The organism is Streptomyces sp. NPDC048255, from assembly GCF_040652415.1.
GTDB lineage: Bacteria > Actinomycetota > Actinomycetes > Streptomycetales > Streptomycetaceae > Streptomyces.
Genome location: NZ_JBEZMA010000048.1, coordinates 1 through 56,329 on the forward strand (window position 1 = coordinate 1; position 56,329 = coordinate 56,329).

Annotated in this window: 38 protein-coding genes and 8 pseudogenes; 25 read left to right on the top strand and 21 right to left on the bottom strand. The window is 68.6% G+C overall.

The window, feature by feature from the left end:
• The first annotated feature begins 515 nt into the window (after positions 1-515).
• Positions 516-917 (top strand): DUF4357 domain-containing protein, encoded by a 402-nt coding sequence (locus AB0D94_RS28595; protein ID WP_362057242.1) that lies wholly within the window; start codon positions 516-518, stop codon positions 915-917.
• A gap of 95 nt (positions 918-1,012) precedes the next feature.
• On the top strand, positions 1,013-2,836 hold the full coding sequence (locus AB0D94_RS28600) for a zeta toxin family protein (protein WP_362057245.1): 1,824 nt from the start codon (positions 1,013-1,015) through the stop codon (positions 2,834-2,836).
• On the opposite strand, the gene AB0D94_RS28605 is transcribed toward AB0D94_RS28600, so the two are convergent.
• Positions 2,794-3,081, bottom strand: a complete 288-nt coding sequence (locus tag AB0D94_RS28605; RefSeq protein ID WP_362057248.1) for a hypothetical protein — start codon at positions 3,079-3,081, stop codon at positions 2,794-2,796. The two genes, AB0D94_RS28600 and AB0D94_RS28605, sit on opposite strands and share 43 nt — an antisense overlap.
• A 161-nt stretch (positions 3,082-3,242) precedes the next feature.
• Between AB0D94_RS28605 and AB0D94_RS28610 the strand changes: the two genes are divergently transcribed.
• Both AB0D94_RS28610 and AB0D94_RS28615 read left to right on the top strand, forming a co-directional pair.
• Positions 3,243-5,915 carry an ATP/GTP-binding protein gene (locus tag AB0D94_RS28610; protein WP_362057251.1) on the top strand — a complete coding sequence of 891 codons (2,673 nt, stop codon included), beginning with the start codon at positions 3,243-3,245 and terminating at the stop codon, positions 5,913-5,915.
• Entirely contained in the window at positions 5,912-6,709 is a 798-nt protein-coding gene (locus tag AB0D94_RS28615) for an excalibur calcium-binding domain-containing protein (protein WP_362057254.1), read from the top strand. Before AB0D94_RS28610 ends, AB0D94_RS28615 begins: the two co-directional genes overlap by 4 nt.
• A gap of 97 nt (positions 6,710-6,806) precedes the next feature.
• Here the strand turns inward: AB0D94_RS28615 and AB0D94_RS28620 are convergent, their stop codons facing one another.
• Both AB0D94_RS28620 and AB0D94_RS28625 read right to left on the bottom strand, forming a co-directional pair.
• On the bottom strand, positions 6,807-7,037 hold the full coding sequence (locus AB0D94_RS28620; RefSeq protein WP_362057257.1) for a hypothetical protein: 231 nt from the start codon (positions 7,035-7,037) through the stop codon (positions 6,807-6,809).
• Between the two features lie 166 nt (positions 7,038-7,203).
• Positions 7,204-7,443, bottom strand: coding sequence for a hypothetical protein (locus AB0D94_RS28625; protein ID WP_362057260.1), 240 nt, complete (start codon positions 7,441-7,443; stop codon positions 7,204-7,206).
• A 339-nt stretch (positions 7,444-7,782) separates the two neighbouring features.
• Here AB0D94_RS28625 and AB0D94_RS28630 point away from each other — a divergent pair, with 339 nt between their 5' ends.
• Entirely contained in the window at positions 7,783-7,935 is a 153-nt protein-coding gene (locus tag AB0D94_RS28630; protein WP_362057263.1) for a hypothetical protein, read from the top strand.
• Positions 7,936-8,007: 72 nt separating this feature from the next.
• Here AB0D94_RS28630 and AB0D94_RS28635 read toward each other — a convergent pair whose 3' ends face one another.
• Positions 8,008-8,358, bottom strand: a complete 351-nt coding sequence (locus AB0D94_RS28635) for a DUF6233 domain-containing protein (protein WP_362057266.1) — start codon at positions 8,356-8,358, stop codon at positions 8,008-8,010.
• 460 nt (positions 8,359-8,818) lie between these two features.
• Here AB0D94_RS28635 and AB0D94_RS28640 point away from each other — a divergent pair, with 460 nt between their 5' ends.
• A complete protein-coding gene (locus tag AB0D94_RS28640; RefSeq protein ID WP_362057269.1) occupies positions 8,819-9,202 on the top strand; it encodes a hypothetical protein in 384 nt (127 codons plus the stop codon).
• A 142-nt stretch (positions 9,203-9,344) separates the two neighbouring features.
• Here AB0D94_RS28640 and AB0D94_RS28645 read toward each other — a convergent pair.
• A pseudogene (locus AB0D94_RS28645) lies at positions 9,345-10,037 on the bottom strand (IS5 family transposase); the annotation flags it as partial.
• 261 nt (positions 10,038-10,298) lie between these two features.
• Between AB0D94_RS28645 and AB0D94_RS28650 the strand changes: the two are divergent.
• The 3 genes from AB0D94_RS28650 to AB0D94_RS28660 all read left to right on the top strand — a co-directional run bounded on the left by AB0D94_RS28650 (position 10,299) and on the right by AB0D94_RS28660 (position 13,549).
• Positions 10,299-10,577 (top strand): lactococcin 972 family bacteriocin, encoded by a 279-nt coding sequence (locus tag AB0D94_RS28650; protein ID WP_362057272.1) that lies wholly within the window; start codon positions 10,299-10,301, stop codon positions 10,575-10,577.
• A gap of 142 nt (positions 10,578-10,719) precedes the next feature.
• Entirely contained in the window at positions 10,720-12,831 is a 2,112-nt protein-coding gene (locus AB0D94_RS28655; protein WP_362057276.1) for a hypothetical protein, read from the top strand.
• Positions 12,832-12,877: 46 nt separating this feature from the next.
• Positions 12,878-13,549, top strand: coding sequence for an ATP-binding cassette domain-containing protein (locus AB0D94_RS28660; RefSeq protein ID WP_362057279.1), 672 nt, complete (start codon positions 12,878-12,880; stop codon positions 13,547-13,549).
• A gap of 600 nt (positions 13,550-14,149) precedes the next feature.
• Here the strand turns inward: AB0D94_RS28660 and AB0D94_RS28665 are convergent.
• The 4 genes and pseudogenes from AB0D94_RS28665 to AB0D94_RS28680 all read right to left on the bottom strand — a co-directional run.
• A pseudogene (locus tag AB0D94_RS28665) lies at positions 14,150-14,287 on the bottom strand (XRE family transcriptional regulator); the annotation flags it as partial.
• A gap of 134 nt (positions 14,288-14,421) precedes the next feature.
• Positions 14,422-15,105, bottom strand: a complete 684-nt coding sequence (locus AB0D94_RS28670; protein WP_362057348.1) for a spermidine synthase — start codon at positions 15,103-15,105, stop codon at positions 14,422-14,424.
• Positions 15,106-15,723: 618 nt separating this feature from the next.
• A complete protein-coding gene (locus tag AB0D94_RS28675) occupies positions 15,724-15,897 on the bottom strand; it encodes a hypothetical protein (protein ID WP_362057282.1) in 174 nt (57 codons plus the stop codon).
• 83 nt (positions 15,898-15,980) lie between these two features.
• On the bottom strand, positions 15,981-28,334 hold the full coding sequence (locus AB0D94_RS28680; RefSeq protein WP_362057285.1) for an amino acid adenylation domain-containing protein: 12,354 nt from the start codon (positions 28,332-28,334) through the stop codon (positions 15,981-15,983).
• A gap of 328 nt (positions 28,335-28,662) precedes the next feature.
• On the opposite strand from AB0D94_RS28680, the gene AB0D94_RS28685 reads away from it, so the two are divergent.
• The 6 genes from AB0D94_RS28685 to alr all read left to right on the top strand — a co-directional run bounded on the left by AB0D94_RS28685 (position 28,663) and on the right by alr (position 35,265).
• Positions 28,663-28,899 (top strand): MbtH family protein, encoded by a 237-nt coding sequence (locus AB0D94_RS28685; protein ID WP_362057288.1) that lies wholly within the window; start codon positions 28,663-28,665, stop codon positions 28,897-28,899.
• 100 nt (positions 28,900-28,999) lie between these two features.
• Complete coding sequence (locus tag AB0D94_RS28690; RefSeq protein ID WP_362057291.1) at positions 29,000-30,037, top strand: TauD/TfdA family dioxygenase; 1,038 nt, start codon at positions 29,000-29,002, stop codon at positions 30,035-30,037.
• A 1-nt stretch (position 30,038) separates the two neighbouring features.
• Positions 30,039-31,775 carry a non-ribosomal peptide synthetase gene (locus AB0D94_RS28695; RefSeq protein WP_362057294.1) on the top strand — a complete coding sequence of 579 codons (1,737 nt, stop codon included), beginning with the start codon at positions 30,039-30,041 and terminating at the stop codon, positions 31,773-31,775.
• Between the two features lie 12 nt (positions 31,776-31,787).
• Positions 31,788-32,558, top strand: a complete 771-nt coding sequence (locus tag AB0D94_RS28700; protein WP_362057297.1) for an alpha/beta fold hydrolase — start codon at positions 31,788-31,790, stop codon at positions 32,556-32,558.
• 40 nt (positions 32,559-32,598) lie between these two features.
• Entirely contained in the window at positions 32,599-33,822 is a 1,224-nt protein-coding gene (locus tag AB0D94_RS28705; protein ID WP_362057300.1) for an MFS transporter, read from the top strand.
• 258 nt (positions 33,823-34,080) lie between these two features.
• The gene (alr, locus tag AB0D94_RS28710) at positions 34,081-35,265 is read left to right on the top strand and encodes an alanine racemase (protein ID WP_362057352.1); all 1,185 of its coding nucleotides are present in this window, start codon (positions 34,081-34,083) and stop codon (positions 35,263-35,265) included.
• A 129-nt stretch (positions 35,266-35,394) separates the two neighbouring features.
• On the opposite strand, the pseudogene AB0D94_RS28715 reads toward alr, so the two are convergent.
• The 4 genes and pseudogenes from AB0D94_RS28715 to AB0D94_RS28730 form a co-directional block, all read right to left on the bottom strand.
• A pseudogene (locus AB0D94_RS28715) lies at positions 35,395-35,520 on the bottom strand (IS5/IS1182 family transposase); the annotation flags it as partial.
• A 476-nt stretch (positions 35,521-35,996) separates the two neighbouring features.
• Positions 35,997-36,578, bottom strand: coding sequence for a Uma2 family endonuclease (locus AB0D94_RS28720; protein ID WP_362057303.1), 582 nt, complete (start codon positions 36,576-36,578; stop codon positions 35,997-35,999).
• A 183-nt stretch (positions 36,579-36,761) separates the two neighbouring features.
• Positions 36,762-37,109, bottom strand: a complete 348-nt coding sequence (locus tag AB0D94_RS28725; protein ID WP_362057306.1) for a hypothetical protein — start codon at positions 37,107-37,109, stop codon at positions 36,762-36,764.
• Between the two features lie 313 nt (positions 37,110-37,422).
• Entirely contained in the window at positions 37,423-38,910 is a 1,488-nt protein-coding gene (locus tag AB0D94_RS28730) for a hypothetical protein (RefSeq protein ID WP_362057309.1), read from the bottom strand.
• A 66-nt stretch (positions 38,911-38,976) separates the two neighbouring features.
• On the opposite strand from AB0D94_RS28730, the gene AB0D94_RS28735 reads away from it, so the two are divergent.
• The 4 genes from AB0D94_RS28735 (at position 38,977) to AB0D94_RS28750 (ending at position 45,169) form a co-directional block, all read left to right on the top strand.
• Positions 38,977-41,031 carry an ATP-binding protein gene (locus AB0D94_RS28735; protein WP_362057312.1) on the top strand — a complete coding sequence of 685 codons (2,055 nt, stop codon included), beginning with the start codon at positions 38,977-38,979 and terminating at the stop codon, positions 41,029-41,031.
• Positions 41,028-43,337, top strand: coding sequence for a hypothetical protein (locus tag AB0D94_RS28740; RefSeq protein WP_362057315.1), 2,310 nt, complete (start codon positions 41,028-41,030; stop codon positions 43,335-43,337). Before AB0D94_RS28735 ends, AB0D94_RS28740 begins: the two co-directional genes overlap by 4 nt.
• 273 nt (positions 43,338-43,610) lie before the next feature.
• The gene (locus AB0D94_RS28745) at positions 43,611-44,294 is read left to right on the top strand and encodes an RES family NAD+ phosphorylase (protein WP_362057318.1); all 684 of its coding nucleotides are present in this window, start codon (positions 43,611-43,613) and stop codon (positions 44,292-44,294) included.
• Between the two features lie 479 nt (positions 44,295-44,773).
• Positions 44,774-45,169 (top strand): XRE family transcriptional regulator, encoded by a 396-nt coding sequence (locus AB0D94_RS28750; RefSeq protein ID WP_362057354.1) that lies wholly within the window; start codon positions 44,774-44,776, stop codon positions 45,167-45,169.
• 178 nt (positions 45,170-45,347) lie between these two features.
• On the opposite strand, the pseudogene AB0D94_RS28755 reads toward AB0D94_RS28750, so the two are convergent.
• The 8 genes and pseudogenes from AB0D94_RS28755 to AB0D94_RS28790 all read right to left on the bottom strand — a co-directional run.
• A pseudogene (locus AB0D94_RS28755) lies at positions 45,348-45,464 on the bottom strand (DUF6207 family protein); the annotation flags it as partial.
• A gap of 172 nt (positions 45,465-45,636) precedes the next feature.
• Positions 45,637-45,753, bottom strand: a pseudogene (locus AB0D94_RS28760) (molecular chaperone DnaK); the annotation flags it as partial.
• Positions 45,754-46,005: 252 nt separating this feature from the next.
• Positions 46,006-46,161 (bottom strand): annotated as a pseudogene (locus tag AB0D94_RS28765) (site-specific integrase); the annotation flags it as partial.
• Positions 46,162-46,252: 91 nt separating this feature from the next.
• Positions 46,253-46,900 (bottom strand): hypothetical protein, encoded by a 648-nt coding sequence (locus tag AB0D94_RS28770; protein WP_362057321.1) that lies wholly within the window; start codon positions 46,898-46,900, stop codon positions 46,253-46,255.
• A gap of 256 nt (positions 46,901-47,156) precedes the next feature.
• Entirely contained in the window at positions 47,157-47,612 is a 456-nt protein-coding gene (locus AB0D94_RS28775) for a DUF2867 domain-containing protein (RefSeq protein ID WP_362057324.1), read from the bottom strand.
• Between the two features lie 151 nt (positions 47,613-47,763).
• Positions 47,764-48,501, bottom strand: a complete 738-nt coding sequence (locus AB0D94_RS28780; RefSeq protein ID WP_362057327.1) for a hypothetical protein — start codon at positions 48,499-48,501, stop codon at positions 47,764-47,766.
• A gap of 184 nt (positions 48,502-48,685) precedes the next feature.
• Positions 48,686-50,017: a helix-turn-helix transcriptional regulator gene (locus AB0D94_RS28785; protein WP_362057330.1), complete on the bottom strand. Its 1,332-nt coding sequence runs from the start codon at positions 50,015-50,017 to the stop codon at positions 48,686-48,688.
• Positions 50,018-50,200: 183 nt separating this feature from the next.
• Positions 50,201-50,380 (bottom strand): hypothetical protein, encoded by a 180-nt coding sequence (locus tag AB0D94_RS28790; protein ID WP_362057333.1) that lies wholly within the window; start codon positions 50,378-50,380, stop codon positions 50,201-50,203.
• Between the two features lie 1,026 nt (positions 50,381-51,406).
• Here AB0D94_RS28790 and AB0D94_RS28795 point away from each other — a divergent pair.
• The 6 genes and pseudogenes from AB0D94_RS28795 to AB0D94_RS28820 all read left to right on the top strand — a co-directional run.
• The gene (locus AB0D94_RS28795) at positions 51,407-52,015 is read left to right on the top strand and encodes a sigma-70 family RNA polymerase sigma factor (protein WP_362057336.1); all 609 of its coding nucleotides are present in this window, start codon (positions 51,407-51,409) and stop codon (positions 52,013-52,015) included.
• Positions 52,016-52,092: 77 nt separating this feature from the next.
• Positions 52,093-53,964: an IclR family transcriptional regulator C-terminal domain-containing protein gene (locus tag AB0D94_RS28800; RefSeq protein ID WP_362057339.1), complete on the top strand. Its 1,872-nt coding sequence runs from the start codon at positions 52,093-52,095 to the stop codon at positions 53,962-53,964.
• A gap of 178 nt (positions 53,965-54,142) precedes the next feature.
• Entirely contained in the window at positions 54,143-54,430 is a 288-nt protein-coding gene (locus AB0D94_RS28805) for a hypothetical protein (RefSeq protein WP_362057342.1), read from the top strand.
• Between the two features lie 205 nt (positions 54,431-54,635).
• Positions 54,636-55,171 (top strand): annotated as a pseudogene (locus AB0D94_RS28810) (hypothetical protein).
• 201 nt (positions 55,172-55,372) lie between these two features.
• The gene (locus AB0D94_RS28815) at positions 55,373-55,666 is read left to right on the top strand and encodes a DUF6461 domain-containing protein (protein ID WP_362057345.1); all 294 of its coding nucleotides are present in this window, start codon (positions 55,373-55,375) and stop codon (positions 55,664-55,666) included.
• Positions 55,667-55,897: 231 nt separating this feature from the next.
• Positions 55,898-56,248 (top strand): annotated as a pseudogene (locus AB0D94_RS28820) (HNH endonuclease); the annotation flags it as partial.
• Positions 56,249-56,329: the final 81 nt, after the last annotated feature.

Genomic DNA, 56,329 nt, shown 5'->3' on the forward strand with positions numbered 1-56,329 from the left:
AAGTGGTGGGCCGCCACGGCCAGCGCGGCGATCCCACGCAGCGCGTCCAGCCAGCCGAGCCGGCTCCCCGGCACGGCGGCGCGTTCCCCCCGCCCAGCCCTCCGTCGAGCCAGCAATCCCTTGGTCATCATCCGCCGGAGACTAGCCCATGCGGAGTACCCAGCCGCGGCAGGGGTACGTGTGCGGTTTCCGGTCATGCCCAGCGTGTGACGGAGCGCTGACCTGGGATTCGTGGCGCCGCAGACATGACGGCCTTCACGCTCTCCATGGCCCGGAACCGGGTCTGCAGCGCTGATTCGGCCGTGACAGGCAGGGGCTGATCGCGGCTTCCTGCCGGTAGCCCCCGACTTCTTCTACCTGAGGTGCCGCAGTGCCTGATTGTCCAAGGGTGCACCCGAGTTTCCAAGTTCTGCTGAACTGCTGGAGGTCGGAGTTGACTTAAGTTGCTTGTACTGCTTAAAATCGAAGCGAAAGTCAGCGATAGGGCCTTCGGGCCACTGATGACAGGAGACCGCATGGCCACGCTCAGCATCCACTTCGACCCCGCCGTCATCGCCCGACTCACGAGCGCGAGTGGCGACGACACCGTCCACGTCACCCTGTCCCTCGGTGGCGGATCCGCCACCACTACGGCCGCGCCTGTCATCCCCCACGGGCCGCTCGCCGCACTGATGCAGGCGGGAAGGCTCAAGGCCGGCAGCGTTCTCACCTTCACCCAGCGCCGCGCCAACCGGTCGGGCCGCGCTGTCGTGACTGCCGAGGGCCAGCTCATCGTCGACGGGCACTCCTCCCCGTTCCCCTCCCCTTCGAAGGCGGCGGAAGCCGTCACAGGGAATGTCATCAACGGCTGGACCCTGTGGCACACGGAGGACGGAGACACCCTGGACCAGCTGCGCCAGAAGCTGGACGCTGAGTAGGCGCTCCTGGTCGTTCCGGCCCGCGGCGGATTCGGACGCGGGCCGGAACGCCACCGGATCGGACAGAAGAGCTCGAACGCGACCGGGAGACGTTGGTGGAGAAGTACGGCAAGCTGCTCGCCGAGGTGATCGTGCCGAAGCTGACGGCGGGCGCGGTCGCACAGGAACACCCGGTAGTGGTGTTCGTGGCGGGGCAGGCCGGCAGCGGCAAGGCGCTCGTGATGGACCTGGTGCAGGCCGCCCTTGATCAGCGCGGTGGTGCGGTGCGGGTGGATCGGGACGCGTACAAGGCCGTTCACCCCGACTACGCCGACTTCCTGGTAGAGGACGTGCGGACGGCCGGGGTGCGGGTGCGGCCGGAGACCTACCGGTGGCAGGCCGAGGTAGAAGCCCGTGCCCGCGCTGGCCGGTACGACGTGGTGGCGGAGGAGGCCTTGGCCGACCCGGCCGGGTGGCTGGCCTCGGTGGCCGCCTACCGTGCGGCCGGCAACCGGATCGAAGTCGTCGCGCTGGCCGTGCCGGAAGCCGTCTCCCAGTTGGGTGTCCTGGACCGGTACCTGCGGCTCGCCGAGGAGAGCAGGGCCCGGTACGTGGGGTGGGGCAACCACGACGCCTGCGCGGCCGCGCTGCCCGCCGCGCTCGCGGACATCGAGGCCGGGCGCCTGGCCGACCGGGTCCTCGTCGTCCGCCGCGCCGGCGAAGTCCTGTACGCCAACGAGCTCACGCCCGAAGGCCACTGGCGCCGGCCGGTCGGTGCGCGCGAGGCGCTGCTGACGGAGCGGTTACGGCCGTGGGACGCGGCGGAGACCGGCGTTTTCCGCCGCCAGCTCGCCGACGCCGACCGGCGGGCGCACGATCCCCGGCTGCCGGAGGACTGGGCCTTGGCGGTGCGGCGGGACGGCGAGCGCGTCGCCGCCCTGGCCGAGCCGTTGCGGCGTACCGCGCAGGCCCGGCGGGAGGCGCCCGGCGTCGATTACCACCGACTCTCCGCCGAGGAGCACCGCTGGATCTTCGACGAGTTGAGCGCCCCGAATCTTCTGGAGAACATCACGCCGCAGGAGCGCCCGGTCGCGGTGTACGTGATGGGCCAGCCCGGCTCCGGCAAGACCAGCCAGGCCCGGGTTCTGCGCCGGGCGCTGCGCGGGCGGCCCACCCGGATCAGCGGCGACGACTTCAAGTCGTACCACCCCGACTACTACACCCTGCTGCGCGAGGAGCCGCGTACGGCCGGCGAACGGATCCGGGCGGATTACCGGGCCTGGCAGGCCATGGCCGAGGCGCGCGTACGGGAGCGGCGCGGGGACGTGACCATCGAGATCGCCCCCGGCAGCGCGGCCGCGTTCGTGGAGGGCGCGATGGCCTACCGGCGGGCGGGCTACCGGGTGGAGCTGGTGGTGCTGGCCGTCCGGGCGGCGGACTCCCGGCAGGGCACCGCGGTGCGCTGCGCCGACGTGAACCGGCTGGGCGGTCGGGGCCGGTTCACCACCGTCTCCGGGCACGACCACCACTTCGCGGTGCTCGCCGGCGCGGTCGCCGCGGCCGAGCAGGTGCCGGTGGCCGACTCCGTCATGGTGTGGGGGCGCTACGGCGCCCTCCTCTACCATAACAACCGGGCCCCTCAAGGCCCTTGGGCACGGCCTACGGGCGCGGCGGCCGCCCTGCTCGCCGAGCAGAACCGCCCCTACACGTCCCGGGAAGCGGACCGGTTCTGGGCCCTTCAGCGGCGCCTGCGGGCCGAGCTTCCGCACTATCGCCACGACGTGGAGCAGATTGCCCGCCTGGCCCGGCCGCTAATGCCCGCGCACCTCCAGCCGCACAGGCTTCTCGGGTCCGCCGCCGTGGCCGCGCTCCCCCTGGCCCGCGAAACCGCCGACCGCTACGGGCCGGTGGCCTCCAGCTCCTTCAGCCGTGCCGCGTAGAGCGCAGCGACACGGGCGACCTCAGCGGGGTCGGCATCCTCAATCCGCGCCCGGTCCCGCACGCACTCCCTCTGATCAGCGATCAGCCGGCTGAGGCGCTCGGGGTCGGGGGTGGGTGAACGCCGCTCGGCCAGCAGCTGGTGGCTGTACCAGGCGATCACCTGCGCCACGGCGTCGGAAGCGTCCTGGTAGGAGGCCGCGTCGTCCGGATCGGGGGAGCTGGACGGGGGTACCGGATCGTGCACGGGAACCAACCTCTTCACAGGAAGACGACAAAAGGATCATTGTCGGCCGTGGCCGATATTCCGTCCACCACCAGCATCCACCGGCCGCGCCCAGCAGAGCGCCCGCCGCCGGGCATCGTGCGGCATAGATTGGGGCTCAGACGATCACCTGTGGGGGGACCATGGCAGACCTGCGTGCGCTGTTCAGCTCCAACAACCCGGCGTTCGACGCCGCGGAGGCGTTCACCGACCGGCAGCACCAGTGGGCTCTGGTCGCCTCCGCGCTGGAAGAGCACCTGCGGCACACCGCTGGCCGCGGGTTCAACGTGGAGGACCTCGAAGCGCCCCGCAGCAATGTGATCGTCTTTCACGGCGTGGGCGGCGTCGGCAAGTCCACGCTGCTCCGCAAGATCGAAGCGGCGCTGACCGCCGCCGAGCACCGCCCCGACCAGTGGGGCGCACCCACCTGGACGCAGCAGCTGCTGCCCATCCGGATCGACCTGGCCCGCTCCGCCTCGACCGGCTCCGACTTCGAGCGGGTCATTCTGACGATCCGCCTCGCGCTCGCCGGAGCCCTCGGCCGCACGCTGCCCTCCTTCGACGTGGCGCTGCGCCACTACTGGGAGCACGTGCATCCCGGGGAGCCGCTGGACGAGTACATCCGGCGGACCGGGCTGACGGGCCGCTTCGCCGAAATGCTTCCACAGCAACTGCAGGCCGGCGTCGGCGAGGTCGCCGCGGCCCTGCAACTGCCGGGCCTGGTCGGCTCCGCGGCGCAGCAGCTCACCTCCGCGCTGGTGTCGGCCCTTCGCGAGCGGCAGGCCCGCGCTCAGGCCCTGGCCGGCGCCGTACGGACCGCGGCCCTGCTGGAAGCCACCCCCGATCTCGAGGCGCTGTCCTACTACAGCCACCTGCTGGCCTGGGACCTGAGCCAGCTGCCCGCGAAGAAGAGCGTCGTGCCGGTGGTGCTGCTGGACACCTTTGAGGACACCGGCGACCGCCACCGCGACTTCGAGCGGCTGCTGCAGCGCCTGGTCTGGCTCATGCCGAACGTCTTCTTCGTCATCGGCGGCCGCAGCCGATTGCCGTGGGCCGACCCCGCGCTGCACGGCCAACTCGACTGGACCGGCCCCGCCGCCTGGCCCGGCCTGGCCACCGACTCTGCGTCCCTGACGATCCCGCAACCCCGGGCCGCCGGCTCCGGCGCCCGCCAGCATCTGATCGGTGACCTCTCCCCTGAGGACTGTGAGGCTCACCTCGCCCGCCGCCTGGTCCAGGACGGCCAGCCCCTCATCGGCGCCGACATCCGTACGGCGATCACCGCCCGCTCCCACGGCCTGCCGCTGCACCTGGACCTCGCGGTCAGCCGCTTCCTGGAGATCCGCCGCACCGGCCGCACCCCCATCCCCACCGACTTCGACTGCACCTTCCCGGCCCTGCTCGCGCGCACCCTCTCCGACCTCACCTCCGAGGAACGGCACCTGCTGCGCTCCGTCGCGTTGCTGGACGCCTTCGACCTCGACCTCGCCACCCAGACAGCCGGCCTCATCCACCAGGCCGCCGCCCGGCGCCTGACCGAACGGCCCCTGATCAGCGAGAACCCCTACGCGCTGTGGCCCTACCACCTGCACCGCGCGATCCGCAGCGCCGTACGCGACGACGACCACAGCGATGACCGCTGGACGAGCGCCGACTGGCACCAGGCCGCCACCCGCGCCCTGGCCGCCCTCGGCGATCAATGGACGAAGGCCGCTGCTCACGGCTCCAGCCGAATGCTCCTGGTGGCGTGCCTGCGCCAGGGCCTGCGCTTGGCCCGCGACCATGGCCTGACCGGCCTTGGCTGGCTCATCGAGGCCGCTTTCGTCTACACCGACGACTCGGTGTGGGAACCTCTCGCCCTGCCCGCCCCGGCGGACCCGGCACCCGACACCCCCGCCGACGCCGTCGCCGAGCTCCTCACCGCGATCACCCGACGCCAGCGCGAGCACCGCCAGCGCACAGCCGACCGCCTCACCGCCGTCCTCGAGACCGGCCTGCTGCCCGCCGAGCTGACCGAGATGGCGCTGTACTACCGGGCCAAGGCCCACAAGGATCTCAGCCAGAATGACGCCGCCCGTACCGGGATGCAGCAGGTCGTCGAAGCTGACGGCCGTCTCGCGCCCAAGGCCCGCCGGGGACTGGCCAACCTGGCCCGCCTCGCCGGCGACTTCCCCACCGCCCTGGCTGCTGTTCCCACCCTGGGGTGGAAGGGTCGCCAGCATCGTGTCCTCGGCGACATCCGCTGGTCCCAAGCCGACACCGGCCTGGCCGTCGCCGCCTTCGAAGCCGGCCGCGTCGAAGCCGAGCAGCACGGTGCCGCCGGCGAGCGGGCCATGATGCAGGTCCGCCTCGCCCTCGCCGTCTCCTTCGCCGACCCCGACCGCGCCGCAGACGAGCTCGCACTCGCCCACCAGCTCCTCGACGGCCTCAACCAGCGCTCTAACACCCTCCTAGCCCGGATCGTCGCCCTGATCAAGGACGCGGGGACCGACGGCATCACCAATCGTGCCCAGCACCTGCACGCCGACATCGAGGCCGCAGGGCTGCCCTTCCTCCACCGGTTCACGGAGCTCGCCCTCGCCTTCCACCACGCCGTCCGCGGCGAAGACCAAGACCTGGCCGCCACCATCGACCGGCTGCGCACACTCACCGCCAGTGGCGACTTCGCCTACTTCGCCGACATCGCCTGCTTCATGGCCGGCCTCCCGCGGCCAGCAGCCTCGACGACCCGATGGCTCGACGGCGAGCCGCCGACCCGGGCCCGGTGGGCCGGCCTCGTCACCGCCCGCCGCATACACGGGGGCCGCACGCGATGACGGATCCCGATCACACCCAGCTCCTCAAGGACCTCGAAGAACGGCTGGAGGAACGACGCCAGGCGCACCGGAAGGAGCAGGCCCAGTGGAAGACCAGGCAGAGAGAGCTCCGACGAGAACGGCGAAAGGCCGACCTGCGCGACGGATCGATTGCGTGTCTCGGCATAGCCCTACTGCTCGGACTTGCGGCCTGGGGCGCATGGTGGGTCGTATCAGGCATCGGCGACTGGCTCGCAGCCCCCGGGCGAAGCCACACCGCGACCGCCCCGAGCCCCTCCCCCTCGGCCAGACCCACACCCACCTGGAAGCTGGAGAACCTGACAGAGGGCTACACGAGCAAGGACACGGCGCTCTGGACCGATATGCATGACGAGATGCAGCTGCGACTGCTCAGCCATGAATCTGCCGATGACGCCCACAGCATCCGCACGGACGACCTCGACGACGACAAAGGCCTGACCTCCGCAGACGTCGAGATCACCATCACACGGGAGCCTGAGCACGGAACGCTGGAACTCCAGGCAGACAGGAGCCTGGCCCTCTACACACCCGGCTCGGGCTTCAGCGGTGAGGACACCTTCGACTACACAATCAAGCTGCGCGGCAAGCCCGAGACACGCAAGATCAGGTACACCGTCGAAGTCGGCCTCAGCCCCGGCGCCCGCTACCGCCTGGAGCACAAGTACGAGAACTGCGATGCCGCCCGGGCGGCGGGCGCAGCTCCTCTACGTCGTGGTGAGGACGGGTACGGACGCCATCTGGATGCGGACATGGACGGCGTTGCCTGCGAGTAAGGCTTGGCCCTGCAGATCGTTGAACCGTCCCCGTCCTCCTCAGGCACGGCAGACGGCTCGCCGTCTCTGCTCACTGCGGTAGCTCAGCTGGTAGGGGCTACTGCGTGGCTCGGTAAATGAGCGAGTGACGCAAGGGACTGTCCGCGGCGCGGGCCATTCGGAACAGCTTGCGCATGACCTCAGCCTTGTCCCACCGCTTGCCCGTCTCGGCCCTCATACCGATCAGCCACGCATCGATCTCCAGTAGCTCGTCCGGGTAGAAGCGCACCGTCGTGGATACCGAACCTGTCGTCTTGGGGGCGGGGCGCCTTGCTGTGCTGATCGTCATGAGCAGTACAACGAGCAGGCCCGCACCCTGTACTGGGTCGAGGCACATCTGCCTTGGTTCCCGCGGTCTGGCCGGTCCAGCACGGACTACGCACGAGCGAGGGCCCGAACCAGAAGCCTGGTTCGGGCCCTCGCAGGCACCGGCGGGCCGGAGAATGCTGCAGACGTCAGCCAGCGTCTGGGCCGCGGCCGACGAGCTGGCTGAGCAGCTCGATGATCTGGGCCTGGTTCCGGTCGATCTTCTTGTCGAGGGCTTCGACCTTCTGGTCGAGGTTGCCGATCTGGAGGCGTACCGCGGTGAGGTCGGACTTGATGATCCCGAACTCGCGGTCGTGCTTCTCCGCGACCTCTTCGAATCGCCGGGTCAGGGCAGCGAGCTCGCTGTGGGCGATGGGGTCCTCGGGCACGCGGGTACTCCTGCCAGATCATAAAACCGCAGATAAGAAGACTCCACGATATCGCGCCCGCACCCCCTTACGACCGCCGGTTCCGCAGACCTCATGTCTGACTGAGGCGACCGCATACGCGTGATCACCCGACCTGACGCCCTGCTCGTTGCCACAGTGATGCACCACGGCAGAAGCCCCCGTCGACGTCGAGGAGCACTGTGACTTTGACCGGTACAAACCCAGGTACTGCACCTGCTTGCCGGGTCCACCGAACCTATCGGCACATTCGACGTCCCGGATCGGCTGCAGAGGCATCCGGCCCCCGACATCCACACCTCCGACGAGGACCCCGTGCGTGTGGCCTGGACCGAGGAGCGACTCGGCCTCGTACAGTCCCTCATCGCCTTGTCCGACAAGGGGTTCGCCGACGTCGCTGTGCGCGCCGAAGGGGAGAACGGCAACCGATTCGTAGTCACGGACGCGGGCCGGGCCTTTCTCGCCCAGCAGTAAGCCGCCGTGCCCTGCTGCCCAGCATTCCGCCCGGCAACAGGGCGGACACCCGGCCGTGCACGCTGGCGCGGATTAGCTGTCGAGGAGGCCAAGCTCGTTGTCGGGCCGGCACAGGGGGCACGCGATGACCGACGGCATGGTCCGCAGTACCTCCCGGACTGACTCCCGGGTGGCCGCCCGGCCCCGGCTGGTGAGCCTGCAGGCCCCAGTGTGGACACGGTCGGGCCGGCGGGTGTTACCGATGCCGTACTCGATCCACCAGTACGGAGGCTCCGGTAGCGGCCGGCGGCGGGCCTGCTCTTCCTCCGCCGCCCGGACGACGCTGATCTTCTCATCGACGCGGGCGAGGGTGAGCTCCAGCCAGCGGCGTATGACCAGAAGCTGGTCCAGGGCCGGCGGCAGAGGCAGAAGAGGTTCCCGCATGGCGGCTACGCCGCCTGGGCTGCGTCGGGGGCTTCGGTCGAGCGGCCTGCCGCTTCAGCTGCATGCGGCTCGCCACCAGGATGTCGGTGGGGATGCTCTTCCAGTGGGGGTGGTCGACGACGTCGATCGACAGCTGCCGGATCTCAGCCCACATCCGGTCGACCGTCGCCTTCTGCTCCTCGCTCCAGCCGGGGCTGTGGGGCACGTCCCCTCGATGGGAGGTACCGCTCATCACGCGCCCATCCCTCCATGGGCTCCACGCTCCAGGGCAGTCCGGCCAGGTAGGTGCAGTGCTCGGCGTGGGCGCGGTGGAGTCGCTCCTGCAGCTGAAGGAGGTCGTCGGGGAAGGAGGTTTCGCCGGTCACTCCTTAATCGTAATTCTGTTCGATTCAAGAAGGGGAGTCGGCGCTCCAGTTAGGGCCTGTCCGGCGGATCCTTTGGTCAGTATGGTCGTAGGATCATGAAGGATCTGATCTTGCTGTTCGCTGCGTTTGTCGTTTTCGTCATGCCAACCTCCCTAGTTTGGCTGCTGGGGCGGCGAGCGAGGATCCCTAACTGGATGCTGATCGTGTTCTTGCTGGCCGGGTGGCTGACAGTGTTCGTCGGCGGGTTCCTCTCGCAGCGCGCGCAACCGCAACTGTTTCCCGATACGTCGCCCTGCTACGGCACGCGCAGCACTCCTATCTTGCAGTATTTCCCGCCCGACTCGTTCTGCCTCCACGCAGACGGGGAGTTGCGGACGGTCAATGGGCCGAACGCCAAGCTCGTGTTCTGGACTGCCGCCAACACCACCTTGGCGATGGCGATTGCCGCCGCCTTTGCCCGGCGTCGTCAACGAGCTTGATTGCGCTCGTCTCGTCAGGGCGACCCGGGCCTCGACCGCCCCTGTGGTCGGGTAGCGGGGGCGCGCCAACGTGATCCGGCTTCCTGTCGCTTGGAGGCCGAGCTGGGCGGCGAGTCCGCATTATCCGATTGTGCAGATCAGGAAGCCAGAGGCGGATCGAGGCGACAGTGACGGTGCCGTGGAAGATGTAGGCGCGTTTGTCGTACCTCGTGGCCACGGCCCGGGAGTTCTTCAGAGCGTTGATCATGCGCTCCACTTCGTTCCTGCGCTTGTAGATCGTCTTGTCGAAGCCGACGGGTCGGCCACCCTTGTTTCCGTGGGCCTGGCGGTTGGCCCGTTGGTTCTTCGGTTCGGGGATGGTGTGCTTGATCTGGCGTCGTCGCAGGTAGCGGCGGTTGCGACGGGAGGAGTACGCCTTGTCACCGGCGAGATGGTCGGGCCGGGTGCGTGGATGCCCGCCACCGAGGCGGGCGACACGGATGCATTCCATGACTGGGATGAGCTGCGGAGCGTCGCCCCATTGGCCCGGAGTGATCAACAGGGCCAGGGGCCGGCGTCCACCCTCACCGGCGAGGTGGATCTTGCAGGTCAGGCCGCCCCGGGAGCGTCCGAGTCCCTCGTCGGGGCGGTGCTGCCGGGGCGTGCGCCTTTCCCCCGGCACTCGTGGCGGTTTCCTACGAGCCCCGGCGGCGTACTGATGGGCCCGGCTGGAGGTCGAATCGACGCTCACCACCGACCAGTCGATCCGGCCTTCCGCGTCGGCGTCGGCCAGGACGGCCGCGAAGATCCTGCCCCAGGTGCCGTCCGCCGACCAGCGTCTGTGCCGTTCGTACACACGAGGCAGCCAAGTTCGTACGCGTCCGGTTCGAGGGGTGAGGCGGCGGGGCCTTGAACCCGAATTTTGGGCACCCGATCGACTTGGTGCACGGCTGATAGAACGGTTCGAAAGCCGCAGGCAGTCCGCTGCGAAACTGCATTCTGTGACGGATGGTCACCGACTGCTATGTGATCTGACTCACTCTTAACCTAACTTGATCATGGTCGCATCATCTGACACCTTTCGGCCAGTAAAGATCATTTAAATAAAGGGAAGATCATGAGAATCAAGGTTGCCCTCGCTACCGCGGCCCTCGTTGTGGCCGCTGCCACCCCGGCCATGGCCGTAGTGGTCAACACCGGCGGAGGCAAGTGGGACTACGGCGTGAGCGACGGGTTCGTGTGGTCGAACTACTACCACGCTGACACGTGCCACTCCTCGTCCGTTCAGGGTGACTACTACTCTTCGAGCGGTAATGTCGGGGCCGGGAGCTGGTCCTACGCCTCCGCGACGGACGCCTGGTCGGGTAACAAGTCGTGGTGGTCCAAGGGCTGCTGAGCAGGAAGCGCCTCTCGACTCCGGGTTCTTCGGCAGTCGTTGCTAGCGGTGGGGGCGCGAGAATGGCCCCCACGGCTAGGCTTGTTGCTGCTCGCTCGGTTCTACAACGTGCGCTCCCTGAGCGCCCAGCCCTAGGTAATTGATGCTGCACCGAGGTATTAAGTTCACCCACGCCGCTGTGTTGGCCTTCTCGGCAGTGGTGTCGTTTCTGTTTGTGCGAGGGCTGGACGAGGACTGGGTGCTGGGCCACTCTGCCCTGGTCTGGGTTTCAGAGTCCGACGACTCGACAAGTGGTGAGCAGGTTGCGCAGACGGTCGCGTCGTTCGCGGCCCACCGCAGGGTCACGGTGGCACGTGAGGTACCCGACCTGCGTGATCCCGACAGGCGCCGTCACCTGTACCTCGCTCCTGGTGCACCTGGTAGCGATGCGGCGTCGTGGCTGGACGAGGGCTATCCGGCCTTCGGAAGGGACTACCGCACTGACGTCCATCCGATCGCCGAGATCGGACAACGGGACCCTCGGGGCATGTACTACGTTTTCGGAACGCCCGAAGATGCGAACGCGCTGGTGGCCGAGTTCGCCAGTTTTGGCCTGCGTGGAAGCGTGGCTCATCCGCTCTCATTTTCCGCACTATCCGCCTTCTACTCGGGCACGGCCCTGTACTGGTCCGTCCTGGTAGTCGCACTCGCGGCAGCGACCATGACCGGGGCGAGCGTGCTGCTCAACGCCAAGGCTTACGGAGTCTTGCGGCTGCAGGGCAAGTCGTTCGGCGAGATCCTGCTCCGCGATCTAAGGCAGTTGGCAGTCTTTTGGACGGTCGCAGCGGGCGGAGTGGCCGCCGTGGTGCTGGCCTTCCTCGGGTTCTACAACGGGATGGCCTGGCTAGGCTACTTCGCCTCTCTGGCAGCAGGTGTCGCCGCCCTGCTCGTTCTGCTGATGCTGACCGCTCACTCGGCCGCGCTTGCCTTGACCTTCAAGACCGAAGTGCTACGCGCCCTTAAGGGCGAACTGCCGGCCCGGATGGCTTCTCTGTGCGCTTACCTGGTGCGGATCCCCGCGCTTCTGCTCGCCATCGGCATTGCTACCTCCGTTGCTTTGGCGGGCCAGGATGTGGCGGCGCGCCAGGACAGCCGCGAGGCTTACGCCAAGGTGGGAGATGCCACCGGCATCCGCCTTAATGGCAGCCTCGGCAGCAAAACGGCGCAGATGGAGGAATCGGTGGGCCAGTGGCTCCGCCGGTCCGACAGTGAGGGAAAAGTTGTTATTGCTGGCCGGCGAGATCTCCAGAGCATCGCCCGGAGCCAGAACCTGCCCCAGGGCGAGATACTCATTGTGAATGAAACGTTCCTCGCCAAGCAGTTGATCCTCGACTCTGCAAGTCGGCGCTACACCCCGGCGCCGCAAGATGGCAAAGCCCCGGACGCCCGCGCTGTACGACTCATCGTCCCGGAATCCCTCACTGTTCACGCGTCGAACATCGCCGCGCAGATCCCCGGGCTACTGAGTCCGATCGACCCGAAGCTGATCCGGCAGAACCAGGTGGAGACGCTCCGGGCGAAGAGCGGCCAGACCGTCTTCGGCTACAACCCCGGCAACCAGACATTCAGTGCCGCTGGCAGTCCCAAGCAGGATCGTTCCCTTGTGCGCGACCCCGTTCTCGTCGTGGTCCCCAACGGCTCGAGGTTTCTCACTGACAACGCCTACACCGCGTTCGCCACGCAGGGCGGTGTGATCTTCCCGGACCCCCAAGACGTCCTGGATGGCATCACGGCGTTCAAGCTTCAGACCTATGTGACTGCCGTGCGCCCTGTCGGGCAGGACGCCGCCCTGCAGTTGCGGAACACCGTAGGTGATTTCCGGCTGCAGTTGTTCAATCTCATAGTGGCCGTGGCCGTGCTCCTTATCACTGGCGTCGGCGTCTGTATCGTCTATTCGCGCAAGAATGTCCAGGCAATCTTCGTTAAGCACATCAGCGGCTGGAGATTCACCACCACACACCGCTCCGTCCTCGCCGTAGAGGGACTGCTCGCCGCTCTCCTAGCCGCCTGGATCCCGTTCCGTGCATGGCAGCAGAACCAAGACCTGGCGCAATACGCGGCCATGGGCATACCCGCGCCCCGACCGCCCGTCCAGGTCACCGCATTGGACCTGGGAATTACCGCCGGACTGGTAGCCATCGAGGTCACGGCCGTGCTCATCACCCTCGCCGTTTTCCACCGCCGCATCGTCAAGGAAGGGGCAACCGAAGCGTGAGTCTCGCCCACGCCCGTACCCCATCGGCTTCAGCAGGAGCACCGTAATGATCGATATAGACAACCTGTCGAAGTCCTTCGGCCCTCGGACCCTGTGGTCCGACGTCTCCTTGACCATCGGGCGCGGGGAAATGCTCGCCCTCGTAGGCCCCAGCGGATCGGGCAAGTCCACCCTCCTCAACTGCCTCGGTCTCCTCGACAAACCCAGTGCCGGGGCGATCCGACATGAGGGCAAGGACCTCATCACGCTCAACCAGCGAGGGATCCGCAGGTTCCGCCGTGATGTCCTCGGCTACCTCTTTCAGAACTACGCCCTGATAGAGAACGCCACCGTCGCCGCCAACCTGGACATCGCCGTTAGGCCGCGTAGATCGGTCCCGCGTGGGGGACGCGTCACCATCGCCGAAGCTCTCGATCGAGTCGGCCTCGCCGGGCGGGAGAAGGAGAAGATCCACCACCTTAGCGGCGGGGAGCAGCAGCGTGTAGCCCTGGCCCGGTTGATGGTCAAGCAGCCGGCCCTCGTACTTGCTGACGAACCGACCGGCGCCCTCGACCAGGTCAACGCCACCATGGTCGTCGATGTCCTTGGGGAGATGAGCGCCGCCGGGTGCGCGGTCGTCATCGCGACCCATAATGACTACGTCCGCGATCGGTGCGACACCATCTTCGCTGTCAAGGAGCCTTCGCTGGCCGGGAACTCCTCGTGGAGGACGGCTTAGCATCGATTCACCACAGCGGTCCGCTTGACTCGCCGGCGGACCCTGCCTGCCGGGAGTGGGCCGGGAACGGCGCGACTAAGAAACGGCCACTGCCGTCCTCGCGATCACGAATCGTCTGTAAGAGCTCGTAACACGATCTTGTTGAAGGGTCGAATTTGCTTGCAGTAACCGGACGGCCACTCTGAGTTGACGAAGGGCTCGGAAGGTCTTCCGGCGGCCGGTCGGCGGGCCAACGCCCAGACTTCGGTGTGTCTCGTGAGACACACCGAAGTCTGGAGAACGACGGGCACCGGATGCTGGTGTTCACCCCACCTGCACTCAGCAGGGGCAGCTCACCGCCGTGCCGTCCACCGCGCGCTGCCCAGCCCGGGGCTGCTCAACGCGACCCAGCACGACCTGGGATCCGGTTGGGCCCGGGACCATAGGTGCACCCCGTCCCGCCCCTGCGCGGCGCTGCCTGGGTGCGGACCGCAACGCGCTAGATCCGATGCACCGCGCCCCCGTGAGCAGTGGCATCGGCACTGGCCAAATGAAACGCTAAGTTGCCAACTGGAGTGCTCAGTCAGACGTCGGCTCGGCCTCGCTCTGCTGTCAGGGTTCCTACAAGTCGAACTCGATGTGTTCGACGTCGGTAAACTCCACCAGGAGGCCGCCGGCGCGGCGCCCGCGGTCCTTGAAGTAGACCTCCTGGAGGCCGTCGGCGGCGATGTCACGCAGCTGCTGCTCGTTCGCCCCGGCGTCCGAGGAGCCTCGGCCGCCGCCGGTGTGGCGAGGCCCCGCTGTGGGGGTGCTGTCTCCAGGCGGTCCCTGTCTCATGTTGGATGCCGGGCCCTGGTAGTGGTCCGGCACCACTGGTGCGCGCGGACCCGGCCTCAGACGGGATTGCGAGCGAGGTGCACAGCATCCGGGACCCCGCGTGCGACGGATACCTCCTCGGTGTGCACGTCCTCGAACCCGGCACGCTCGAGGGCCTTCTCGAATGCGGGGGAGGGCTGGGCGGACCAAATGGCCAGGATCCCACGTGAGGTGAGACGGGCACGGCAAGCAGCGAGGCCACTCGGAGAGTAGAGACTTTGGTTGTCGTCGGTGACGGTCCAGTCGGGGCCGTTGTCGATGTCGAGGCAGAGGGCGTCGTACCGCTCGCCCGTGGTCCGCAGGTGGTCATTGAGGTCGGTGTGCAGGATGCTCACCCGCGGATCGGACAGGGCGGTGGCGGTGAATGTGCTCAATGGACCGGCGCGGTGCCAGCCGATGATGGCGTCTTCGCGTTCGGCGACGACGATCCGGGACCAACGTGACTGCCCGCTGGCATGGGCAAGCGAGAACCCCACGCCGAGTCCGCCAATCAGGACCGCAGGGTCTGCGGCTGTCGCCCGCTCGAGGGCGGCATCGACGAGGAGCCGTTCGGAGCGTCCATCGGAGGTGTCCATCAGAAAACAGCCGTTCACGATGATTTCGTATGTTTCATTCCGACGGCGTAGAACCACCTCGCCGTGCGGTCCAGTGCGGCGGTCAAGCGTCAACGGGGCTATTAAATCGGCGGCCTGGAACGTCATGAAGTGGATACCTTCCTGTGCTCGGATGATCACTCAGTTTCCTCAACGAAGTTGTCTATTGACGAGGTTCTGCTCCCAGTGCGCCTCAGCCAGCGCCGGGGTTTGTGGATCTGCCGGAAACGGACGGCCTGAGATCCGCGCGATGCACACCTTGACCGAAATGGTGATGACCAGGCAGAACGGGAGCCGGGGAAGTGTTGCGCACCGTGCCGTCCGTGACCACGTGACCGCTGTGCCTGCCGGACAGCAAGCTGGGGCACAGCGTTCCGCAGGTGACGCAGACCTCGCTGGCCTACTCTGTCAACCCGTAGGTGTACGGCCAGCCGGGTTCGTTCACCGTGACGGCACGGCCCTGTCCCGGACGGCGGCACCACTAGCCTCGCCGTCGACGGCGGCGCGCTCGACGCAGCATCCCTGGTCAGCACGAAGATGGGCCATGCGACCTCGGTCTCGGTCGCCATGCCGAGCGTGGGCACCCACACCGTGAACGCCAGTTAGAGCGGCACCACCGACTTCGTTGGCAGCACGGCCGCGGCGCTCACCCAGACCGTCGACAAAGCGCCGACCACCCTCTGGACCTCCGGCGCGAACCCAGCGACCTTCGGCCAGCCCCTCACCTCACTTGACGGCGGTCGTCTGCCCCAGCGGCGCCAGCACGAGCCTCACCTCACCGCCGACGGGCACCATCACCGGCAATTGCCCGCGAGACGTCTTCGCCAGCCGCGAGAGCACCTGCATCATTGACGCCACGTTGTAGTGCGTCGTGATCCTGCCCCGGCGGGAGGCGATCACCGAACAATGGCAGGACGAGACTGGCGACCCGCTCCTCCAGAGGAGAGTCGCCGGCCGCCGTGGTCACGGCGGCCGGCTCCTGGTCAGGGTTCTCGGGTGAGGGCGGTGTTCACCAACGGCCCGATGACCTTGAGGGCTTCGGGGGTCATGAGATGGAGATGCGCGAAGTCCACGACCTGGAAGTGGGGTTCCTCGGAGAGATAGGGCACCCATGCCTCCGCGCCGACCGCGGTGGTGTCCAGTGTGGTGCTGGACGCGACCACGGTGGTGCGGCCGCGGAAGACTCCGCTGCTCTGCCGGTCGGCCAGCGCCAGGTTGCCGGCCATGATCTCGGCGAGATTGGCCACCTGGTCACGCGTGAGTTCGGACAGCGGAGTGGCTCGGGCGCGAAGGGCGGCGGTGAAGCCTTCGTACTCCAGCATCGAGTCGTCGATTTCGTCGCGGTCGAGGCCGAGCATGCCGAGGATGTCGATGTACACGTTCTCCCGATGGTGTGCCGATTCGTTCGGGTTCGAGTCGATGATGGTCAGGGACGAGACCTCGATGCCGAGGGATTGCATGTGCACCGCCGTGGCGTGGGCCAGTTTGCCGCCGAAGGACCAGCCGAGGAGATGAATCGGGCCGCGGTGGGTGCGGGTGATGCGGTCCGCGTAGACCGCGGCCATGTGTTCCAGACTCGCGTACCCGGCCGGTGTCGTCGAGACGCCGTCCGCCTGGAGGCCGAAGATCGGAACAGTGCGGTCGACGTGCGGCAGCAGACCGGCGTAGGGCCAGCTGAGGCCGCCCGCCGGGTGGACGCAGAACAGGGGGGCGGCAGAGCCCTCCGCGCGCAGGGTGAGGACCGGGGCGTAGGCGTCGCGGCCGGTGGCACCGTCGAGGTGGGCGGTGATCCCGGCGACCGTGGGCGTCTCGAACAGCACACGGACCGGCAGTCCGATGCCGAGGGCCGACTGGACCCGGCCCGTCAACCGGGCGGCCAGCAGGGAGTGGCCGCCGAGTTCAAAGAAACTGTCGTCGATGGTCACCACGTCGATCCCGAGCACCTCGGCGAACAGTCCGCAGAGCGCGGCCTCGCGGTCGTCCCTGGGGCCGCGGCCGGTCTGACCGCTCGTGCGGCTCGGCGCGGGCAGCGCGCGCCGGTCGAGCTTCCCGTTCTGCGTGACGGGGATCGCCTCGATCTCCACCAGGGCCGATGGCACCAGGTGCGCCGGCAGCCGTCGCTCCAGTGACCGGCGCAGCGCGATGGTGTCGATCGATCCGCCCGGTGGTGGGACGACGTACCCGACCAGCCGGCGGTCTCCTGGCGCGTCCTCGCGGACGGTCACCGCGGCCGCGGCCACCGCCGGCTCCTCGCGCAGCGCCGCCTCGACCTCCCCCGGTTCGACCCGGAAGCCGCGGATCTTCACCTGGTCGTCCACCCGCCCCAGGAACTCCAGCTCGGCGGAGGCGTTCCACCGGACCAGGTCGCCGGTACGGTACATGCGCGAACCGGGCGGCCCGAAGGGATCGGCCACGAACCGGGACGCGCTCAGCCCGCTCTGCCCCACGTAGCCGTTGGCCAGGGTCGTGCCCGCGATGTACAACTCCCCGACCACGCCGTCGACCACCGGGCCCAGCCACGGGTCCAGCACGTACACCCGCACGTTCGCCATCGGCCGGCCGATCGGCACCTCGGGGCTCGACGGCGGCAGCTCCCGCCCGCGCCACGCGATGACGACGATGCCCGCCTCAGTCGGCCCGTACTCGTTGTGCACGGTCAGTCCGCCGTTGCGGGCGAGGGCGCGGCGCAGCGACGCCGAGTGGGCCATGGCCTCACCCGCCTGGATGATGTGGGTCAACGGGGCCAGGTCGTCCCCGGTCCCGGGGAGCGCGTCGACCAGCGCCTGGAGCGCGATGTTGGGCAGGTGCAGCTCGGTGACGGACCGACGGGTGACCCAGGCGCCCAGGGCCGCCGGGTCGCGCCGCACGTCGTCCGGACACAGCACCACCGTTCCGCCCGCCACCAGCGTCGTGTAGACCTCCTGGAGGGACACGTCGAAGCTGGCGGCCGCGAACTGGGCAACGCGCCGACCGCGGGGCATCAGGGCGCGGTACTCCTGCACGAGCTTGTGCAGTGCCCGGTGCGGCACCATGACGCCCTTGGGGCGGCCGGTGGAGCCCGAGGTGTAGATGATGTAGACGGTCTGCTCGGGGTGGCACGGCGCCAAGCCCAGGTCCTCGTCGGACTGCCCGGCCAGCGCCGTCAGCGTCTCGCCGTCGTCGAGCGCGATCGTGTCCAGTCCGAGCAGCACGTCGGCGGGCCGCCCGGTGGTCAGGCACAGCCGGGGCCGGGCGTCGTCGATCAGGTACGCCAGTCGGTCGTCCGGGTACGCGGGATCCAGCGGCAGATAGGTGGCGCCGAGCTTCGTCAGCGCCGTCATCGCGACGATCAGGTCCAGGGTCCGGGTCAGGTGGACGGCGACGCGGTCCTCCGGGCGAATCCCGCGATCCCGCATCAGTCGCGCCAACCGGTTCGCCCGGCTGTTGAGTTCACGGTAGGTCAGCACCGTGGACTCGTCCTCCACCGCCGGCGCGTCCGCCATCTCCCGGGCACGCTCCTCGATCATCGAGGCTACGGTGTCCTCCGGGTACACGACCTCCGTGGCGTTGCGCTTGCCGAGTAGCTCGTCCCGCTCGTCCGGCGAGACGATCTCGATCTTCGACAGCGTGGCCCCGGGGTGCTCCAGGACGAAGTCGAGCACGGCCGTCCACCGGGAGGTGATCCGGTCGATGGTCGCCGCGTCGAACAGCTCCGTGCGGTACTGGACCATGACGTCGAGGCCGCCCCGGTCCGGCCGCTCGGAGACGCTGAAGAACAGGTCGAACACCGAGTTCCCGGTGGGAGCCTCCTGCACCTCCAGCTCCATCCCGGGCAGGGTGAACCGCTCGACCGGGCTGTTCTGAAGGAAGAAGGCGACCTGGAACAGCGGGTGCCGCGACGGCGAGCGCTCCGGGTTGAGCCTCTCCACCACCTGGTCGAAGGGCAGGTCCTGGTGCTCGTACGCGGCGATGCTGGTCTCGCGGGCCTGGGCGACCAGGTCGACGAACCGCGGGTCGCCCGCGGTGTCGGTACGCATGACCAGGGTGTTGACGAAGAACCCGACCAGGTCCTCCAGCGCCTCGTCCGTGCGGCCCGCGATGCCGGTGCCGATCGCGATGTCGGTGCCCGCGCCGTACCGGGTGAGCAGTGCCGCCATGGCCGCCTGCAACACCATGAACGTCGTCGCGCCCTGGCTGCGGGCCAGGTCCGCGAGCCCGCGGTGCACCCGTTCGGGCACCTCGATCCATATGGTCTCGCCCAGGTGCGATGTGGCCGCGTGCCGCGGCCGGTCGGTGGGGAAGCTGACCACGTCCGGCAAGTCCGCGAGCTGGGCCGTCCAGTAGCCCAGTTGCCGGGCGAACTCACTGTCCGGATCGCCGGGATCGCCCAGCAGCCGCCGCTGCCACAGCGTGTAGTCGGCGTAGTCGACGGGCATCGCGTCCCACGACGGCGCGCCGTCGGAGCGGCGTGCCGTGTAGGCGGTCACCAGGTCGCGGGCAAGCGGGCCCATCGACCAGCCGTCGGCGGCGATGTGGTGGATGAGGATCAGCAGCACGTGTTCGTCGGGGCCGGTGTGGAACAGCCACGTCCGGATCGGAATCTCGGCGGCCAGGTCGAACTCGTGCCGGGCGGCCGCGGAGAGCCGCGCCGCCAGATCCGGGCCCGCCACCGTGACCTCGGTGAACGGCGCTACGGCGTCGGCGCTGGGGACGACCCGCTGTTCGGGGGTTCCGTCCCACACGGGGAAGGTGGTGCGCAGCGGTTCGTGCCGCGCGACCAGGTCGTCCAGGGCGGCGCGCAGCGCCGGAGTGTCGAGCCCGCCGGTGAGACGGAACGCGAACGGCATGTTGTACGTCGGGGACGGGCCTTCGAGGCTGTTCTCGAACCAGATCCGCTGCTGCGCGTACGACAGCGGAAGGACCTCGGGCCGGTCGGCTCGGACTAGCGTCGGCCTGGCCCCGTCCCCGCCGGTCAGGCGCTGGGCGAGTTCGGCAACGCTCGGCGCCTCGAACAGCGTCCGAACCGGAAGTTCGATGCCCAGGGTGGTGCGGACCCGGCTGACCAGCCGCGTGGCGAGCAGGGAGTGGCCGCCCAGGTCGAAGAAGCTGTCGTCGATGGTGACGCGGTCGACGCCGAGAACCTCGGTGAACAGGTCGCAGAGCATGGCCTCGCGGTCGTCGCGCGGGCTGCGCCCGGAGCCGTCGCCGGTGTAGGCAGGAGCGGGTAGAGCGCGGCGGTCGACCTTGCCGTTGGTGGTCATCGGGATCGTGTCGATCAGCATCAGGGTCGAGGGCACCATGTACTCCGGCAGCCGCTCGGCGAGCCTGGTGCGCAGGACCTTGATGAGCTTGCCCGCCGCCATCGTCCGGGTTGGCGTGTTGACCAGGGCGCCCGGGCGCGGTTCGGCCTGCCAGATCCCGTCGAGCGGCGTGGTCGCCAGGTCTCCCGGCAGGACCACGACGTCGAGCAGGTCGGAGCGGTCCCCGGAGTAGGTGGTGATGACCGTCCGGCCGGTCGCGGTACCCCATTCGTGCAGCGCTTCGGGATCGAGCGCGTGCCGGACGTCGGCCGGGGGAAGGTCCGCGAGCCGGGCTGCGGGCGCCGCGTCCTCCAGTGACCGCAGGGTGTGCCACTCCGCCGCCACCCGGGCGTTGTGAGCGCCGCGGATCCGGACCGTGCCGCCGTGGGCCGCGACGATCGCCTCGACCGTGTCGAGACCACCGCCCGGCCACGACACCTCGGGCAGGTCCGCCACGGGGTGCGACCGGACGGGTGCCTTGTACAACGTCACGTCGTAGCGGTGCAGGGACATCTCGTTGTGGCCTCGGGCCCGCTTCAACCGGACGTCGACACCGCCGAGGTCCGAGCGCCCGGCCAGCGCCGTGAAGAAGCCGGGGTCGACGGTGAGCTCCCGCTCCAGTCCCACGGCCGAGTCGGCCGCCTCCAGCACACGCTTGGCCTCGGCGTCCTGGCCCAGCCGGCCTGCCTGGACCGCGACGTGGAACGCGCGCACCGACATCTGGTTGCGGACGTCCCCGACGAAGATCCGCCCGCCGGGCCGCAGCAGTGCCAGGGCGCCTTCGAGCACCCGGGCGAGGTAATCGCCGGACGGGAAGTACTGGATCACGGAGTTGATCACGACGGTGTCGAAGTGCCCTGCCGGCAAGCCCTCCAAGTCGTCCGCGCCGCGCGCGGACAGGTGGGTGCGGTCGGCCCACTCGGTGTCGCGCAGCTGACGCGTCAGCCGGGCGATCACCGAGGACGAGAGGTCCGTGGCCCAGTAGGACTCCACGTGCGGCAACAGCTCGCTGAGCAGCAGCCCCGTGCCGACGCCGATCTCCAGCACGTTCCCCGGGGGCAGCGCGAGGATGCGGCCGACGGTGGCGGCCTGCCACTCCCGCATCTCGTCGAGCGGGATCGGCCCGCCGGTGTAGGAGCTGTTCCACCCGGAGAAGTCCGCGCCGAACCCGGCGGCGTCCTCGTCCCCGTACAGGTCCTCGTAGGTCGCCTCCCAGTCGGCCACGAAATCGCTCGTGTCAGCGTCCGCTTCCGGCATCGGCACGACGTAGCCGACGAGCCTGCGGTCCCCCGGAACGTCCTCTCGCACCACCACGGTGGCGGACAGGACCGCCGGGTCCTCCCGCAGCACCGACTCGACCTCGCCGAGCTCGATCCGGTGGCCGCGCAGCTTCACCTGGTCGTCGGCCCGGCCAACGAACTCGATCTGCAGCTCGGCGGACCACCGGACCACGTCCCCGGTCCGGTACATCCGCGACCCGGGCGGCCCGAACGGGTCCGCGACGAACCGCTCGGCGGTCAGTCCGGCCCGCCCCAGGTAGCCCCGGGCCAGGCCCGCGCCCCCGACGTAGAGCTCGCCCGCGACGCCGTCGGCCACCGGCTCCAGCGACCCGTCGAGGACGTACACCCTGGTGTTGGCCAGCGGCCGGCCGACCGGGACGCCCGCCGCGAGGTCGAAGTCGGCCCCGATCGGGAAGCGCAGGACGAACGTCGTGGTCTCGGTCGGCCCGTAGCCGTCGACGATCCTGGTCGCCGGCGCCGCCGCGCGGACTAGGGCGACCGCCGAGGCCGGTACGACGTCGCCGCCCGACCAGATCTCGGTGAGGGTGCGCAGGCGCTCCGGGTACTCCGCGGCGACCACGGTGAACAGCGCCGCCGTCATCCACACCGCGGTGACGTCGTTCTCCTCGATGCACCTGGTCAGCACGCCGGGGTCGGAGGCACCCGGCGGAGCGAGCACCACCGTTCCGCCCGTGCAGAGCGGGACCCAGATCTCGTACGTGGAGGCGTCGAACACGTGCGGGGAGTGGGCCAGAACCCGACTGTGCCCGCTGTCCCACACCGGATCCTGCACCAGCTCGGCGATGTTGCGGTGCGTCGTCGCGATGCCCTTGGGCCTGCCGGTGGAACCGGACGTATACATGACATAGGCCAGCTGGCCCGGCCGGACCGGCTGCGCGACCGGCCGGCCGTCGTCGGCGGGGTCGTCGAGGACGGACCGGGCCGAGGCCACGTGTGCCCCGGGTACCAGACCGGCGAACCTGGTGACCGCGTCGGTGGTCGTGATGGTGCACACCGGACACGCATCGGTCATCATGTCGTGGATGCGCCCGTCCGGATAACCGAGGTCGACGGGGAGGTACGCGGCCCCGGCCTTGAGGACGCCGAGCAGGACGGCGAGCAGCTCCGCCGAGCGGGGCAGGGCGACCGCGACCAGATCCTCCGGCCGCGTGCCGCGGGTGAGCAGCCACCTCGCGACCCGCTCGGCCTGCTCGTCCAACTGCCGGTAGGTCCACTCGTCCCGCTCGGCCACCACTGCGACCGCGTCCGGGACCCTGCGGACCTGGGCGGCGAACAGCTCGGGCAGCGCGGCGTCCACGATCGGGTGGGCGGTGTCGTTGCGCTCGACGAGCAGCTCCGCGCGTTCGGCGGCGTCGAGCAGGGGCAGCCCGCTCAGGCGCGTGTCCGGGGCGGCCACGGCCCGGGCGAGCACTCGCCGCCAGCGCTCGAAGAGACGGACGACGGTCGCGGCGTCGTAGAGGTCGGTCGCGTAGTCGATGTTGCAGGTCAGACCGGCCGGCTGACCGCCGTCGTTGAACCGCTCGAACAGGTCGACGTGCAGGTCGAACTGCGTGCGCCCGGTCGGCGGCGCGTCGAAGGCGACGTCCAGGTCCGCCAGGGCGAACTCCGGCTCCTTGTTGTTCTGCACGGCTAGGATGATCTGGAAGAGCGGGTGGTGCGCGGCCGACCGGCGCGGGTTGACCCTCTCCACCAGGTGGTCGAACGGCACGTCCTGGTGCTCGTAGGCCACCAGGCAGGTCTCCCTGACCCTCCGCAGCAGTTCGGCGAAGGTCGGGTCGCCGCTGGTGTCGGTCCTGATGACCAGGGTGTTCACGAAGAACCCGACGAGGTCGTCGAGGCCGTTGTCGAGCCGGCCCGCGATGGGCGCGCCGACGGCGGTGTCGGTGCCCGCGCCCATCCTGGTCAGCAGGGCGGCCATCGCGGCCTGCACCACCATGAACAGGGTGGCACCCGAGCCCTGCGCCAGCGCGACCAGGTCGCGGTGCAGCTCGGCGGGCAGCTCGAAGCACTCCATCGCGCCCTCGTAGGAGGCCAGCGCAGGCCGGGGCCGGTCCGGCGGGTACGTCACGACCTCCGGAAGCCCTGCGAGGTGCTCGGTCCAGTAGTTGACCTGCCGGGACATCACGCTCGTCTGGTCGTCGCCGGCGCCCAGCGTCTCCAACTGCCACAGGGTGTAGTCGGCGTACTGGATCGACAGCGGCGCCCAGTCCGGCTCGGTGTCCGCCCGCCGCGCCGAGTACGCGGCCATCAGGTCCTTGGCGAGCGGGACCAGCGACCAGCCGTCGCCGGCGATGTGGTGAACGATGATCAGCAGCACGTGCCGGTCCTGCGCCACGTCGAACAGCCAGGCGCGCAGCGGCAGGTCCTTGGCCAGGTCGAACGTGTGCTTGGACGCCGCCAGCAGCGCGCCCTCCAGGTCCGCGGCGCTCACATGCCGGCAGTCGAGCTCGACGAGCGCCTCGTCCGCCGGGACGATGAGCTGTTCCGGGGACCCCTCGACGTCGGGGTAGACGGTCCGCAGGGATTCGTGGCGGTGGATGATGTCGCCGAGGGCGCCTTCCAGCGCGGCGGGGTCGAGCTGCCCGTCGAGCCGCAACGCGAGGGGCATGTTGTACGTCGCCGACGGTCCCTGCAACCGGTCCTGGAACCACAGGCGGCGCTGGGCGTACGACAGCGGGATGCGGTCGGGGCGGACCCGCGGTGCCAGCGGCTCGCGGGCCGGTGCGCCGTCCCGCAGCCGGGTCACGAGCTCGGCGACCGTGGGCGCCTCGAACAGCTGACGCACCCGCAGTCCGGCGCCGGTGACTGCGCGGATCCGGCTCACCAGCCGGGTGGCGAGCAGCGAGTGGCCGCCCAGCGCGAAGAAGTTGTCGTCGATCGACACCCGGTCGACGCCGAGGATCTCGCCGAACAACTGGCACAGCAGCGCTTCCTGGCCGTCACGCGGGGCCCGGCCGGCGCCCGCAGGGGCGTGGTCCGGCGCGGCCTCGCTCGTCGGCACCGGCAGCACTGCGGGCTCCTCCGCGCCGAGCGCGGCGAACTCGCCGACCCGGATCGCGGGGTGCTCGGCGGCCTGTTCCAGGACCGCGATCCAGCGGTGGAGCAGGGTGCGGACCGACTCGGCCTCAAACAGGTCCGTGGCGTAGTGGGCCACGAGGCGGACACCGGCCGGCCGGGCGTCGCCGGTCCAGGTCTCGGTGATGTCGAAGTGCACGTCGGTCAGCAGCTTGCCGGTGGGCAGGATCTCCCCGGTGACCTCCGCGCCGGGAATGGCGATCCGGGCATCCGGCGTGTTCTGAAGCGTGAGGCTGACCTGGTACAGCGGGTGGTGCGCGGTCGAGCGCGCCGGGTTGAGCACCTCGACGAGCCGGTCGAAGGGCAGGTCCTGGTGCTCGTCGGCGCCGATGCACGTCTCCCGCACCCGGTCGAGCAGGTCGGCGAACCGCGGGTCGTCCGCGGTGCTGGTGCGGATGACCAGGGTGTTGACGAAGAAGCCGACGAGGTCGTCGACCTCTTCTTCGGTGCGGCCGGCCGCGACGGTGCCCACCGCGATGTCGGTTCCGGCGCCGGAGCGGGTGAGCAGGGCCGCCAGGCTTGCGTGGAGGATCATGAACAGGGTGGTGCCGGTGCGGTGGCCCAGGTCGGTGAGCCGCTGGTGCAGCTCGGCCGGGATGTTCAGCGGCACCGTCGCGCTGTCCTGCGACGCCACGGCCGGGCGCGGGCGGTCGGCGGGGAAGCCGACGCGGTCGGGCAGGCCAGCCAGCCGGTCCTCCCAGTACCGGACCTGGCGGTGTAGAGGAGTGTCGGGGGCGTCCGCCGCGCCGAGGGCCTCGCGCTGCCACAGGGTGTAGTCGGCGTACTGGATCGGCAGCGGCGCCCAGTCGGGCTCCTGGCCCGCGCACCGGGCCGCGTACGCGGTCGTGAGGTCGTCGGCGAGCGGTCGCATCGACCAGCCGTCGCCCGCGATGTGGTGAACGGCGATCAACAGGTGGTGGTGCTCCGGGCCCGACTCGAACAGCCATGCCTGGAAGGGGACCTGCGTGGCGAGGTCGAACTCGTGCCGTGCGGCCGACCGGACGGCCGCGTCCAGCTCTTCGGCGGGCAGGCGCACGTGCCGGACGAGGTCGGCAGCGGCCGGGGTGGCGACGATCCGCTGGGCCGGCACCCCGTCCTCGGCCACGAACACCGTGCGGAGGGACTCGTGACGGTCCACCAGGTCCCGCAGGGCGCCGATTAGCGCCTCGGTGTCGACCGGCCCGGTGATCCGGAAGCTGAACGGGATGTTGTACATCGCCGACGGCCCGTTGAGCTGCTCGACGAACCAGAGCCGTTGCTGTGCCAGGGAGAGCGGCAGCGGGTCCGGGCGCTCGACCGGCGTGAGGGGCGCGCGGCGGCTCCCGGCCCGCTCTCCGACCTTGGCCGCGAGCTCCGCGACGCTGGGCGCGTCGAACAGGGTCCTGATCGACAGCTCCGCGTCGAACCGCGCCCGCAGCCGCCGGACGAGCCGGATTCCGTGCAGCGAGTTCCCGCCGAGGTCGAAGAAGCTGTCGTCGATGCTGACGCGGTCGATGCCGAGCAGCTCGGCGAAGAGCGCGCACAGCTCCTGCTCCGTGGAGTCCCTCGGTTCCCGGCCGCCCGCGACCGTGTACGTGGGCGTCGGCAGCGCCTTCCGGTCGACCTTCCCGTTCGGGCTGATCGGCAGTGCGTCCAGGACCACGATGGCGGACGGCACCATCTGCTCGGGCAGCCAGGTGCGGATCGCACACCGCAGCGCCGCCGGGTCGACCTCGGCGCCGTCCCGCGCCACCACGTAGCCGACCAGGCGGCGGTCACCGGAGGTGTCCTCCCCGGCGACCACCACGGCCCGGGCGACCGCGGGGTCCTCGCGGAGCACGGACTCGACCTCGCCGAGCTCGACGCGGACTCCGCGGATCTTGACCTGGTGGTCGATCCGCCCGATCAGCTCCACCAGGCCGTTGGGGTGGAACCTGGCCAGGTCGCCGGTGCTGTAGAGGCGCTCCGCCTGTACCGGGCCGTGTGACCACTCGAAGAACTTGGCCGCGGTCAGCTCGGGGTTGCCGTAGTACCCCTGTGCAAGGCCGAGGCCCGCCATGTGGATCTGCCCCGTCACACCGACCGGGACCGGCTGGCGTTCCGAGTCCAGCACGTAGAGCCGCTGACCGGCCATCGGCCGCCCGAACGGGATGCTGGCCCAGCCGGGCAGCGGATCCCCTGCCAGGAACCACGTGGAGGAGATGGACACCTCGGCGAATCCGCCGAAGACGAAGACTTTGATGCCGGGGGCAAGCGGCTCGAGGCGCTGGGGGAGGTCCGGCATGCTCCAGTCCCCGCCCAGGATCACGGTCCGGATCCCGGTCTGCTCGCCGAGGGACCGCACGTGTTCGACGTAGAGCTCGAGGAGGGAGGGCGCGGAGTTCCAGACGGTGACGTCGTGCTTCTGGACCAGGTCGTGCCAGTGCGCCGGGTCCTTGGTGCGGCCCGGGTCCGGGAACACCACCGCGCCGCCGGCCACGGCGATCCCCAGGAGCTCGTAGACCGACATGTCGAAGCTCGGTGACGACAGAGCGATCACCCGGTCCTCGGCGCCGACCCCGGCGGTGGCACTGATGTCCAGCAGGTTGTTGACGACGCCCCGGTGCCGGATGGCGATCCCCTTGGGCCGGCCGGTGGAGCCGGAGGTGAAGATGATGTAGCAGAGGTCGTCCGGACCGGCGACCTCCTCGGGGGCGTGGTCGGGCAGTTGATCGAGTTCCGCGGCGTCCCGGTCCATGAGGATCACCGGGACGTCGGACTGAGGCAGTCGCGGCGACAGCGGGGATTCCGTGATGAGGACGTGGGAGTCGGAGGCCTCCATCATGAACGCCAGGCGTTCGACGGGGTAGTCGGCGTCCAAGGGTACGTACGCGGCGCCCGCCTTGAGGATGCCCAGGATCGCGACCATCAGGTTCGGGCCCCGGTCGAGGCACATCGCGACGCGGCCGCCCCGGCCGACACCGAGGGCCCTGAGCCGGTGGGCGAGCCGATTGGCCGCCTTGTCGACCTCGGCGGCGGTCCAGGTCGTCCCGCGGTGGATCAGTGCCACACTGTCGGGATCAGTCTTGAGCCGCTCGGCCACGCATGCGTGCAGGGTGCGGTCGTGGTCGAACTCGGACGCGGTGGCGTTCCACTCCACCAGCATCCGCTGCTGTTCCGCCGCCGTGAGCAACGGAGCCTCGGTCCTCGGGCGGATGCCGGGATCGGCGACGCAGGCGGTCAGCAGGGTGGCGAAGTGCCCGAGCAGGCGCTCGACCGTCCCGTGGTCGAACGCCCCGGCGTCGAAGGACACGTCGAGGTGGACCACCTCGGACGGCTGCCGGACCTCAACGACCAGCTGGTGCTCCGACGGGTCCGCGATTCCGTCCGCCTGTCGGAACACCGCGTCGGCGGCCCGGTACCGGTCGTCGTCGACCTCCTGGCGGCCGGTCAGCTGGACGGTCCGGACGAGGTCGGCGAACGTGTCGTCGCGGCCGGGCGTGACGGCCAGCAGCTCACCGGGCGCACCACCGAGCTCGATTTGCTCGGCCTCGCCGTACCTGGCCAGCACCGCCACGAAAGCGGCCGACAGCACGGAGAACAGCTCCGCGCCGTGTTCCGCCGCCACCGACCGGGCCGCGTCGACCAGGTCCGGAGACAGAGTGCGGGTCGCGCTTCCCGGTCCGGACAGCCGATTTGCGTCCGCTCCGATGGTCCCCCTCACGGTGCGCTGTGCTTGTGGCAGCCTCGGCAACCTGGCCATCGCCTTCACGTCCTTCCCCCGAAGTAACGGCACGCCGACTTCAGGCACGCCGAATCGGTCTCAACGATGCGTGCGGTCGACGGCTGACATTTCGCCAGAAGTGGCTGTTCAGGCCCCAGGTGCCTATGGCGCGCCATAGGCAGGTTTCCGGATGCCATGACCTCTGACTGTGGACTCAACGTAAGGACTCGAATCGGTAACGTCAAGATCAATAAGAGGGTTGCCGGATGAAGTTGGTTGCGCCTAGTGTGAGTTGCGAAAGCGACGTGCCTCAACGGGGGAAGCTAAGTTGACGAATCCTTTCGACAGTGCGGATGGCCAATTCCTGGTGCTGGTCAACGCCGAGGGGCAGCATTCGCTGTGGCCCCTGTTCGTTGATGTTCCGGCTGGTTGGAGCGTGGTCCACGGACCTGACGCGCGGGACACCTGCCTCGGCTACATCGATCGGAATTGGACAGACCTGCGGCCGAAATCGCTCCTCCACGCTATGCGTGACGGCGACCGGGAAATTGGTCGGGCGATTTGAGGGCAGCCGCACCTTCGGCGCATTCCGACGATTTCACGCCACGGCCTATTTCAGGCCATGGCCATGCGAGTTTCACCACTCCGGAAGGGTTCGGCGTCAGATGAAGAATACTCCCGATCAATGGGGCGCAAAGCAGCTCGACCGCAAGCTGGACATCCAACTCGAGGCCGGGGCGCCGCCCATGGGCGTCGCCCCTGAGCTGTCCACGCTCGCCGACGCGCTGGACTGGCTGCGCTCGGTCGACGACGAACTCCGTGCCGCGATGCGGTCGCATGGGGTGCTGTACCTGCGCGGCCTGCCGGTGCGCGACGTGCAGGACTTCGGCGCCGTCCGCGACCAGCTCATCCCGCAGCGCACCCCGTACCGGGAGAAAGCCACGCCGAGGCACAGCTACGGCGATGACGTGTTCTCCTCGACCGACCTGCCGCCGGCGCAGCCCATCCGGATGCACAACGAGAACAGCTACACCCTCGACTTCCCGGGAACGCTGGTGTTCTGTTGCCTCACCGCACCGGCGGAGGGCGGCGCGACCCCGGTCGCGGACTGCCGGGCGGTGTTGCGCGACATGCCGGAACACCTGGTACGGCGCATGCGCTCCTCGGGCTGGGCCCTGCGCCGCAACTACTCCGACCTGGTGTCCCTGGATTGGCGCACCGCCTTCGCCGCCGACCGGAGCGCACAGGTGGAGGCGTACTGCGCCGAGAACCTGATCGCCGCGCGCTGGTCAGGCGACGACCTGAGCACCAGTCAGATCCGTGCGGGGGTGATCACCCACCCGCACACTGGCGACGAAGTCTGGTTCAACCACATGGCGTTCTGGAACTCGTGGTCGCTGGACGAGGAGATCCGCGAGTCCCTCGTGGACGAGTTCGGCGCGGACGGACTCCCGTTCGACACGTCCTTCGGCGACGGCGAACCGGTCACCAAGGAGGACCTCGCGGCCATCGACGCCGCGTACGCGGGCGCGACCATGCGGCGGTCCTGGCAGCCGGGTGACGTGATGGTGGTCGACAACATCCTTGCCGCACACGGCAGGGAGCCGTTCCGGGGCGACCGGCGCATCGTCGTCGCCATGGGCGATCCGGTGTCCGTGCGGGACTGCCTGCCGACCGTTCCGGCCGAGGCGAGGTTCGTCTGAGATGACCACGAACCTCATCGCACAGGATGACGACCCGCTGGCCCGGTTCCTGCAGTCCGTCGAGGCGGCACCGGACCGTGCCGCCGTCCAGTCCGCGGACGCGTCCGTCACGTTCGCCGACCTCGCCGCATGGGTCGCGGACCTCGCCGGCGCCTTGCGGGACCGCGGTGTGCGCCGTGGCGACCACGTCGGCGTGTGCCTGGAGCGGGGCGTGGGCCTCGTCGCCGCACTGCTCGCCGTGTGGAGCGCGGGTGCGGCGTACGTCCCGCTTGACCCGCGGTACCCCGACGAGCGGATCGCCTTCATGATCCAGGACTCCGGCCTACGGCTGGTGGTCGCGGCGGACGACCGGCCGACCCGGCTCGCGGATGTCGAGGTGATCACGCCGGTCGCTTCGGGAAGCACTGGCGAGCCCGTGTCCGTGACACCTGCCGACGCCGCCTACGTCATCTACACCTCGGGCTCGACCGGCGTGCCCAAGGGCGTGATCGCGACCAGAGGCGGGGTGGCGTCTCTGCTGCACCGGCTCGAGGCGGTCGGCGCCTACCCGGACGGCCACCGCGTGGTCGGCTGGAACGCGAGCGCGTCGTTCGACGCCTCGGTCCAGCAGTGGGCCAGGGTCTGCCGCGGCGACACGGTCGTCGTCCTCGACGAGGAGCAGCGGCGCGATCCCGCCCGGTTCGGCGCCGCACTTGCCGAGCACGGGATCACCGACATCGACGCCACCCCGTCGCACTGGGAGGCCGTGGAGCAGGGGGTTACGGCCCCGGCGCTGCGCCTGTTCCTGGGTGGCGAGCCCGTGTCCACCGCGCTGTGGCGGCGACTCGACGCGGCCAAGGAGGCGGGGCGCGTGGAAGCGTTCAACCTCTACGGACCGACCGAGTGCACCGTGGACTCCACGGCCGGGCCGATCGAGGGCACCGAGCCGCACATCGGGCCGCCGCTGCCCGGTGTCGAGGTCCACGTGCTGGACGACCGCCTGGCGGAGATGCCGGTGGGCGTGACGGGCGAGCTTTACATCTCGGGTCCCGCGGTCGCGCGGGGGTACGTGAACCGCCCCGGCCTGACCGCGGAACGGTTCGTCGCCGACCCGTTCGCCGGTGCCGGGCGGCGGATGTACCGCACGGGTGACGAGGTCAGGTGGCGGGCGGACGGCACGCTGGAGTTCGTCGGGCGGGCCGATCGCCAGGTCAAGGTGCGCGGTTTCCGGATCGAGCCCGGCGAAGTCGAGGCGGCCATCGCCGGATACCGCGACGGGTGTGCCGCAGTCGTGGTCGCGCGGGCGGACGACCTGGTGGCGTACTGCGTGGGCGACCCGGACCTCGACGAGCTGCGCGACCACGTGGCCGCGCTCCTGCCGGCCCACGCGGTCCCGGCGCGGTTCGTTCGGATCGTCGCGTTCCCGTTGACCGTCAACGGGAAGATCGACTTCTCCCTCCTCCCCGAACCCGACGCCGGTGCCACGCGAGCGGACGGGCGGCGCCCGGAGGGCGAGTACGAGGAGCTCGTCGCCGGGGTGTGGGCGGAGGTCCTCGGCCAGGATCGGGTGTTCGCCGACGACGACTTCTTCGCGCTGGGCGCCCACTCGTTGATGGCCATCCGGGTCGTGGCCCGGGTCAAGAAGGAGCTGGGCGTCGCACTGTCCATCCGGGACGTGTACCGGCGGCCGATGCTGCGGGACTTCGCGGAGTTCGTCCAGTCGGCGCACGCCGACGTGACCTCGGCAGCCGGCCGATAGAGGAGACAGCACGTGTCGAACCAACTGGGACCAGCACGGCAGAACACCGCCGTGATCCGCCCGAAGCAGCTTGACGGCGCGACCACCACGTTGGTGTGCCTGGGTTTCTGCGGCGGTGGGACCGGGCCGTACCACCCGTGGGCCGAGGTCGTGGCACCGGACGTTGACGTCGCACTGATCTGCTACCCGGGCCGCGACGGCCGCTTCCTGGAGGACTTCGCCACGACCTGGGACGAGCTGGCGGAGGACGCTACCCGCACGGTCGTCTCGGCGGTCGGCGACCGGCCGTACGTCCTGTTCGGACACAGCATGGGCGGCTGGATGGCCTTCGACGTGGCGAGCCGGCTGGAGGCGCGGGGCACGTCCGTCCCGGACGCCCTGGTCGTGTCCTCGTGCAACGCTCCGGCGCGTGGCCTCACGCCGCGGGACATGTTCCCGGCTCGCCAGGACACCGACGAGGAGCTGCTCACCTGGATGCGCACGCATGGACTGATCGCCGAGCACGTGCTGGGCGATCCGGACCTGCTGGAGATGGCGGTGGAGATCATGCGCGCGGACATCGCCGTGCGGGACACGTTCCGCTACAACGGCGCCGCGGGGGTGACCATGCCGCTGCAGGTCCTCGCCGGTGCCGACGACAAGGTGATCGAATCGGACGCCCCCGCCCAGTGGCGGGAGCTGGCGTTGGGGCCGTACCGGCACGATTCCCTGCCCGGTGGCCACTTCTACACACCCGAGGTGTGGCGGGCCCTGCCGACCCACATCACCGCAATCAACCGGTAGACGCGGTTCGGCCCAGGAAAGTTTCGGGAGCATCCTGCTCATGATCGATCAGTTCGCGACGAAGGCCACCTACGGCCAGGTCTTCGCGGTCGCCCAGTTCCGTGCCGTATTCGCAGGTCGGCTGCTCGGCGTCATGTCCGACACGCTGCGGTCCGTCGCGCTGGCGGTGCTGGTGTTCGACCAGACCGGCTCTCCGCTGTTGACGGCGATGACGATGACGATCGGCTTCCTGCCCCAAGCCGCAGGCGGCCTTTTCCTTGCCGCGATGGCGGACCGGTTCTCGCCGCGGACCCTCATTACCACTGGCTACGCACTCCAGTGCGCCGTCGGGCTGCTGCTCGCGTTCGGGCACCTCCCGGTCGCGCCCAGCCTGCTCCTGGTCGCAGCCGTGGCCTGCCTGACACCGGTCACCACCGGGGCCACGGCCCGAGTCCTGGCGGAGGTCCTCACCGGCGACACCTACGTGCTCGGGCGTTCGCTGTCCTACATCGTCGCGGTTTCGGCGCAGATGGTGGGCATGGCCGCCGGTGGGACGCTGGTCGTGTGGCTGGGCGTGGAGCGGACGATGCTGGTCACCGCAGGCGCGCACCTGCTCGCGTCGGTGATCAGTCGCCTGTTCCTGTCGCACACCGAGGTGGTCCGCGCGGGCGGGTCGGCCGGGGCGGGCGGGTCGATCGTGCGCAAGACCCTGCAAGGCAACGCAGCGCTCGTCGCCGCCCCCGGGGTCTTCAAGCTGATCATGGTCCAGTGCCTGCCCGCCGCGTACTTGGCCGCAGCGGGAAGCCTGCTCATCCCGTACTCCGCGCAGCGTGGGTTCAGCCCGACGGAGACCGGCACCCTGTTGGCAGCCACGTCGGTCGGAATGCTCATCGGCGACGTCGTCATCGGGCGGGCGTTCACCCCCGCCACCCGGGAACGGCTCGTCCTGCCACTGCTGCTGGTGATGGGCACGCCCTCGATCACGCTCGTCCTGGACCTGCCGTATCCGGCGGTCACCGCAGCGTACGTGGTCACCGGCATGGGATCCGCCTACTTGCTCGGCCTGCAGCGACGCTTCCTGGAGGCGGTCCCGTCCGACCTCCAGGGACAGGGTTTCGCACTGCTGAACACCACCACCATGAGCATCCAGGGGGTCGGACCCCTGGTCTTCGGCGTGTTCGCGGAATTCGTCCCGGTCGGCCTCGCGATCGCCCTGACCGGGGTGAGCAGCGTGACCACCACGCTCCTGCTGCGCGACGCGGCCCGCCCACGCACGTCCGGCTGAGGCGTCCCAAAGCCTGAGTACCGTGGCCAGCCCTGGCGAAATCACGACCTATCACAGAGCAATGCGAGGTGAACCCATCGGGGCTTCGATGGAAACGGACACGTTGGGGGCCGGTCGCATCGGATTCCATTTCGCACTGGTAGCATCCACCGGCTTTCATGGGCGCCATATTGATCTCCGCGATGAGATAGCACTCGCCAGTGCCCCATGGCCCTTCAAAGCGGAGTCGACATATTTCTTTCGTGAGTGGACTTGACTATGGAGGCTTGGTCGAACATTCCGCGCCGATATCTAAATGTTCTCGTAGATCTATCTGCCATTGAACATAACACGCGCGTGGTTCGACAAGTCGTTGGCCGGCCGGCTGCCGCTGTTATGGCCGTCGTAAAGGCCGATGCATATGGACATGGCGCGATTGATGTCGCGCGTGCAGCGCTCAGAGGAGGGGCGACGTGGCTTGGCGTCTGCACAACGCCAGAAGCACTGGAGCTTCGCCGGGCCGGCCTCGATGCGCCAATCCTCGCGTGGTTGCACAATTCGGCGGAGAGCATGCGATTGGCCACGGCGGCTGGCGTGGACGTGTCAGTCCAGTCAGCTCGCACGCTGGCGTTCGCAGTGGATGCGGGTCGAGCTGTCGGCCGCCCGGCGAGAGTCCACCTTGAGGTTGATACCGGATTGGGTCGCGGCGGAGCGGCGTTCGATCATTTGGCATCAATTTTGAATGCCGCGAAGTCCGCGCAATCACAAGGCCTGATCAATGTTGTATCTGTGTGGTCACACCTGTCGCACGGTGAAGTCAGGGGTCATAACACGCTGGACGAGCAGGCGGAATTCCTCGCCAGAGCCTGGCGTCAGGCAAAAAAATCTGGCCTCAACGTTCGACGACATCTGGCCGGATCATTATCAGCGCTCACAAGACCTGATCTTCATTTCGATATGGTTCGGACAGGATCGGCAATCTATGGATTGCTGCCATATTCGGAGCGTCATAGCTTTGATCTTCGACCGGCCATGCGGGTCACAAGTCACGTTGCGCTTACGAAGAGGGTTGAAGCTGGGCAGGGTGTTTCCTATGAGCACGATTGGATTGCACCGAAAGCGCTTAATTTGGCTCTAGTCCCCGCTGGCTACGCCGATGGGGTACCACGGTCATTGAGTGGACAGATGGCCGTTTCGATTCGAGGTCGACGTTACCCCGTAGTGGGACGCATCTGCATGGATCAGATGATCGTTAACTGTGGCGATGAGGAAGTAGAGGAAGGAGAGGAAGTAGTTCTTATTGGGGGCGAACCAGACGGTGATCCTACTATTCACGAATGGGCATTGGCTGTGAACACCACACCCTGTGAGATTGCGACAAATTTTTCTCGCTCGCACGTCAACCGGCAGGTCATGTCGGCAACCTCCGGCCTTCGCGATCGTGATGATTCTCATGACCTTTAATAGGTGAAAAGTGCTCCTGGCGCGGGACGATTGGGCTTGTCGAGAGTCCCCCGGGTTTGCGTCCGCAGGCGCTGGAACCACAACTCGCCGAAGGACTGAGCCTTTTCCAACCTCAGGTTGAGGCGCGGTGAGGACGAGGACGGTCTTCACGAAGTCGGTGATCCGGTTGTTGCTGCAGCGGAACTGTCGCAGCAGGCGTCCGCTTCTGAAGGTGGCCATGGACTGCTCGCCGATGCATCGGATCTTGGCGTGGCTTCGGCGGAGGCGTACTGGTCGGCGGCCGCCCCCGTGCGGAGACGACGGGCCGTTCCCGGTGACAAGCACCGGGGACAGGCCCCTCGTCCGTTCGTTCAGGAAGTCCGGATCGCTCGGTCGATCTCCGCGCCAGTACGCGCCACGACGACGGGCCACTCGTCCCTGAGGGAGGCGGGCAGAAGCTCGCGGTCCTCGTTCCGTTGGATCATGGTTGGCCCGCCTGGGATGACGAGCACGGCATCCCACCGTCGGAGCAGGACGGCCAGGAGGTCCATGATCCCGTCCCCTCCGAAGCGGTTGAATGTGATGTTGGTCGGGCTGCTGAAGTACCGCGGAGGCCCCTTCGATCTCCACCAGGCACCCGCTCGGGCCGCCGACCAGGCCAGCGAGGACAGCGGCAGCTGAGGGCCGAGTGCTGCCGATGAAGGCTGCTCCGGTGCTGCCGTTTCCAATGGAAACGGCAGCGGGGCCTGCCTTTAGCCTCGCCGCTTGGGTTGAGTGAGTCCGGCCGGGTCGATCTCGAAGGGGAACGGCGCCTCAACACGGGTTGTGGCGCCAGGGAGTGCGATCGTCTTCTCGACGTACCGACCGGAGGCGAGCTCGCTGACGATCAGGCGCGGGGCCGGGTCGAACTCGAGTCGCCAGTAGTGCTCGATGCCCGCCTCGGCGTAGAGCATGGGCTTGAACTTGCGGTCCATGGTCTTGTTGCCGGGCGAGAGCAGCTCGACGATCAGCTGTACTGCTTCGGCGTCGATGCTGACGCCGTCCTCGGCGGTCGCGCCGGCGTCAGCGACGACGATGTCCGGCACGACCAGCCCGGACGGCAGGATCACGTTGATCGCCTCCAGCACCTCCACCGCGGCGCCGGCGGCCTGGGCCGCCGCGTCGAGCGCGACGTGGAGACGGTAGCTGGCCCGCTGGTGACGCAGGCCAGGAGCGGGAGACATCACGAGCGACTCACCAACAAGTTCGTAGCGGTGCGAACGGTCCTCGGCCAGAGCCAGGACCGCGTCGACGGTCCAGGGCCCGTGGTGCTGGGCAAGGCTGGCAATGCTCATGTCCCCTTCACCTCCTCATCGCCTACCCCCAGTGTGGACCAGGGGAAGGGCTCTCGTCCTCGTGATGCCAGGCGTTCGTAGGCCGGATGGGCTGGGCTGATCGCCTTCGCCGGCTTCACCACGGTGTTCAGGCGATGCGGTCGGAGCTCGGAGTATCTGACGTGGCCCCGGCAACGTCGCGTCCTACGGATGCCCTCGATCGGGGCCGGGGCGCCGAACGTGGGTCCGGTTGACGCGGTCAGCGGCTGCGATGGCGTCGGTAATCCAGGCGCGGGCCCTCAGGGTGCTGCCGAGATGGGTGGCGAGGGCCGCGGTGATGTCCTTAAGTCGGGTATCGCGGTTGAAGACCTCGAGGACGAACTCGGCGAGCGGTTCGAAGTCGCCGTCTTGCGCCTCCTGGATGACGGAGGACATCGTCGAGCGTATGCGGTAGATACCCGCTGCTTCTTTGAGTCCCCGCCAGAACCGGGCGTCGTCGTGGCCGGGAAGGTCGTTGTGGAGGGCGGCGAGCTGCTGCTCGTCATCAGTCACGGTCGTCTCCTTCACATCGGGATCCGCCAGTCGAAGCTAAAAATCGCACGGCGTAGCGTCTGCAAAGTGCTGGGCTCGTCGCAGGCCGGACGCAGCTACTTCGGTGTGCCGCGATGCCGGTGGCGGGCGAGCGCCGGCCCCTAGCAGGGCTGGCCCAGCCCGCTCATCCGTCGCGCGACGCCTCGCGTTCGGCCCGGGTCAGGGTGAAGGGAGGACGACAGTCCTTCCAGCCTTCCTCGGTGGCGTGGTTCAGTCACGTGGGCAGCTCAGTTCGTGGTCTTGCGCGGGCCGGAGCAGTCCGTCCGCTCCGCTGTTACTCGTCGAGGTATTCGGAGCTGTCCGGGCCGGCGAAGATGAGCTGGGTCAGGGTGTGGCTGTGGTCGGATCGGACTGTGACGCGGTACAGGCCCGTGTCGGGGACGGTGAGGGTGGCGCGGAGGCGGTCGCCGCCGTCGACCTGGACCCGGGTGGACTTGGTGTAGTCGCTGTCGACGGCCGAGACAGTGCATTCGATTCCGGCCGGTTCGTTGGTGCCGGTGATGGCGAGATCCCACTTGGTATGGGGGTGGACGTAGTCGGGCACGTTCAGGCCCAGCCCGTCGTCGGCCTGGTCGGGGCCGAGGTGGTCGTCTTCGAGGAGGAAGTCGGCGACCGTGCGACGTGCCTGCTTGCCGCTGGCGAGCGCACCGTGCTGGGCGTGGACGGGCATCGCGCGCCGCACGGGTGAGGCGGAGACACGGTGGACGGTGCCGTCCCCCTTGACCGGGTATCGCAGAGGTCGTCCGTGCTTGTCGCGCTTGAGTTCGCCGTTGTTGTCTTCGCGGAAGCAGTACTCGGAGGCGTGTACGACGCCGGCGTGGAGCTGCAGGGACTGGACGGTGTCCTGTCCGATGCCGGCGATGGGCCGGTGGTGGGGCAACGGCTGGCGGTAGAGGTCGCGGAAGAAGTCCTGGGACGCTGCGAAGAGTTCTTTGTCGCCGCCGAGGTTGGAGACGTCGGTGGGGGTGAGGGTGCGGACGGTGGAGCCGTCCTCCAGGCAGAGGAAGCGGGGCAGGAGGTCGTGAACGCCGGGCATGGTGACGGCTGCCGCAGCGAGGCGGTTGTGCGGCAGGGGCAGGGGCGCGCCCTGGAGGGTGTTGAGGATGTTGGCGGCGACGACGGAGCCTTGGAAAGGGGTGCCCAGGGTCATGACACCACGAGTGTCGTCGGCGAGGTCGTGGTCGCCGCCGAGGGTGAGCGCGGCGTAGGTGACCAGGCCGCCCATGGAGTGGGCGACGAAGACGAGGCGTGCTTCGCGGTCGTCGACGGCGTGTGCGCGGGCGGCGATCTGAGCGGGGTGGCTGCGCCAGCGGGTGAGGTGGTCTCGGGCGGCGGCGGCCAGGGTACGGGCGTGGGCGGAGACCGGCAGGCGCCAGTCGTAGGGGAAGGGCAGGATGGCGCTGGGGTGGGCAATGGTGTTCTCGATGGTGCTTAGGAGCTTGTGGTAGGGCTCGATACCCTTGAAGAAGGGACTCCAGGCGGGGGTCTCGAGCAGTCGGCGAGCCCTGACGCGGCTGTGTTCACCGGCGAGTTCGTCGGGCGTGAGCCGGAGCGAGTCGAGCCCGGAGCGGGTGAGCCAGGCCCGGGTGAGCCAGCTGCTGTTGGCTAATCCCCAGATGACCTCGTTGCGGCTGGTGTCGTACAGCTCGCTGCCCATGATGCCGGGCACGACCACAACGGCGTCGTGGGTGATGGCAGGGACGAGCGGCGGTTCGAGTCCGAAAGAAGGATTGGGGCTGTACCCCTGCGCCTGGTCAGTCATGCCTGCAACACTAGTGAAATGCAACGCATGGGGGGCGAGGTTCAGAGGAGACCTCCGTTAGCCGCGGTGGACGGGGACGACCTGGCCGGGCAGCGGACGCTGCTGACTGTCGCGGTCCGCAACTACGAGGACGTCGACGAGGACGAGGCGGACGAGTTCGCCGCCGGGATCGACGAGCAGCTCGAGGTCGTGGCCCAGTGGTGGGGCCCGAACGGGCCACTGCCGGGATTCCATCAGCTGCCGACGCCTGACTTGACGTGCCGTGAGGACGTGGAGGACCTGCTCCGCAGGGAAGACGTGCGGGAGATGCAGGGCCACGCGCTGGTTGTGTTCATCACCGGGCATGGCATCCCCGGCACCTCCGGCACCCACTTCCTCAAGCTCCCCGACACCGTGCGACGACGGAACCTGGCCACTGCCGTACGGACCAGCGACATCGTCATGGCCGCACTGGACTCCCACGTCGAGAACGTACTGGTAATCGTCAACGCCTGCTACGCAGGCAAGCTGGACACCGAACTCCCGGCCCTCTTCAAGGAGGTCGGCCAGGACCGCAAGGACCAGTGCCAGCTGGACGTGCTGGTCACGTGCGACCACAACCAGACTGTTGAGGTGCGCCGCTTCCCCACAACTCTTCGCAAAGTGTTCGAACGGCTGCGGACCCCCAAGGCCGGCATCACCACGGAGTACCTGAGCGTGGATGAGTTCCGGGCGGAGTACTCCAGAGCGTTACCCACCGACGCTGACCGCAAGCGCTACCGGCTCCGCCACCTGATCGAGGGCAGCGGCCACGACGACCCCAGCCCGTGTCTGCCCAACCCCAGGTACGCGTACTTACGCGACGGCTACTGGCTGGACCGGGCCACCGGCCGTACCCAGGAAAGCGACGCGGGCTGGTACTTCCGCGGCCGGGACACCCTCAATCGCAAAGTGGCCTCTTTCCTGGGACCGCAGCGCCCTCGGGGCGTGATGCTGGTCACTGGCAGCACCGGCAGCGGCAAGTCGGCTGTGGTCGCCCGGGCAGTGGTGCTCAGCGACCCGGGATTCCGCAGCGATCCGCTGTACAAGGCGGCTGCCGACCTCACGGACGCCGACACCATTCCGCCCGAGGGAGCCGTGACGGCGGCGGTGCTCGCACACCGCCGCAACGCCGCGACAGTGGCCTCCGACATCCTGCGGGAACTGGGTGTCACTCCGCTTCTGCTGGGCCCGGCAGACGACCCTGTTCTGTGCTGGACGCGGCAGCTGCAGGAGTTCGTGAGGGGCGCCGACCACCCGGTCACCCTTGTCATCGACGGGCTGGACGAGGCTCTGGAACGTCACCGCATCGTCCACGACGTGCTGGCCCCGCTGGGCGAATTCTGCCGGACCTCCGTACCCATCCCCGGCCCGCGCCGTGAAGACGACCCGCCGGCCGTAGGACCCGCTGTACGGCTGCTGATCGGAATCCGCTCGACCCGCCCTCCGACCGGAAACGGTGCGCAGGACGTAGGCGATGAGCACGGGCTGCTGCAGGTGCTGAGGCAGGTGTTCCCGCTCGCGGAAGTGGAACGCACCGACGGTGAGGACGCCCGGCAGGACATGGAGGAGTACCTGTACGCGCTGATCAGCGCCGACGGGCATCAGGACACGGCGCGCGAGGCAGCCCGGCTGGTGGCACCGGTGCTCTCTCCGTGGTTCATCCACGCCCGCCTGGCGGGTGAACAACTGCGCCAAGCTCCCGACGCCGCCAAGCTGGCCGCCCAGAAGACGTGGCAGGCAACGCTGCTGCAGGGCATCCGCGGGCTGCTCGTACGGGATCTGGAACTCGTCGAAGACGACGAGCACGGCCTGCCCCGCGATATCGCCCTTGCACTGCTGCGGGCTTCTGCATTCGCCCAGGGGGCAGGCGTCCCGTGGTCCGACATCTGGCCCCAGATGGCCGGTGTCTTCCTGCAACGACGACTGCCCGCCGAGGAATGGGACGCGACGATCGCCAAGCTCCTGGCCGGCAGACTGAGCGGCTACCTCGCCCACGACCACGAGGACAACCGCCTGGTGTACCGGCCTGCCGATGAGGCTCTCGCCGATGTGCTCGTGAACACCGACGACGATCTGCTGGACTTCGGGAGCATGGGGTGAGTGACCTTCTTGAGCCTGGCCGCCATACCGAGATCCACCGTCGGATCGCCGCCGCTCTCGCCGAGCTTGTTCCCGACGACCCCAGCCTTCCGCCCCACCCGTATCTGCGTCGGCACCTGGCCGAGCACGCCGCCCGGGGCCAGGTCCTCGACGACGCCCACGTACCTCCGGCCCTGTTGCCGTGGGAGTCGAGCCTGGAAGTGCGCCGGCTGCTGGCTGCAGGCGATGCAGGTTCGGCAGGCAGCCCGTGGCTGCGTGCGTGGGCCCGGCTGGAGCCGTTTTCGCGCAACGTCGACCCGCTCTCCCGCGCGACCAGCCTGGGCCTGGCCCATCACGCCGCCGGGGCCCAGGCCGGCGGCACCCAGCCGCCAGCGCCCGAAGCATTTGCCCAGGCACCCGTGACCCCGGTGTGGAGCGAGGGCTGCAGCCCGGACAGTGTGTGGCTGGTGACCCAGTCCCGCGCCACCGCGCTCACCACGGTGGAGGGCACCGGAGCGCGGTACGGCCCACTGGTGGTGGCGGGCGACGGCCAGGGGCAACTGCACACCCTGCGCCGCGACGGGAGTACCGCCCGCGCGCCGCTGCATGTCCACCGCGGAGCGGTCACCCATCTGCTGGCTCTGCCAGGCAGCGGTCTCGTGGCGACCGGCAGCACGGACGGGTCCGTGGCCGTTGTCGACGTGCTGCAGGGCAGGCTGGCCTTCGAAGCCGTGCCTCGACGCCCCCGTACCTGGGTCAGTTCCCTGGCCCTGTACAGACCGGCAGGCCACACACCGGTTCTGCTGGCCGCGTTCAGCGACGGCCACCTGGCCGCTCTGCACCCCGCGGTGTTTCATCCCGCCGACGTCGCCCTGCCCCTGTTGTCGGGCGACTCCCCGCTGCTGTGCGCTGTTGCCTCGCCCGGCGGAGAGCAGCTGCTGTTGTTCACCCGGAACGACGAGGTTCACGGATTCGACGGGCACACGACTCAGCTGCTCTCACGGCACGGAGCGCGGGTGCGCACCCTGGTCGCCCTGCCTGCCCCCGGGCAGTATGCCGTGGCTGACGAGCAGGGCCAGGTGTCCGTGCACCGCGCAGACCGCCCCACCGAACCGGGCCCCTCCGTGCAGCACGGCCAAAGGACATCCGTCACCTCCCTGATGGTCACGGAGGTGGACGGGCACCCCGGTCTCCTCTCGGCGGGCGGAGACGGCACCGTGTGTCTGTGGAGGCTGCCCGACCTGGCATCCGCGGGCAGACAGCTGACCGCCCACACCGAGTCGGTGACGGCGTTGAGCCAGGTGGGCTTGACCCGGCCCCGGCTGGTCACCGCTGGGGCCGACTGCACGGTGCGCAGCTGGCCGCTGACCACACGTACCTTCCGCAATGCTCCCCGGGCGTGGGACCGCATCACTGCCAGCGCCCTGTGCCCTTCGGCGCCGTACGTCCTGGCCACCGCACGCGTCCGCCGGATCAACGTGCGGAACATCCGCACCACCGACGAGCCGAGAACCGTCCTCACAGGCCACACCGCAACGGCCCTGGCCTGGACCCGCGTGAACGGGAAACTCCATCTGGCGGCAGCGCTCGAGGACAACCGCATCATCCTGATCGACCCCCGGCGCCCCCCGGGCGACAACCCGGCCTTCCGACCCGCGTACGAACTGGCCGGTCACTTCCAGCCCGCGCTGGCGTTGGTGCCGCTGCCTGGCGCGGACACCGACCTCCTGGCCAGCGCGAGTACCGACGGGCGGGTGTGCGTGTGGGACCTGCGTACAGAAGAACTCCTGGCCGGGTTCCCTGACCACCGGTTCAGTGTCCGCTGCCTGGCCACCCACCGCGGCAGGGAGGGGGTCCTCCTGGCTTCCGGTGGCAGTGACGGCAACGTGCGGCTGTGGGACGTACGGCGCCTCACGCAGCACGGCCCCACCATCAAGTGCGGCCAGCACTTCGTGAATGGCCTGGCCATCGGGCAAGCCGGCGACCAGGAGCTGCTGGTGGCCAGCGCCGGTCAGGACGCCACACTCAAAGTGTGGAACGCCGGCAGCGGCGAACAGACGGGGCAGTTCAGCCCCGGGGACGGCGAACTGAGCGCGGTGGCCGCGCTGGCCCTTCCCACCGGCCACAGCCTGTTCGCGGCAGCCGGCAAGACCAGCATCCACGTGTGGGATCCGTCGGCCAACAGGCGGCTCCTGCAAATCGTCACTGGCGAGTCCATCACGCGGTTGGAGACCGTCCCCGACCGTGAGAGCAATGGCGGATCCCTGCTGCTGGCCACCGGCGAGACGTGCACGATGCTGTTCCGGCTGCACCATGACCGCATCTGAGCGGCCTGTGCGCCGGGGCGTGCGCCCGCGCTCCGTGGATGCGCCCTCAGCAGTCACTCCAACCCCCCGGTAGATCCGCCCGGGCCAGGGAACAATGATCCGCCTGACGCCCAGGCCACGCCATCGCGTCGACCCCACAGCACAAACCTGCAAGCGAGGAGCCATGACCGCTGCCTTACCCCCCGCCAGCCACCCTGCTGGTATGTCCCCCGCGACGACCGGGCGCGTGCCCCGGCCGCCCCACGGCGCGGCGGGCCCGGAAGGAGGGCTTCAGTGACGACAGTTCCTCCCGTCACCCTGATTCCCGCACCTGACAACGGCGTCTGGCGCCTGGGCTGGGTCTACGACCCCCTTCGGTACAACCGGGTCGAACCTGAAACCTTCAGTGGTTCCGCGGCAGGCCGCTTCAGTCTCTTCTCCTACGGCATGCTCTACTGCGCCAGCGACCCCACCGGATGCCTCGCCGAAACCCTCGCCGGCTTCAGGATCCACCCGGAGGTCCGCGCACTCATGAGCGATGCCGAGGCCAGTTCAGATCTCATGGGAATCGGGCAGCTTCCCTCCAGCTGGCGCGAAGAGCGCATCCTGGTCCGGCTCGAACCCGCGCCCGACGCCCGCTTCCTCGATGTCGACTCGGAGTCGACCAGGAAGGTACTCGCCGATGCACTGCACAGTGAGTTCAGCAAGTGGAACGTGACGGGTGCGCTGACCGACGATCACATCCATGGCAAGGACCGCCGCATCGCCCGGCAGATCGCAGCCTGGGCCGTCGCCCAGCGCAATGAGGCAGGCCACCAGCTGGTTCAGGGAATCGCCTACCGCTCCGGGTACGGAGGTCGCCAATGCTGGGCGATCTTGCACGACACAGAACTGCAGGAAGTGGAGCGCCGCGCCATCCAGGTGGAAGACCCGGAACTGCACGAAGTGGCACGCGAGTACGGATTGACCGTCCGGTGAGGTGCGTGCGTCTGGCCCTACTCACCATCCCTCGATCCGGTCACCTGGTGCACCATCCCTGACCCCGCATCACACGCCAAAGACGCAGGTCAAGGAGGTACACGCGCTACTCAGCGGGGATTTAGGGGTGTTTTCACCCGGGGAAACCATGGAATAAGCATGTGGTAAACGGGTACCATTCTCTCAACACCTAGGAGGGGGAACCATGTTGACTAGATTCATAGGCTGCTTACCCGGGCAGAGCCTCACGCACGAGCAAGTCGCAACGAGCACGTCCTCTCACTTCTGCGCCTCCTCAAGGCCAAGATGGTGTGCTGCCCATCACAGCGACCCGGACGCACGCACGCGCGGCATTTCCTGCCATCGCTGAGCAGCCCGCGGTCAGACACCACCACACCAGCCTTCACGCCCAAAGCGGCGCACATCCCCCGCTCACCAAGCACTCACCTGCGGTGAGCGGCGAGGGAAACGAGGAAACCATGCAGACCCCACGAGAAGCCACTGCCACTGCCGAGGCCGCAGACCGCGCATACCGCGACACGGCCGAACTGAAGATCCAGGAAATCGCGAGCTTCCTGCAGGGCCAGTTCAGCCAGCGCGTCGTTGCGCGCCTCGCCGGCATCGAAGACCCCAAGCAAGTCGGCCGCTGGTCCCGGGGCCAGAACGAACCGCGCTTCGAATCCGAGTTCCGGCTGCGCACCGCCTTCCAGGTCTTCCGATACATCGAAGAGTGCGCGAACCGGCACGTGGCCCGTGCCTGGATGATGGGCATGAACCCCCAGCTCGAGGACGAATCTCCGCTGCTAGTCATCGCCGATGACCGGTTCAAGGAAGTCATGGCCGCAGCCCGCTCCTACCGGCAGGGTGACCTCTGACCCGTGGACCCGGGGACCAGCCATGCCCATTCCTTCAGCTGATCTCCTGCGGCAGCAGGGCCTGGCGAAGGCCCCGAGTGGCCGGTCGGCACACCACTGCGCGAGTTCCGCAGTGGTGTGCCGCCGACGCCCCCATGCGCGATACCGGGCGACCTGCCGGTGGACGCCAACGGTCCGCTCACGGGGCTTCGCCTGGGCGGCGCAGGTCGGCGTACAGCCGCGCGGTCACTCCGGGCTCAGCCGGCACGCGGCGGATGCGCGGCGTCACCGACATGGCCCACCACCGCCCGAGCTCGGCTGCGGCCGCCTACACGGTGGCCTCGCCGGTGATGTCCAGGACGAGCAGGCCGGACTCGCTGACGTGATTGGCAGGGTTCCGTCTATGAATGATCATCTGATGGATTCAGCTCCCTGTGCAGGTGTGCCGAGACGGCGGACGCCTCCACGTCCCGTCGACGTAGTGAGGTGCCCTTGAGCTTCTCCTTCAGGTCTGCGATCGCGGTCTCGGTCTTGAGGTCGGCCGGGATCTTGGACTCGTTGTCACGCAGCAGCCTCTCGGTCCGGTAGACGAGCTGCTCGGCGCGCAGAACCACGGGGCGCGGGCGAGGGTGAGCTCTAGCCAGCGGCGTATGACCAGGAGCTGGTCCGCCAGCGGCAAAGACAGAAGAGGTTCCCGCATGGGGGCTACGCCGCGGGTGGACCAAGATCCGCCGCCGGGACACCACGGGCGCGGTCATCGGCGCGTCACGGCGCACTCGCCCGCCCCCAGCTCCTCGTCCTCGGGCGCCACGACGCGGCCGGCTGGCTTCGGACGATCGGCTGCGCCGTCGCCCTGCGACGCAAGCATGTTCGTGAATGCAGTCCGTTCCGTAGGCTCGTCCACATTCTCCAAGCGCCAGCTTCCTGCGCTCGAAGTGGGAAAGGAATTCGCCCCACTCTTCGGGAGCGACTGCCCGGTATTCTTCCGAAGGCCTGGTTTGGCGTCGTCGACTGCCTCTCCGTCGCGGCCCAACCGCCTGGCGGGCGAACCGCCGGCCGACGGGCACGAGATGCGCCTGGAGCTGCTCGGCCTCGGCTTCCGTCTCAACGCTCACCCGCACTGGGCGACCACCGACGCCGGCTGGAGCTGGGCCGAGCGGCAGCCGATGCATCGTTCGCTCGACGGCGTCGGTAGTACGCGACGGTGAGAATCGCCAGGAGCGGGCCCCAGGCGAGGAGCGGGGCGTACGTCGTCCACAGCGCCCAGGCCGCCGGACCGCTGGTGGGGGAACCGTTGCCGTTCTCGTTCATCGGCTCCACGAAACCGAAGATCTCGTTCAGCACGCCATACGCGCAGAACATCATGATCAGCGCTGCACCGAGTACGGCCGGAATGACCGCCGCCAAAATCGGGATCCGTCTACCGCGCAGCCCCGGCACCCAACGCGGGACGACTTCGCCCCACGGCCGCACCAGCCCGAGGGCGAGCAGCGCGAGTCCTTCGGAGACCACGGACAGCCCGATCACGTACGGACGTTCCCAAGCCGCCCATTGGTAGTCCGCGTCGTAGCCGGCCAGGCCCAGCACCAGCGCGACACGCCATAACCCAGACGGCAGGACACACAGCGGGATGGCATGAGCCATCCTGACCGCCCAGCGGGGAACGGGCTCGACGGGCTTGCGGCCGACCGGCGCGCCGACTGACATCTCGGCGGCTGTTGCTGCTGCTGTGTCCCTGGCATGCGTGGTCATATGTGGGCCCCCCGGCGAGATCCGACGTTGTCGATCTTCGCGTGCGGGGTGGGTGCTCAGCGTCCGCCGCAAGGTTGACCCGGCAGGCGACTACAGGATGACCCCGCCGGCGCCAGCGCGAGCGGGTTTCCTCCAGTAACTTGCACCATGGTGCCGGCAAACGTGCGCGGCGGCACCCAGTCCACCCTCGGCCTCACGTGATGAACCCGGACAGAACCCGATCATGCAATGCCCCCTGACCCACACCCATCCCAAGTCACCCACGGATGCCACTGGCGACGAGGCGGGGGATGATCAGATTGTGGAAGGGCTGGATCGCCTTGAAGTACAGGCGACCAGCCAGGTTGTGGAACCGGATGACCGTGGTGAACACGCCTTCCAGCCCGCCTGAGGCAGACGGGCGCACTGCGAAAGAGGCACGGAAGTCCAGGTGCTTGTCGTCCTCTCCGCCCAGAACCTCGTCCTCGCTCACCGACCGCACCAGGATGGGCCCCAGCTTCCGTCCGGGCTCGATCCGGATGTCCGGCACGGCGACGCGCTCCTGGGAGTGGAGTCCGAAGGGCGCCGTGATCTTGTCGCGCAGGTCCAGGAGCCGGTGTACCCACTCCGGTGTTGCGGCGAGGACTCTGTGGGCGAACTCGGCGGCGCTGGTGCCCGCGGGGATGTCCACGGCCACGGCGTCCACGTGGTCGTAGCCGCCGAGACTCGCCACAGCCCTCTCCATGACGGGCCTCGCGTTCCTGCGGACTCGCGTATCAGCCACGGCTCTTCAGCCCTTCGGTGAACGCACGCGCTGACGTACACATGATCAAAGACGTCACAACGAACTCCCCCTCATGATCCGTACCACGCCGGTCATAACCCTAGCCACCCGACGGGGATGCCTTCGCGCGGGCAAGCTCGCGATCCTGGGCGCACGTCCCGCATGCCGCGTGCCCAATATCCCCGCCGCCTGCCGCCACACCGCCCCCGGGATCAGTTACCCGGTAGCGGGCCCATACCTTGGGAGCCTGTCCCTTCTCGTTCCAGTGCACCTCGTAGAGCCCGGGCTGCGCGGCGCACCGGATCCGGACCGTGGCGCTCACCAGCTTGTCTCCGTGCATCACCACCGGCTCCGTGAACCCCGGGGACGACAGCGTGACCATACCGTCGCTCCCCATCTCCAGCCCGTCCTTGGCCTCCAGTCGCCCCCCGGCCTGCACGGTGCGTACGTCCCAGGCAGACGCCGGCCAGTCCCAGCCCTCGGGAAACCGCTCTTCCTGGGACTGCGGCTGCCGTCCGGCCACCTCCCGTCCGCATGCAACCCGCTCCGCCGCATCGACCGGAGCCACCCGGACACTGCCCCACCACCGCCTGATCTGCGAGGTGCTCTCATCACCGAGCGGCGAGGCAAACCGCACCTCGTAAGAACCCGGTTTGGCAGTGCAGGAGACCGTCGCCACCGCATTGAGGAGGCGGTCTTCCCTTCGCAGAGTGCCGTCGGCAGCAAAGGCTGGGGAGGTCACCCGGACGCCGCTGACCGCGTCTCCCGAGACCATGGCTTCGGTCGTCACTGAAATCCGCTCGCCGGGCCGGACGGGCAACTCCGTGCTGTTGGGCAACGGCCGAGGCGGCGCTTCGGCGGGAGCCGCTGACGCGCCACCCGCTCCTCTCACAGCAGCATCAGCGCCACAGCAAAACCTATGGCCACACATTTTGCAGTCATTTAAGCCTATTTTCTTTCCGTTGGCGATCAGGGGAGTGCCGGTCCCCACCCCGCCGCGCCCGGGCCGGAGGGAGCCGCCTTCAGTCGCCCACTGCGTGGACGCGCAGATGGATGGGGCCGTCCTCGCCCGTGCTGGGGGTGGACTGTTTGGCCCGCTTCTCCAGTAGCCGGGCGCGTTGAGACTCGAGGATAGTGGGCTGGTTGAAGGTGTCGCTGAAGGCGGCCAGAGCTTCGACAGCAGACGGCTGTTTCGTTTTGGCCGGTGGCGGTATTGAAGCCAGGCGGCCTTCTGCGTGTTCTTCCTCGGCTTCATCGAGGAGGCGGTGGAAGTGGCTGGCGTCACCGCCCAGCAGGTCGACGAAGAGCTTCAGGGCACGCCAAGTGGGCAGTTGGGTTCCCTCGATGAGGTTGGCGACGTCGTCCGTGGTGAGGGTCCAGCGGCTGGCGACCGCGATGTCCTGGGCTGCTGGCAGGCCGGCACGGGCGTGAAGGGTATGGACCGCTTGGCGGAGGGCATCGACGGCAGGGACGGGCGAGTCGCTACTGCCTGGGGGCCCGCTGTCTCGGGTGCGGTCGCTGCAGCGTTCGGTCACCCAGACGGCGCGTAGGACGGCCGGGTCCGCTCCGCAGGCACGCGCGAATTTCTCGGTGAGGGACCAGGTGGGGAGCCGTTCACCGGAGAGGATCCGAGAGAGGTAGGAGGGAGAGCAGCCGATCTTCGCACTGATGTCCTTGTTGGCTTGCTTGGACGTGCGGACCAGCATGGACAGGACAGGTGCGAGCCGGTTGTAGGCGGCGCCGTTGGATGTGGGCGGGCCTGTTTGGGCGTCAGCGGGCTTTGTGGGCGTGGCGTGTTGCGGGGGCTGGCTTTGCGGTCCGGCCTGCGGAACGGGTTGCCGTGGTGGGTTGTGGGCAGTGGTGCGCTGGCTGGTCAGGCGGGCGATCCGGCGCTGGATGAACTCGTCGGTGTAGCGATGGCGGGCCGTGTCCTGGCTGATGCCGAGGATGCCGCTGATACGGCCCCAGGTGACGCGGTGCTTGCGGGCGCGACCTACGAGGCCTGCAGTAAGACCTTCGAGCTGCTGCTGTATCTGGGCGACGCGGGTCAGGGGATCTTCCCCGCCGGTATCGGCTTCGGTGAGAAGCCTGAGCAGTTCCCGTGTGCTCTCCTGCAGATCCTTGGTGATCTCTGTGAGATCGTCCGCACCTGCGGCTGAGGCGTGGGAGGGCTGAGGAGCTGGGGAAACGTATTGAGAGGTCTGGGGCTTGGGGCGGCCCGAGTGGGGTGTGGCGGTTCGGCGTTGGCGGTGGGCTGCCTGGCGGCATGCGGATCCGCAGTACTTCTGGGGGCGTCCGGTCCTGCCTTGGGAGGCTGCGAGCTCGATACCGCAGTGGTCGCATCCGTAGTTCACGGGGTCCGTCCATGTCACGAAAGGGGTTCAAGTCGGGGGTGTGCAGGCGCGGGAACCAGAAGATCCACCGGGTTTCGTAACACCTTGCGGTGCCGACGGTGGGGACTCGGCTTTGCGCCTGCTGTTGCGCGCCGGGGTGGGGCGGGGGCGTGGCCTGGTGCCACGCCCCCGCCTGGGAGGGCGTTACCGGCGCTGCTGGCGGGACCTCTGTGTGCCCAGAACGACGCTGGTGAGGCCGGCGAGGGCGGCATAGAGGGCGCTGGCGGGCAGCGTGACTTGGACGGTGCTGTGGTTGATCAGGATCAGTCCCAGGACGGGCATGGCAAGGAATGCGGCAGTCGCGCTCTTGCCAATCCAGTTCATGGAACGAAATGTTTCGTTACGGCCGATACGCTGGCTGCGAGCCGGGCGGCCGGTAGATGGGTTCGTCCGGTGGCGCCGACGGGATCGTGTCATCTTGCACTCCTTCGGTGTTGCGTTGAAGGCGTGCGGGGCTTCCCACAGAGGTTTCCAGGCCAGGTTGTGGAGCCCCGCACGCGCCTGCGAGTGACCGTACCGACACCATGTGCTAGCCGAGAAATCTACTCATATGACTCAGGGGCACCCATTTTTCGGGTTCCTGCAGGAAGATCTGATGTTCCGTCACACGCGGGCGCAGAATCTTTCCGGATATCGGTCAAATGCGCTCCGCGCGCACCCGCGCGCTGGTAGGGAGTCGGCCCTACGGTGCGCGCCCCGGCGCAGACGTCCTTCCGCAGCAGTATCTGCGCCCGTCCCGCCGAAGCAACCTCTGGCCTGGACCTGCCCCGAGGCCGACGGGCCGACGTCGCTGCTTCCAGATCGGATCCGGTCGCAGGCCGGCTGCACGCCCGGACCGCGGATCCCTAGTCGCAGCGAGTGCGCCAACCGGCCGTTGAGTTGCTGCAGGACCGCCAGCTCGAGCATGGCCGCCTGCAGCAATCCCCTGCGCCGGCCTGCAGCCACGACGGCGACCCGCGCGCCCGAGACGCATGCACGGCGATGTAGGCGAGACCGCGTTGCTGGAGAGGGGGGAACGAACCAGAGCGGGCGGTCGAGGTTTTCGACCGCCGTCCGACCAGGGAGCGTCCGCCAGCCGTGAAGCGGAACGATCAATCTCATTCAATCCTCGGACAAGAACGGACGGAGACCGGCTCTTGCGGTCTTCTGTCGTACGCCAGCACGCCGCGCTTGAAGGATGGACCTGGCCTTCACCGTCCGGGGAATGCCGGATCAGTGGATGAGGGAGACCCATGCAGGGGAGCGCCGCAGGAAGGCCAGCCAGCCTTCGGCGCCTCAAAGGAGACACGGCCCCGCCCCGCGCCGGAGATCCGGCCGGGCGCCGGCCAGATGCAGGGCCCAGGCTCCCTCATGAGCGACGTCACTGACGCGGCGGGCGGCGCCGTCGGGCTGCCCGCCGAACAGCCCGTCACCCACCGCTGGGAGCCGGAGGACTGGGGACGCTTCCTCGTCTTCGACCAGGAGTGCCGGGAGCTGTTCTCCACCTTCGCCTGTCTCACGCTGCGCTCGCAGGTGGACGCCGAAGAAGCAGTCGACCGTACCTTCGACGAACTCATGGACAGCTGGTCGAGCCTCGCAGCCACGCGTCCGAACCTCATTCATCACGCCTGGGGCGTGCTGAAGCGGCACATCGCCATTCAGGCCCGCCAGCGTCACACCCCGCGGCCCGTCAACCCCCGATTTCTTGACAGTACTTCGGGCGTGTCCCTGTCCGCAGCGGGATCCTATGACCCTGACCTCATCGACAAGGTCCATGCCCTCGTGGGGTGCCTGCCGGAGCGGCAGCGAGATGCGATCCGCCTGCGGTACGGACTGAACTACAGCACCCGGGAAGTCGCCGAGCTGATGGACATCAGCACCGACACGGTTCGTTCCCACCTCAGCCAGGCCAGGACCCGGCTGGCCCGACTCCTTGAGCCAGCCGACGGAGAACGCAGCAACGGGAAGGCCGGCTCATGAGCGAGATCCAAGGCGGTATCGGATCCGTGGAGGGCCTCCTAGCCGCCGCCATGTCCTCTCTGCTGCATGGGCACGACATGAGACTCCCTGAGCCCGCCCCAGAACTGCCCCGCCCACTGCCCAGCAGCCCGGCCCGCCCACACCTGCGCCGGTCCCATCACAGTCACGGCTTCGCCGGCGAGGCCTGGCAGCAGCTCGTGGCAACCGAGGAAGCGGACCAGGAACTGGACGCCCTGTGCGCCGCAACCGTCTGCCACCCCACTACGGGGCCGCACCTGGCCCTGTTCATCTACACACACCTCACCGACGAGGCCGGAGCTCAGGTCTTCGCCTGCCTGCTGTATGCCGCCGGCGACCGGGAAGGAGCGCGCTTCTGGTGGCAGTACGCAGCTGGAGCCGGGGTCGACAAGGCCGCCTACTGCCTCGTCCTTGACCACTCACGGCGCGGCGAACACGAGGACGCACAAGTCTGGGCGGATCTACTCGCCCACTCCGACTTCGTACCCGACTCCGGCTGGCGCGACCGGCCGCCACTACCGCCGCGGACCCGGCGTGCCCTCGCAGCGGCGCTCGCCTTCGTCCGCCAGGAGCCACACGAAGACCTCGGCCTGATCCCCCTCCCGGCCATCCGCGTAGCCAAGGCCGCTTTCTCCCTCGCCCAGCATCCCCGCTCACGCCAGCCAGGGGACTGGATGCTCCAACCACCGACCACCCCAGCCGGGGCTCCCTTGCCCTCACCGCCCATGCCCAGTCCACACCACACAGCTCCGGCCCCGGTGCCGACACCGGACATCAAGGAGCAGCCGCCCAGACACCACACCGCGCGCGGCCCGAACCTGCTGTTCGGACGAGATACCCAGGTCACCCCAGCAGACAGCACCTCGGTCCGCCAAGCACAGCGCGCCCTCGAAGTCGTACGCATCCTGGAGAAACACCGCTTGGGCACCGGCATGCGTCAGCTCTCGGCCAAGACCGGCATCGGGGAAGCCGAACTCGGCCCCCTGCTGGACATGCTCTGCGAGGAAGACTTCGCCGAGCGCCTGCCAGGCACGACCGACGTCTACGCACCCGGCCTGGCGCTGGACCGACTGGCCCTGCCCGGCGGCGCCGGCATCGGCGCCCAGCTCCAGCGCACCCTGGCCATCGCCCGCGAACACATCGGAGCCGCCGTCTACCTCAGCCGGTACAGCGACGGCGACATCCTCATCACTCAGGCCTCCACCAGCACCGGCGCTCCACCTGTCCTCGAGCACACACCCTTCCACCTCGCTGCCCATGCCAGCGCCCTCGGGAAATGCCTCCTCGGTCAGCTCGGACACGATCAACAGGTTGAACACATCACGCGCTACGAAATGGAGCGCTTCACCGCGCGTACCTGCAAAGATCCCAGCGTCTTCCTCCGGCACCTCGACCGCACCCGCCCTGGCGATCCCGTGTACGACATCCGCGAGTACGACGAACTCGTGGTCTGCTCCGCCGTGGCCGCCAGCATCTCTGGCCAGGTCGGCGGCCTTGCTCTGTCCATGCCCTCCCACAGCTCCCACCGCTTGAAGGAAGCCACCAAAACTCTTCAGCGCAAAGCCGTCCCGATCCTCCTCGTGCTCCTGCTCACCGGCGCCTTCCCCAGCAGCGACACCCCCACCGACGACATTCAGATTCCCGATGTCCTGCCCACCGCCCCGGACCAGGCACTCAGCGAACGCGCCCTGAACCACCTCAGCCGAATGTTCACCACCCCCCTCACCAGCTCCACAGCCGCAACGACCCAACCCGCCCCCCATCTCGTCACCGACCCCGAGTCCCACACCCTCTACCTCTTCGAAGCCACACCTGCCCACACCCCGCCCGCCCTCGCGCTCCCCCACCCCCTTACAGCCCACAGCCCCTTCGCCCACACTCTTCCCAGCTCACTCAGGACACCAGGAGACCTACTCGTTTACACGTCATGAACCCGCGCCGTAGCAGGAGCACCCGGCCCTGCCCTTGCTTTAGCCCTCAGCCAGGAACGAACTGCCTCTGGCCGCCAAGGCACATGCCAGGACACTGGCCTACCGGTATTGGCCCGAGCCCGAGGACAATGCATTGAGGGCACGGACAGCGATTGGGGAGAACATGGTGCGCCCAGATATGAGCCCAGAAACCCGGGAGAAGCAGGCCCGTGATCTGGAACGGCTGAGGGAGCTACGCGCGATTGCCGAGCAGGCCCGACTGACGGCGGATCAGGCTGAGGCCGCGCTCCTAGACGCTGCTGTCGATCTCATGTTGGACAGGGTGCTGGACCCCTTGGGAGCCTTGGAGACCTCGGAGATCGCGAACGTGTCTGGCATTCGTTCCCGGATCCTGAGCAATGCCGCAGGCTCTTCCCCTCGGTACTCCGAACTGCTGGAGGCGGCGGGAGAACTGGAAGAAGGGTGAGGCCGCCAGCACGGTGACCGGCCTCAGCATCACCCGTCCCCTGGCGGGCTACGCGGAGTCGATCCGTAGCCGCACCCGACCAGACCACCGTGAGAAGTTGTTGTCTTTCCGGACTTGAGGGCGGCGTTTTCGCTGGTCAGGAGTAGGCGCGGTGATTCGGTGGGAGTCGTGGCCTGTCATGTCGTCGCTCCCCGGGAGGTTGCGGATGCCGTCGGTTGTCGGACTGCTGGAACAGCACGAGATCGCTCCTCGCTGTCGGGTCGACGGGCTGCGTGAGGAGGCTGAGTATCCAGGCCGAACTGGCTGCGGCCGAGCTGGAATGGCAGGAGCGGGTGATCGCCCGCAGGCGGGTCGATGCGGTGCTGGCTACGGACTGCGGCAGCCCCGCCGGCACGGAGGACGTCCCGGATCCGCGGGCTGCGGGCGGGTCGTCGGCGCCCCGGGCCTTGGCGAAGCCGAAGTCGCAGGTGCCGGTGTGGCGTGAGGGGCTGGCCTGGTCGGTGCTGTCGGTGCACTACCAGCAAATTCTGCAGGCTCTCTCGGTACCGGGACCGGCTCTATCAAGGGCCGCTGACCTGCCATGAGATGGCCGTGATGTTCGGTCTGGACGCGGTGCCGGCCAAGGTGGAGGCACTGCGGTCGAAAGCGAAACGCCTGGTCGCGCGCGGCTGGCTGGCCGAACCCGCGCCGGGCCGGTTCATGCTCGCGAAGGCCGCGGCCGCGGGAGGCGGCGGGTCATGAGCAGGGTCATCGACCAGTAGATCATCGCCTCGGCGCTGGTGGTGCGGCGTTCGTAGTCGCGTGCCAGGGGGTGTTCACGAGTACCGCTGACCTGGCACTCCAGAGGCACATGGAGATCGCTTCCCGAATCGGCGGAGATCGTTTCCCACCCTGCCGGCGGCCGGGTCCGCCGCTGTCAGAAGCACGGGCAAGGATGGCGGCATGACGAAGACCGGAGCGGACTACGCGTGGTTCGAGAACGACTTCCCAGACATCGCCGAGGCATACTGCTTCACCCTGGTACGAGGTCTGTCGCCTGCTGAGCTGATGGCCCGGCTCGAAGGACGATCGGAGGCTCCCCTGCAGGGCATAGCCGCGGTCGTCGACGCTGCTTTTGCCCAGTACGACCTGGAGCAGGGCGACCGTCAGCTGGTCGCCCTGACGACCGTGGGTGCCTCGCGCGACCGCCCTCTGCAGGCCTGTCCTGTGAATGCGGTGTGGATGATGGCGCGGTGACGAACATCAGTGACGCCTGTCGGCGTACGCGTGAAAGTGAAAGTGCACCGCCAGGTACGCCGCTACGTGCACAGCTGCTGCCTGCTCATGACGGAGCCTGCCCTTCCTCGCCGGCTGCCACCAGGCCGCCACGCTTGATCGTTTCTGCGGTGAACTTGCCCACCCACTCGGGTGAGCGGCCCGGCCGTCGTACGGGACAGGCAATCGCGGACCACTACAACTCACGTCGTGATCAAGACGACTCTTCTGCGCGCGGCGGCAGCCGCCGCGCTCACTGTCCTGCCCCTGACGATGACCGCACCGGCCCACGCTGCCGAAACGGTGTCCCTCTCCGAGGCGGTGGCCAGCCTGCCCCTGGCCGCTGAGAGCCGCGACGGCTACCAGCGCACCAGCTTCAAGCACTGGAACGCCGGGCAGAACCCGACCGACGGCTGCAACACGAGGATGGAGGTACTCCTCGCGGAGGCCGTCACCGCACCAGAGGTCCTCCCCGGCTGCAAGCTGTCCGGAGGCCGCTGGTGGTCGTACTACGACGCGAAGTGGGTCACTTCCGCCGGCGCCCTCGATGTCGACCACATGGTATCTGTACCTGCGACAGCTTGACCCGTTATCTTCGCTGGTCACATCGAGAGCGGTATGCCGCTGACGGATAGCGGGGAGTGT

What these genes read in the sequence shown, in the direction of transcription:
- AB0D94_RS28635 (WP_362057266.1), bottom strand. Translation starts at nt 8,358, where the DNA reads ATGCGGGAACCTCTTCTGCCTCTGCCGCCGGCCCTGGACCAGCTTCTG.
- AB0D94_RS28655 (WP_362057276.1), top strand. Translation starts at nt 10,720, where the DNA reads ATGCTGCACCGAGGTATTAAGTTCACCCACGCCGCTGTGTTGGCCTTC.
- AB0D94_RS28640 (WP_362057269.1), top strand. Translation starts at nt 8,819, where the DNA reads ATGAAGGATCTGATCTTGCTGTTCGCTGCGTTTGTCGTTTTCGTCATG.
- AB0D94_RS28720 (WP_362057303.1), bottom strand. Translation starts at nt 36,578, where the DNA reads ATGAGCATTGCCAGCCTTGCCCAGCACCACGGGCCCTGGACCGTCGAC.
- AB0D94_RS28705 (WP_362057300.1), top strand. Translation starts at nt 32,599, where the DNA reads ATGATCGATCAGTTCGCGACGAAGGCCACCTACGGCCAGGTCTTCGCG.
- AB0D94_RS28695 (WP_362057294.1), top strand. Translation starts at nt 30,039, where the DNA reads ATGACCACGAACCTCATCGCACAGGATGACGACCCGCTGGCCCGGTTC.
- AB0D94_RS28615 (WP_362057254.1), top strand. Translation starts at nt 5,912, where the DNA reads ATGACGGATCCCGATCACACCCAGCTCCTCAAGGACCTCGAAGAACGG.
- AB0D94_RS28595 (WP_362057242.1), top strand. Translation starts at nt 516, where the DNA reads ATGGCCACGCTCAGCATCCACTTCGACCCCGCCGTCATCGCCCGACTC.
- AB0D94_RS28800 (WP_362057339.1), top strand. Translation starts at nt 52,093, where the DNA reads ATGAGACTCCCTGAGCCCGCCCCAGAACTGCCCCGCCCACTGCCCAGC.
- AB0D94_RS28620 (WP_362057257.1), bottom strand. Translation starts at nt 7,037, where the DNA reads ATGACGATCAGCACAGCAAGGCGCCCCGCCCCCAAGACGACAGGTTCG.
- AB0D94_RS28670 (WP_362057348.1), bottom strand. Translation starts at nt 15,105, where the DNA reads ATGACGTTCCAGGCCGCCGATTTAATAGCCCCGTTGACGCTTGACCGC.
- AB0D94_RS28690 (WP_362057291.1), top strand. Translation starts at nt 29,000, where the DNA reads ATGAAGAATACTCCCGATCAATGGGGCGCAAAGCAGCTCGACCGCAAG.
- AB0D94_RS28650 (WP_362057272.1), top strand. Translation starts at nt 10,299, where the DNA reads ATGAGAATCAAGGTTGCCCTCGCTACCGCGGCCCTCGTTGTGGCCGCT.
- AB0D94_RS28730 (WP_362057309.1), bottom strand. Translation starts at nt 38,910, where the DNA reads ATGACTGACCAGGCGCAGGGGTACAGCCCCAATCCTTCTTTCGGACTC.
- AB0D94_RS28815 (WP_362057345.1), top strand. Translation starts at nt 55,373, where the DNA reads ATGACGAAGACCGGAGCGGACTACGCGTGGTTCGAGAACGACTTCCCA.
- AB0D94_RS28660 (WP_362057279.1), top strand. Translation starts at nt 12,878, where the DNA reads ATGATCGATATAGACAACCTGTCGAAGTCCTTCGGCCCTCGGACCCTG.
- AB0D94_RS28790 (WP_362057333.1), bottom strand. Translation starts at nt 50,380, where the DNA reads ATGAACTGGATTGGCAAGAGCGCGACTGCCGCATTCCTTGCCATGCCC.
- alr (WP_362057352.1), top strand. Translation starts at nt 34,081, where the DNA reads ATGGAGGCTTGGTCGAACATTCCGCGCCGATATCTAAATGTTCTCGTA.
- AB0D94_RS28770 (WP_362057321.1), bottom strand. Translation starts at nt 46,900, where the DNA reads ATGACCACGCATGCCAGGGACACAGCAGCAGCAACAGCCGCCGAGATG.
- AB0D94_RS28805 (WP_362057342.1), top strand. Translation starts at nt 54,143, where the DNA reads ATGAGCCCAGAAACCCGGGAGAAGCAGGCCCGTGATCTGGAACGGCTG.
- AB0D94_RS28750 (WP_362057354.1), top strand. Translation starts at nt 44,774, where the DNA reads ATGCAGACCCCACGAGAAGCCACTGCCACTGCCGAGGCCGCAGACCGC.
- AB0D94_RS28610 (WP_362057251.1), top strand. Translation starts at nt 3,243, where the DNA reads ATGGCAGACCTGCGTGCGCTGTTCAGCTCCAACAACCCGGCGTTCGAC.
- AB0D94_RS28795 (WP_362057336.1), top strand. Translation starts at nt 51,407, where the DNA reads ATGAGCGACGTCACTGACGCGGCGGGCGGCGCCGTCGGGCTGCCCGCC.